The 57,671-nt window shown below is 65.7% G+C and carries 52 protein-coding genes and 1 tRNA gene (2 of these 53 cut by a window edge); 23 read left to right on the forward strand and 30 right to left on the reverse strand.

The window, feature by feature from the left end; translation table 11 throughout:
• Positions 1-119, reverse strand: the start of a protein-coding gene (gene glmU / locus CXX84_RS14235; RefSeq protein WP_102977376.1) for a bifunctional UDP-N-acetylglucosamine diphosphorylase/glucosamine-1-phosphate N-acetyltransferase GlmU. The gene continues 1,366 nt to the left of window position 1, outside the view; only the first 119 of its 1,485 coding nucleotides appear in the window; its start codon is at positions 117-119; the stop codon falls past the left edge of the window.
• A gap of 100 nt (positions 120-219) precedes the next feature.
• Positions 220-291, reverse strand: a tRNA-Gln gene (locus tag CXX84_RS14240).
• A 155-nt stretch (positions 292-446) separates the two neighbouring features.
• On the opposite strand from CXX84_RS14240, the gene CXX84_RS14245 reads away from it, so the two are divergent.
• Positions 447-1,073 carry a TetR/AcrR family transcriptional regulator gene (locus CXX84_RS14245; protein ID WP_102977377.1) on the forward strand — a complete coding sequence of 209 codons (627 nt, stop codon included), beginning with the start codon at positions 447-449 and terminating at the stop codon, positions 1,071-1,073.
• Between the two features lie 40 nt (positions 1,074-1,113).
• Here the strand turns inward: CXX84_RS14245 and CXX84_RS14250 are convergent, their stop codons facing one another.
• The 5 genes from CXX84_RS14250 to CXX84_RS14270 form a co-directional block, all read right to left on the reverse strand.
• On the reverse strand, positions 1,114-2,943 hold the full coding sequence (locus tag CXX84_RS14250; protein WP_102977378.1) for an ABC-F family ATP-binding cassette domain-containing protein: 1,830 nt from the start codon (positions 2,941-2,943) through the stop codon (positions 1,114-1,116).
• A gap of 38 nt (positions 2,944-2,981) precedes the next feature.
• The gene (locus CXX84_RS14255; protein ID WP_102977379.1) at positions 2,982-3,944 is read right to left on the reverse strand and encodes a 4-(cytidine 5'-diphospho)-2-C-methyl-D-erythritol kinase; all 963 of its coding nucleotides are present in this window, start codon (positions 3,942-3,944) and stop codon (positions 2,982-2,984) included.
• Positions 3,941-4,810 carry a 16S rRNA (adenine(1518)-N(6)/adenine(1519)-N(6))-dimethyltransferase RsmA gene (gene rsmA / locus CXX84_RS14260; RefSeq protein ID WP_102977380.1) on the reverse strand — a complete coding sequence of 290 codons (870 nt, stop codon included), beginning with the start codon at positions 4,808-4,810 and terminating at the stop codon, positions 3,941-3,943. Before rsmA ends, CXX84_RS14255 begins: the two co-directional genes overlap by 4 nt.
• A 122-nt stretch (positions 4,811-4,932) precedes the next feature.
• Positions 4,933-6,129, reverse strand: a complete 1,197-nt coding sequence (locus CXX84_RS14265; RefSeq protein ID WP_102977381.1) for a resuscitation-promoting factor — start codon at positions 6,127-6,129, stop codon at positions 4,933-4,935.
• Between the two features lie 281 nt (positions 6,130-6,410).
• A complete protein-coding gene (locus CXX84_RS14270; protein ID WP_102977382.1) occupies positions 6,411-7,316 on the reverse strand; it encodes a TatD family hydrolase in 906 nt (301 codons plus the stop codon).
• Positions 7,317-7,478: 162 nt separating this feature from the next.
• On the opposite strand from CXX84_RS14270, the gene CXX84_RS14275 reads away from it, so the two are divergent.
• From CXX84_RS14275 to CXX84_RS14285, 3 genes are all read left to right on the forward strand, one after another.
• Positions 7,479-8,606 (forward strand): AAA family ATPase, encoded by a 1,128-nt coding sequence (locus CXX84_RS14275; RefSeq protein ID WP_102977383.1) that lies wholly within the window; start codon positions 7,479-7,481, stop codon positions 8,604-8,606.
• Positions 8,607-8,615: 9 nt separating this feature from the next.
• Positions 8,616-10,061: a DUF58 domain-containing protein gene (locus CXX84_RS14280; RefSeq protein WP_102977384.1), complete on the forward strand. Its 1,446-nt coding sequence runs from the start codon at positions 8,616-8,618 to the stop codon at positions 10,059-10,061.
• A 98-nt stretch (positions 10,062-10,159) separates the two neighbouring features.
• Positions 10,160-12,580, forward strand: coding sequence for a transglutaminaseTgpA domain-containing protein (locus CXX84_RS14285; protein WP_102977385.1), 2,421 nt, complete (start codon positions 10,160-10,162; stop codon positions 12,578-12,580).
• 22 nt (positions 12,581-12,602) lie between these two features.
• Here the strand turns inward: CXX84_RS14285 and CXX84_RS14290 are convergent, their stop codons facing one another.
• Both CXX84_RS14290 and rsmI read right to left on the reverse strand, forming a co-directional pair.
• Complete coding sequence (locus tag CXX84_RS14290) at positions 12,603-14,102, reverse strand: NAD-dependent succinate-semialdehyde dehydrogenase (protein WP_102977386.1); 1,500 nt, start codon at positions 14,100-14,102, stop codon at positions 12,603-12,605.
• A gap of 184 nt (positions 14,103-14,286) precedes the next feature.
• Positions 14,287-15,162 carry a 16S rRNA (cytidine(1402)-2'-O)-methyltransferase gene (gene rsmI / locus CXX84_RS14295; protein ID WP_102977387.1) on the reverse strand — a complete coding sequence of 292 codons (876 nt, stop codon included), beginning with the start codon at positions 15,160-15,162 and terminating at the stop codon, positions 14,287-14,289.
• 54 nt (positions 15,163-15,216) lie between these two features.
• Between rsmI and CXX84_RS14300 the strand changes: the two genes are divergently transcribed.
• Together CXX84_RS14300 and CXX84_RS14305 are read left to right on the forward strand one after the other, a co-directional pair.
• Entirely contained in the window at positions 15,217-16,932 is a 1,716-nt protein-coding gene (locus tag CXX84_RS14300; protein WP_102977388.1) for a dolichyl-phosphate-mannose--protein mannosyltransferase, read from the forward strand.
• A gap of 64 nt (positions 16,933-16,996) precedes the next feature.
• The gene (locus CXX84_RS14305; protein ID WP_102977389.1) at positions 16,997-18,826 is read left to right on the forward strand and encodes an AMP-dependent synthetase/ligase; all 1,830 of its coding nucleotides are present in this window, start codon (positions 16,997-16,999) and stop codon (positions 18,824-18,826) included.
• A gap of 36 nt (positions 18,827-18,862) precedes the next feature.
• Here CXX84_RS14305 and CXX84_RS14310 read toward each other — a convergent pair whose 3' ends face one another.
• Together CXX84_RS14310 and CXX84_RS14315 are read right to left on the reverse strand one after the other, a co-directional pair.
• Complete coding sequence (locus CXX84_RS14310; RefSeq protein ID WP_102977390.1) at positions 18,863-20,047, reverse strand: TIGR01906 family membrane protein; 1,185 nt, start codon at positions 20,045-20,047, stop codon at positions 18,863-18,865.
• A 125-nt stretch (positions 20,048-20,172) separates the two neighbouring features.
• On the reverse strand, positions 20,173-21,165 hold the full coding sequence (locus tag CXX84_RS14315) for a stage II sporulation protein M (protein ID WP_189337604.1): 993 nt from the start codon (positions 21,163-21,165) through the stop codon (positions 20,173-20,175).
• A gap of 72 nt (positions 21,166-21,237) precedes the next feature.
• On the opposite strand from CXX84_RS14315, the gene CXX84_RS14320 reads away from it, so the two are divergent.
• Positions 21,238-22,038 carry an RDD family protein gene (locus tag CXX84_RS14320; protein WP_102977392.1) on the forward strand — a complete coding sequence of 267 codons (801 nt, stop codon included), beginning with the start codon at positions 21,238-21,240 and terminating at the stop codon, positions 22,036-22,038.
• Positions 22,039-22,041: 3 nt separating this feature from the next.
• Here the strand turns inward: CXX84_RS14320 and CXX84_RS14325 are convergent, their stop codons facing one another.
• The 4 genes from CXX84_RS14325 to CXX84_RS14340 all read right to left on the reverse strand — a co-directional run bounded on the left by CXX84_RS14325 (position 22,042) and on the right by CXX84_RS14340 (position 25,632).
• Positions 22,042-23,280, reverse strand: a complete 1,239-nt coding sequence (locus tag CXX84_RS14325; RefSeq protein WP_102977393.1) for an Ig-like domain-containing protein — start codon at positions 23,278-23,280, stop codon at positions 22,042-22,044.
• 63 nt (positions 23,281-23,343) lie between these two features.
• Positions 23,344-24,822 (reverse strand): adenosylhomocysteinase, encoded by a 1,479-nt coding sequence (ahcY, locus tag CXX84_RS14330; RefSeq protein WP_102977394.1) that lies wholly within the window; start codon positions 24,820-24,822, stop codon positions 23,344-23,346.
• A gap of 105 nt (positions 24,823-24,927) precedes the next feature.
• Complete coding sequence (locus CXX84_RS14335; RefSeq protein WP_102977395.1) at positions 24,928-25,164, reverse strand: hypothetical protein; 237 nt, start codon at positions 25,162-25,164, stop codon at positions 24,928-24,930.
• 78 nt (positions 25,165-25,242) lie between these two features.
• A complete protein-coding gene (locus CXX84_RS14340; RefSeq protein ID WP_102977396.1) occupies positions 25,243-25,632 on the reverse strand; it encodes a DUF3499 domain-containing protein in 390 nt (129 codons plus the stop codon).
• 117 nt (positions 25,633-25,749) lie between these two features.
• On the opposite strand from CXX84_RS14340, the gene CXX84_RS14345 reads away from it, so the two are divergent.
• A complete protein-coding gene (locus CXX84_RS14345) occupies positions 25,750-26,262 on the forward strand; it encodes a metallopeptidase family protein (protein WP_102977397.1) in 513 nt (170 codons plus the stop codon).
• Positions 26,263-26,307: 45 nt separating this feature from the next.
• Here CXX84_RS14345 and CXX84_RS14350 read toward each other — a convergent pair whose 3' ends face one another.
• From CXX84_RS14350 to CXX84_RS19435, 3 genes are read right to left on the reverse strand one after another with little or no spacing between them, the layout of a single operon-like run.
• A complete protein-coding gene (locus CXX84_RS14350; RefSeq protein ID WP_102977398.1) occupies positions 26,308-28,002 on the reverse strand; it encodes a DUF5719 family protein in 1,695 nt (564 codons plus the stop codon).
• Entirely contained in the window at positions 27,995-31,366 is a 3,372-nt protein-coding gene (locus CXX84_RS14355) for a glycosyltransferase family 2 protein (protein ID WP_102977399.1), read from the reverse strand. Before CXX84_RS14355 ends, CXX84_RS14350 begins: the two co-directional genes overlap by 8 nt.
• A 29-nt stretch (positions 31,367-31,395) precedes the next feature.
• Entirely contained in the window at positions 31,396-31,926 is a 531-nt protein-coding gene (locus tag CXX84_RS19435) for a WhiB family transcriptional regulator (RefSeq protein ID WP_102977400.1), read from the reverse strand.
• 405 nt (positions 31,927-32,331) lie between these two features.
• Here CXX84_RS19435 and CXX84_RS14365 point away from each other — a divergent pair, with 405 nt between their 5' ends.
• On the forward strand, positions 32,332-33,030 hold the full coding sequence (locus CXX84_RS14365) for a TIGR03089 family protein (RefSeq protein ID WP_102977401.1): 699 nt from the start codon (positions 32,332-32,334) through the stop codon (positions 33,028-33,030).
• 44 nt (positions 33,031-33,074) lie between these two features.
• On the opposite strand, the gene CXX84_RS14370 is transcribed toward CXX84_RS14365, so the two are convergent.
• Positions 33,075-33,644 (reverse strand): GtrA family protein, encoded by a 570-nt coding sequence (locus tag CXX84_RS14370; protein ID WP_102977402.1) that lies wholly within the window; start codon positions 33,642-33,644, stop codon positions 33,075-33,077.
• 174 nt (positions 33,645-33,818) lie between these two features.
• Here CXX84_RS14370 and CXX84_RS14375 point away from each other — a divergent pair, with 174 nt between their 5' ends.
• The 4 genes from CXX84_RS14375 to manA are packed head-to-tail and all read left to right on the forward strand — an operon-like array spanning position 33,819 to position 38,546.
• Positions 33,819-35,009: a 5-(carboxyamino)imidazole ribonucleotide synthase gene (locus tag CXX84_RS14375; RefSeq protein ID WP_102977403.1), complete on the forward strand. Its 1,191-nt coding sequence runs from the start codon at positions 33,819-33,821 to the stop codon at positions 35,007-35,009.
• Complete coding sequence (purE, locus tag CXX84_RS14380) at positions 35,006-35,584, forward strand: 5-(carboxyamino)imidazole ribonucleotide mutase (protein WP_102977404.1); 579 nt, start codon at positions 35,006-35,008, stop codon at positions 35,582-35,584. The genes CXX84_RS14375 and purE overlap by 4 nt, the downstream gene beginning before the upstream one ends.
• Positions 35,585-35,593: 9 nt before the next feature.
• Positions 35,594-37,258, forward strand: a complete 1,665-nt coding sequence (locus CXX84_RS14385) for an LCP family protein (RefSeq protein WP_102977405.1) — start codon at positions 35,594-35,596, stop codon at positions 37,256-37,258.
• 40 nt (positions 37,259-37,298) lie between these two features.
• A complete protein-coding gene (gene manA, locus CXX84_RS14390) occupies positions 37,299-38,546 on the forward strand; it encodes a mannose-6-phosphate isomerase, class I (protein ID WP_102977406.1) in 1,248 nt (415 codons plus the stop codon).
• A 90-nt stretch (positions 38,547-38,636) separates the two neighbouring features.
• Here the strand turns inward: manA and CXX84_RS14395 are convergent, their stop codons facing one another.
• Together CXX84_RS14395 and glpX are read right to left on the reverse strand one after the other, a co-directional pair.
• Positions 38,637-39,692 (reverse strand): lipid II:glycine glycyltransferase FemX, encoded by a 1,056-nt coding sequence (locus CXX84_RS14395; protein WP_102977407.1) that lies wholly within the window; start codon positions 39,690-39,692, stop codon positions 38,637-38,639.
• Positions 39,693-39,778: 86 nt separating this feature from the next.
• Positions 39,779-40,801, reverse strand: a complete 1,023-nt coding sequence (glpX, locus tag CXX84_RS14400; protein ID WP_189337610.1) for a class II fructose-bisphosphatase — start codon at positions 40,799-40,801, stop codon at positions 39,779-39,781.
• 223 nt (positions 40,802-41,024) lie between these two features.
• Between glpX and CXX84_RS14405 the strand changes: the two genes are divergently transcribed.
• The 5 genes from CXX84_RS14405 to CXX84_RS14425 all read left to right on the forward strand — a co-directional run bounded on the left by CXX84_RS14405 (position 41,025) and on the right by CXX84_RS14425 (position 46,313).
• The gene (locus CXX84_RS14405) at positions 41,025-41,705 is read left to right on the forward strand and encodes a DUF4245 domain-containing protein (RefSeq protein ID WP_102977483.1); all 681 of its coding nucleotides are present in this window, start codon (positions 41,025-41,027) and stop codon (positions 41,703-41,705) included.
• A 9-nt stretch (positions 41,706-41,714) separates the two neighbouring features.
• Positions 41,715-42,329 (forward strand): carbonic anhydrase, encoded by a 615-nt coding sequence (locus CXX84_RS14410; RefSeq protein WP_102977409.1) that lies wholly within the window; start codon positions 41,715-41,717, stop codon positions 42,327-42,329.
• Positions 42,330-42,417: 88 nt separating this feature from the next.
• The gene (locus CXX84_RS14415; protein ID WP_102977410.1) at positions 42,418-43,839 is read left to right on the forward strand and encodes a class II fumarate hydratase; all 1,422 of its coding nucleotides are present in this window, start codon (positions 42,418-42,420) and stop codon (positions 43,837-43,839) included.
• Between the two features lie 123 nt (positions 43,840-43,962).
• Complete coding sequence (locus CXX84_RS14420) at positions 43,963-44,634, forward strand: TetR/AcrR family transcriptional regulator (RefSeq protein ID WP_102977411.1); 672 nt, start codon at positions 43,963-43,965, stop codon at positions 44,632-44,634.
• Positions 44,631-46,313, forward strand: a complete 1,683-nt coding sequence (locus tag CXX84_RS14425; protein ID WP_102977412.1) for an MDR family MFS transporter — start codon at positions 44,631-44,633, stop codon at positions 46,311-46,313. Before CXX84_RS14420 ends, CXX84_RS14425 begins: the two co-directional genes overlap by 4 nt.
• A 122-nt stretch (positions 46,314-46,435) precedes the next feature.
• Here CXX84_RS14425 and CXX84_RS14430 read toward each other — a convergent pair whose 3' ends face one another.
• Positions 46,436-46,906, reverse strand: coding sequence for an NUDIX hydrolase (locus CXX84_RS14430; protein ID WP_102977413.1), 471 nt, complete (start codon positions 46,904-46,906; stop codon positions 46,436-46,438).
• A gap of 109 nt (positions 46,907-47,015) precedes the next feature.
• Positions 47,016-47,558, reverse strand: coding sequence for a prepilin peptidase (locus CXX84_RS14435; RefSeq protein ID WP_102977414.1), 543 nt, complete (start codon positions 47,556-47,558; stop codon positions 47,016-47,018).
• Positions 47,559-47,618: 60 nt separating this feature from the next.
• On the opposite strand from CXX84_RS14435, the gene CXX84_RS14440 reads away from it, so the two are divergent.
• Both CXX84_RS14440 and CXX84_RS14445 read left to right on the forward strand, forming a co-directional pair.
• Positions 47,619-48,413 (forward strand): hypothetical protein, encoded by a 795-nt coding sequence (locus CXX84_RS14440; protein WP_102977415.1) that lies wholly within the window; start codon positions 47,619-47,621, stop codon positions 48,411-48,413.
• 42 nt (positions 48,414-48,455) lie between these two features.
• Positions 48,456-49,106 carry a GNAT family N-acetyltransferase gene (locus tag CXX84_RS14445; protein WP_102977416.1) on the forward strand — a complete coding sequence of 217 codons (651 nt, stop codon included), beginning with the start codon at positions 48,456-48,458 and terminating at the stop codon, positions 49,104-49,106.
• A 14-nt stretch (positions 49,107-49,120) separates the two neighbouring features.
• Here the strand turns inward: CXX84_RS14445 and CXX84_RS14450 are convergent, their stop codons facing one another.
• Positions 49,121-50,539 (reverse strand): PhoH family protein, encoded by a 1,419-nt coding sequence (locus CXX84_RS14450; protein WP_102977417.1) that lies wholly within the window; start codon positions 50,537-50,539, stop codon positions 49,121-49,123.
• A gap of 238 nt (positions 50,540-50,777) precedes the next feature.
• Positions 50,778-51,539, reverse strand: coding sequence for an isoprenyl transferase (locus tag CXX84_RS14455; RefSeq protein WP_102977484.1), 762 nt, complete (start codon positions 51,537-51,539; stop codon positions 50,778-50,780).
• Between the two features lie 149 nt (positions 51,540-51,688).
• Here CXX84_RS14455 and trhA point away from each other — a divergent pair, with 149 nt between their 5' ends.
• Positions 51,689-52,435: a PAQR family membrane homeostasis protein TrhA gene (gene trhA / locus CXX84_RS14460; RefSeq protein WP_411266216.1), complete on the forward strand. Its 747-nt coding sequence runs from the start codon at positions 51,689-51,691 to the stop codon at positions 52,433-52,435.
• Between the two features lie 57 nt (positions 52,436-52,492).
• On the opposite strand, the gene CXX84_RS14465 is transcribed toward trhA, so the two are convergent.
• Both CXX84_RS14465 and mca read right to left on the reverse strand, forming a co-directional pair.
• A complete protein-coding gene (locus tag CXX84_RS14465) occupies positions 52,493-52,837 on the reverse strand; it encodes a hypothetical protein (protein WP_102977418.1) in 345 nt (114 codons plus the stop codon).
• 97 nt (positions 52,838-52,934) lie between these two features.
• On the reverse strand, positions 52,935-53,840 hold the full coding sequence (gene mca, locus CXX84_RS14470) for a mycothiol conjugate amidase Mca (protein ID WP_102977419.1): 906 nt from the start codon (positions 53,838-53,840) through the stop codon (positions 52,935-52,937).
• Positions 53,841-53,963: 123 nt separating this feature from the next.
• Here mca and CXX84_RS14475 point away from each other — a divergent pair, with 123 nt between their 5' ends.
• Both CXX84_RS14475 and greA read left to right on the forward strand, forming a co-directional pair.
• Positions 53,964-54,416 carry a DUF4307 domain-containing protein gene (locus CXX84_RS14475; RefSeq protein ID WP_102977420.1) on the forward strand — a complete coding sequence of 151 codons (453 nt, stop codon included), beginning with the start codon at positions 53,964-53,966 and terminating at the stop codon, positions 54,414-54,416.
• Between the two features lie 167 nt (positions 54,417-54,583).
• Positions 54,584-55,078, forward strand: a complete 495-nt coding sequence (gene greA / locus CXX84_RS14480; protein ID WP_102977421.1) for a transcription elongation factor GreA — start codon at positions 54,584-54,586, stop codon at positions 55,076-55,078.
• A 52-nt stretch (positions 55,079-55,130) separates the two neighbouring features.
• Here the strand turns inward: greA and CXX84_RS14485 are convergent, their stop codons facing one another.
• The 3 genes in view from CXX84_RS14485 to CXX84_RS14495 are tightly spaced (at most 9 nt apart) and all read right to left on the reverse strand, a layout consistent with a single transcriptional unit that may run on beyond the window.
• On the reverse strand, positions 55,131-55,763 hold the full coding sequence (locus CXX84_RS14485) for a rhomboid family intramembrane serine protease (RefSeq protein ID WP_102977422.1): 633 nt from the start codon (positions 55,761-55,763) through the stop codon (positions 55,131-55,133).
• Positions 55,764-55,772: 9 nt separating this feature from the next.
• Entirely contained in the window at positions 55,773-57,011 is a 1,239-nt protein-coding gene (gene ilvA / locus CXX84_RS14490; RefSeq protein ID WP_102977423.1) for a threonine ammonia-lyase, read from the reverse strand.
• Positions 57,012-57,014: 3 nt separating this feature from the next.
• On the reverse strand, positions 57,015-57,671 hold the 3' portion of the coding sequence (locus CXX84_RS14495; RefSeq protein ID WP_189337607.1) for an AI-2E family transporter. Its footprint extends 675 nt past the window's final position; only the last 657 of its 1,332 coding nucleotides appear in the window; its start codon lies off the right edge, out of view; the stop codon is at positions 57,015-57,017.

A 57,671-nucleotide genomic window follows, 5' to 3' on the forward strand; every position in this document is an offset into this window, starting at 1 on the left:
CCCACCATGGACCTGCCGCCAATCTCATGCAGGATCTTCGGGGTACGGGATTTCATCCGTGTACCGGCACCTGCCGCCAGGACGATTACTGCGGCCGGGCCGGAATTCTCGGGGATCACGTACGGGCTCTCCTTGCTTGGTTACGCTGGCGCTTGCGGTGTCCGGCCACGTTGCGGGCGGCACCGACGGTCATCCTACTGAACGCTCCACGCGCAGCAGTTCCGCCCATAGGATTCGAACCTATACTCCACGGCTCCAAAGGCCGGGGTGCTGCCATTACACCAGAGCGGACCGTGCCGTGGCACGCGGCCGGGCACAAGTAGTTATTTTGCCACGGGTTCGGGGCGCTGCGCGACATGGGGCATTCCCGCCAGGTCCGCCGCCCGTCATTATGCCCTGCGGCATGCCCGCCATCCCGCCACTGCCCGGTGGTGCATGATGGAAATGTGAGCAACAACCCTCCGCGGACACGCATGACCGGCCTGCAGCGGCGCAGCCAGCTGGTCGACGTCGGACGCGGGCTTTTCGCCGTGCGTGGCCTCGACGGGACCACCATTGAGGAAATCGCGGCCAGTGCGGGGGTGTCCAAGCCAGTCATCTATGAGCACTTCGGCTCGAAAGAGGGGCTGTACACCCAGGTGGTGGACCACGAGTTCCGGCTCCTCCTGGACTCCATCAATGAGGCCCTGACCCAGGAGGCCAAGCCGCGCGTCCTGGTGGAGCGCGCCGCCCTGGCCTTGCTGACCTACATCGAGGAACGCACCGAAGGATTCCGGATCCTGATGCGCGACGCCCCGCCGTCGCAGCCCGAGGGCGCCTTCTCCACCCTGCTGTCCCACGTCACCGCCAAAGTGGAACACATCCTCGCCGACGAGTTCGACCGCCGGGGATTCAGCGCCCAGGACGGCGCCATGTACGCGCAGATGCTGGTGGGAATGGTAGCCATGACGGGCCAGTGGTGGCAGGACAGCCGCCAGCCCGACAAACAGACTGTCGCCGCGCACCTGGTCAACCTGGCCTGGAACGGCCTGACCGGGCTCAAGAAGGACCCCGGGCTGATGTCAGAGGGGTGAGTTGTCGCCTGGTTACGTCCCCGTGGCGCAAGCAGCAGGACTATTCGCCGAGGACCTCGAGGGCCTCGAGCCATTCGAGTTCGAGGGCTTCGCGTTCGCCCGCCAGGTCCTTGAGCTTTTTGTTCTGTTCGGCCAAAGCGTCGAAGTCCGACTGCTCCGTGCTCTTGACCATTTGGTCGTGGACTTTCTTTTCCTGCTGTTCGAGCTTGCCCAGCTGGCGCTCGATCCGGTTCTTGGCTTTGCGGGCGTCGCGCTTTTCGGCTTCTGAGGCGCCGGAGGGTGCTGCCGCGGCCGGGGTGGAACTGGCGCTGGTGACGGGGTTGCCGCCGCCGGTGATCGTGGAGCCGGCCAGGGCGGACTCCCGGAGTTCCAGGTACTGGTCCACACCGCCGGGCAGGCCGCGCAGCTTTCCGTCGCCCAGGAGTGCCATCTGGTGGTCGGTGACCCGCTCCAGCAAGTAACGGTCATGGCTCACCACCACGAGCGTCCCGGGCCAGCCGTCGAGGACATCCTCAACGGCGGCGAGGGTATCGGTGTCCAGGTCATTGGTGGGCTCATCGAGCATCAGCACGTTGGGCTCCCCCACCAGCAGGCGAAGCAGCTGCAGCCGGCGGCGCTCACCGCCGGAAAGGTCCTTGACCGGAGTCCACTGCTTCTCTTTGGTGAAGCCGAGCTGTTCCACGAGCTGGCCCGCGCTGAACTCCTTGCCGCCCACGTTGAAGGAACGCTTCTCGCGCTCGATCACCTCGATGACGCGCAGGTCAGAGACGTCGTCGAGCTCCTTGACCTCCTGGCTGAGGACCGCGGTGACCACTGTCTTGCCCCGCTTGACCTTCCCGGCGTCGGGGGTGATTTCTCCGTTAAGCAGTTTCAGGAGGGTGGTCTTGCCGGCGCCGTTGACGCCCACCAGTCCGAGGCGTTCGCCGGGAGCAAGGCGCAGGGTGATGTTGTCGAAGAGTTTCCGCCCGTCGTCGCCGCCCTGGAAGTCAAGGGATACGTGCTCCAGGTCCAGCACGTCCTTGCCCTGCCGCGCGGTGGCCATCTTGCTGAGCGCCATGGAGTCGCGGGGAGCGGGCACGTCGGCGATGAGGGCGTTGGCCGCTTCGATCCGGAACTTCGGCTTCGCCGTCCGGGCCGGGGCGCCACGCCTCAGCCACGCGAGCTCCTTCTTGACCAGCTGCTGCCGCTTGCCTTCCATGACCGACGCCGAGCGGTCCCGTTCGGCGCGGGCCAGGACATAGGCCGCGTAGCCGCCTTCGAAGGGGTCAACGATGCCGTCGTGGACTTCCCACGTCTTGTTGCAGACTTCGTCCAGGAACCAGCGGTCGTGGGTGACCACAAGGAATGCACCCTGGTTGGCACGCCACCGGGTCTTCAGATGCCGGGACAGCCAGGCAACGCCCTCGACGTCGAGGTGGTTGGTTGGTTCGTCAAGCATGATGACGTCGTGGTCCTCGATCAGGAGCTTGGCCAGGGCAACGCGCCGTTTCTGCCCGCCGGAGAGTGCATGGACGTTGGCGTGCCAGTCGACGTCGGACACCAGTCCGCCCATGACCTCACGGATCTGGGGGTTGCGGGCCCATTCGTAGTCCGCCTGGTCCCCGACGATGGCCGCGCCGACCGTCAGGTCGCCGTCGAGCACGTCGCTTTGGTCCAGATAACCCACGTTGACGTCGCCTCGCTTGGTGACCCGGCCGGAATCAGGCGTGGAGCGCAGGGCCAGCAGCCTCATCAGGGTGGATTTTCCGTCGCCGTTGCGGCCCACCATGCCGATCCTGTCACCCTCCTCGAGCCCCAGGGTAATGCCGTCCAGGACGGTGCGGGTTGCGTAGGAGACCGTCAGGTTCTCGCCGCCAAGAAGGTGTGCCACAGGGAACTGCTTTCTGGTTCAGGGTAAGGACTGGAAGTTTAAAGGAGGGTGTCCGACATGATCCGCGCCCCGGGAACAGGGCCGTGGACGGCGAGGGCTGTCAGGCCATAGTGCCGCAGGTCCGTCGCCAGGGCCTCCGCCGCGACGGAATCGTCCGCCAGCAGGGCCACGGTGGGCCCCGAACCGGAGACGATGCCTGCAATGGCTCCGTGCGATTCTCCGATCCCCAGCGTATCGCGCAGGGCCGGTGACAGTTCAATGGATGCCCGCTGGAGGTCGTTGACCAGGACCCGGCTCAGCGCTTCCGCGTCTCCGCTGCGGAGGGCAGTGAGAATCCGGGGATCCACTCCGGTAGGTTCAACGGCCTGGACGCCGCCGGCCTCGCGCATGCGGTCCAGGGTCCGGTAGACCTCAGGAGTCGGGAGGCCATAATCGGCCGTGACGAGGACCCAGTGGGTCTGCGCTTTTGCCAGGGCGGGGGAAAGTTCGTCGCCCACCCCGAGCCCCACTGCTGTACCGCCCAGGAGTGAAAACGGGACGTCGGCGCCCAGCTCCGCAGCCAGGTGCGCCAGCTCTTCGCGGGATAAGCCGCTGTTCCACAGCGCGTCGCAGGCCAGGAGGGTCGCCGCAGCATCTGCCGATCCCCCGCCCATGCCGCCCGCCACGGGGACGCGCTTGGTGATCTCCAGGTGCACACCGGAGGGACGCTCGGAGACGTCGGCCATGATTGCCGCCGCCTTGTACGCCAGGTTGCTTTCGTCCAGGGGGATGTCGGCGGTGTCCAGGTCCACGGTGCTCGCCCTGCTCAGGCTGACGGTGATCCCCGGGGTTTCGGTACTGGTTGCGGCAACTTCCTCGTACAGCGACACGGCGAGGTACACGCTGGCAACGGAGTGGTAGCCGTCGGGTCGGAGCGGACCCACTTCAAGGGAGACGTTGACCTTACCGGGGGCCTTGACGCGGACGGTCCTGGCAGCGAACCGCCCTGCCGGGGCGTTCACTCTAGGGCCTGCTTAGCCTCTGCGATTCTGGCGAAGGCCCGGATGTCGATGACCTCGCCCCTGGCTGTGGGATCGACGCCGGCAGCCACCAGGCAGCGCTCTGCTTCCGGTGCACCACCTGCCCAGCCTGCAAGGGCGGCCCGGAGGGTCTTGCGGCGCTGGGCGAAGGCGGCGTCCACCACGGCGAAGACCTGTTCCCTGGTTGCGGTGGTGGCGGGAGGTTCGCGGCGCGTAAAGGCAACCAGCCCGGAATGGATTTTTGGCGCCGGCCAGAAAACGTTCATTCCTATGACGCCGGCCTTGCGCATCTGGCTGTACCAGGCGGCCTTCACGGACGGCACCCCGTAGGTTTTGGACCCCGGGCCTGCCGCCAGCCGGTCCGCCACCTCATCCTGGACCATCACGAGTCCGTGCTGAAGCGTGGGGAAATGCTGCAGGAGATGCAGTACCACCGGAACTGCGACGTTATAGGGCAGGTTCGCCACCAGCGCTGTGGGCTGCACCGGGAGTTCGGTGACTTTCATGGCATCGGCATGCACCAGGTGGAAGTTCGCTGCGGCGGACGGGCGCCACTCCTGGACTGTTGCCGGCAACTTCGCGGCCAGCACCGGATCGATTTCAACTGCCACCACCGACGCCGCCGCATCAAGCAGTCCGAGGGTCAGGGATCCCAGGCCCGGTCCCACCTCCAGAACTGTCTCGTCGGGTTCCACATCTGCTGCGGCCACGATCCTGCGGATGGTGTTGCCGTCAATGACGAAGTTCTGGCCAAGGGTTTTGGTGGGGCGGATACCGATGTCCTCCGCGAGCCGGCGTATGTCGGATGCACCAAAAAGCGGTGCGGGCGCGGGGATTGGTTCAGTCACCTAGGTATCCTATCCCGCGCCGCTCCCCCGCCCTGCCCGGACGACGCCTGGCTAACGGCTGTGGCCGGGCCCGGAGATCCGGGCCCGGCCACAGCAGTGACGGGGCGTATAAGTTCAGCAGGTCAGCGGGTGGCAGCCCAGCCGCAGCCCCAGGGCTGAAGTCCGCGCTGTGCGTACACGCGGTTGGCAATATCGATCTGCTGGGCCTTGGTGGCAAGGCTGGCGTTGGGTGCATATGCTCCTCCGCCGGCGCCGAGCCAGGTGCGGATATCAAACTGCAGGCCGCCGTAGTAGCCGTTTCCGGTGTTGATACTCCAGTTTCCCGTGGCCTCGCACTGGGCGATCTTGTCCCACATTGCTTCGTTCAACATGGCCGGTGCAGCGGCGCCCGTGTTGGCTCCCGCGCTTGCCGCAGGTGCCGCAGGTGCTGCAGCTGCTGCAGGGGCGGGCTTGGCCACAGGCTTCGGCTTGGTGCCCACGGTGATTTTCTCCGCTACCGGCTGGACCGTGACCGCCTCGGACACCAGTGTGCGCGACGCCTCGCGGCCGTCCACCAGCACGAGCTTGAAGGTCTTCTCGAGCTTGCCGGGTACACCCTTTTGGGTTACTTCCTTCTCGCCCTTGAGCAGTTCGCCGCTCTCAATGGTGACGGTCTCAAACGGAACCTCGTCTGTGGTGGCAGCGGTCTGGCTGTTGTCCACGCGGGACACCTTGATGACCATGTTGTTGACCACGGGGGCGTGGGCGGGCTGCGAGGTGCGGTCGTTGGCGCCGAGGGCCAGGCCGGCGTCGCCGAGGACGGTACCCACGGTGGCGGCGGTGGTGGTGGCGGTGTCCACCTTGCCGTCGGCAACGATGCTGACCGTCTTGGGTGTGGAGATGGAGACGAAGGACCCCGCGACGGACAGCTGGGCGTCCTTGGGGACGGATACCGAGGAGGCGCTGGCGACACCGAGCTCAGTGACCAGGCCGGCGACGTCCTGCGCGGTGGTGTTCACCGTCTTTTCGGCACCGTCGAGGCTGACCTTGACTTCTTTTACCTTGTTGACGTTGATGACGGTGCCGTCCTGGACAGAGGCATCAACGGAGGGCGAGACGCGGTCGGCTGGACTCAGGTCCAGGTTGGCGCTCTTGACCACCTGGCCCACGGTTCCACCGAAGGTCTGCACGGACGAGACTTTGCCATCGACATTAAGCGTGATGGTTTTGTTATTGCCGACGAAGGCTACGAGCCCCACGACGAGTGCGCACAGCACCAGAATCTGGGCGCCAACCTTGATGAAGCTGAACTTGCCGTCCGATGTGAAGAACTTACTCACGTTTGCCCGTAACTTTAGGTCTGTCCGGGCACGGGGAATTGCGCAATAAAATGCCCGGCACCACCATTGGGGGCAGTCCGGGCACCGTCGCGCCGCGACACTCCACGCAACGGGCAGCCGGGCGGAAAGCCCGGCAGTCCTGGCTGCAAAAAGAAGTGAATTTACCCGTTGGCCTTCCCCGACCCCGGCTAATAAATGTCCACTGTAACCGTAGCGTTATAAAGCAGCCAAGAAATCTGCATACCGGGTATGCCCAAGGTAACGGTCAGACGCCGGCTCCGCTAGTCCCAACTCCCGTACGCCCGCACGGTATTTGCGCTGATTGCTGCGCAAAGCTCTGCGAGGTCCGTTCCTGTCAACTCAGCCATCGCCCGGACGGTGTAGGGAACCATGTAGCTGGCGTTTGGCCGGCCGCGATGAGGGTGCGGAGTAAGGAAGGGCGCATCCGTTTCCACCAGGACCAGCCCGGGATCCGCCACTGCGAGCGCAGCCCGAAGGTTGGACGCGTTGCGGAAAGTCAGGGTGCCGGCGAACGACATCCACCAGCCCTCCCGGTTGCAGATTTTTGCCAGTTCCTCGTCCCCCGAGAAACAGTGGAAGACCACACGGCCAGGGGCACCCTCTTCCCGGAGCACCTGGACGACGTCGTCGTGGGCGTCGCGGTCATGGATCTGCAGGGTAAGGTCCAGGCGCTTGGCGATGTCGATGTGACGGCGGAAGGAGTGCCGCTGATGCGCCAGCCCCTCGCCTTCGGTGCGGAAGAAGTCCAGGCCGGTCTCTCCGATGGCCCTGACCCGCGGGTGGGCAGCCAGCCGCTCGATCTCCGCAAGCGCTTCCTCCAACTGTCCGCGGGCGGCGTAGCGGGGGGCATCGTTGGGGTGGAGTGCCACGGCCCCCAGCAACCTCCGGTCCATGTCGACGGCTTTGACGGTGAACCGGGATGATTCAAGGTCGCAGCCCACCTGGACTGCGCCCTGGACACCCACCGCGGCGGCGGCATCCAGCGCAGCTTTGACTGCAACAGGAGCCTGGCCGTCCGGGAAGTCCAAGTGGGTGTGGTTGTCCATCACCGGCACCGGCAGGGGCTCGGGGGCGGGCGGATAAGCCTTCTGCCGGGAGTTCCCCCGCTCCTGCTCATCATCCATGTCAAGGTCCCGGTATGCGGCGGGAGGAAGCGAAGTGCACATCCATCCACCCTAACCGCGGACGGTTCCCCATAATTGTCGGAACTCTCTGTCAGCAGTGGCAGTTGTGTTAGTAGTCTGGTACGAACACATGCGAACGCCCACCGACGGGCGAAGGCAGGCTTGTTGTCCCGTCCAGGTGAACCCCGGGCTGAAAGGTTGCCGATGGAATCCCACCGACGCACTGCCAACGATGTGAGCGCTGCGAACCGCACCATGGCGGGGCTGGCCGATTCCGTCAGCCACCTGAACGGACACCGTCCTGCCGCCATGGACGCTGCCGCCTTCCATGCCGCCAGCCAGCGCATTCTCACATCCGTCAATACCGTCATCGATGGGAAATCCGACGCCGCCAAGCTGGCACTGACCGTCCTGCTCGCGCAGGGGCACCTGCTGCTTGAGGACGTCCCTGGAGTGGGAAAAACGCTCCTCGCCAAGACGCTGGCCCGCACCATTGACTGCACAGTCAACCGCATCCAGTTCACCCCGGACCTGCTCCCGTCCGACGTGACGGGAGTATCCATCTACAACCAGTCCTCCCGGTTGTTCGAGTTCCGGCCGGGGGCGGTGTTCGCCAATATTGTTATTGGCGATGAAATCAACCGGGCCTCCGCGAAGACCCAGTCGGCCTTGCTCGAATGCATGGAGGAGCACCAGGTCACCGTTGACGGAAACACCTACCGGCTGGACGAACCCTTCATGGTCGTGGCCACACAGAATCCCATCGAAATGGAAGGGACCTACCCGTTGCCCGAGGCGCAGCGGGACCGTTTCATGGCGCGGATCTCCATGGGCTACCCGGACAAGGACGCCGAGATCGAGATGCTCGAAACGCATCAGGCCACGTCCCCGCTGGCCAAGGTTTCCGCCGTTGTCACCTCGGCGGATGTGGCTGCCATGATCACCACCGTCCAGCAGGTGTACGTGTCCCAGGCTGTCAAGGAGTACACGGTGTCGCTGGGCAGGGCCACCAGGGAGAGCCCGCTGCTGCGGCTGGGCGCGAGCCCCCGCTCCATGTTGCAGCTCCTGCGGGCAGCAAAGGCCACCGCCGCACTGGACGGGCGGGACTTCGTCCTTCCGGACGACGTCGTCCACGTCGCCGAAGCAGTCCTGGCACACCGCATCATCCTGGACCGCAAGGCCGCAGGGACCGGAGAAACCCCCCACAGCGTCTTGAGGGGCATTTTGTCCCGCCTTCCTGTCACCTCCCAGCCCGGCGGAACCGTCACCAAGGCTCCGGCACCCGCCGGCAGGACCGCCGCCCCGGTCACCGGGCTGGGCAGGAACCGCTAGGCGGACGCCATGGCGCTGCTGGACCGGGTACCCCGGCACCTCTTCACCCAACGCGGCTGGGGCATGATCGCCGCCGGCGGGGTGTCACTCGTCGCAGCGTCCGTCATGGGACGCAGGGACCTGCTGACGCTCAGCATCCTGCTGATAGTCCTCCCCCTCGTTTCGCTCGCCGGAATCCGCCTGGTCAAGCCACGGTTCCAGGTGTACCGGGAGTTCAATCCGGCACCGGTGGAAACGTCAGCACCCGCAACGGTGCGGCTGGCAGTGGCGCGGACAGGGAACGGCAGCGGCAGGGCCACCATGGAAGAGCGGCTGCCGGCGCGCTTCGGCGAGTCCCCTGCCTTCCGGTTCCCTTCCCGTTCTGCCACCGGCGGCACCAGCCGGTACGAATACCATCTGCGCTCGGCCCAGCGGGGCCAGTTCCTGATCGGCCCGGTGACTGCCGAATTCACGGACCCCTTTGGCCTTTCGCTGCATCGGCAGGCAATAGACGACGGCGACACCCTCACCGTGACGCCGGCCGCCGTCGTACTTCCCCTCACCGGGCTCGCTGGCGCACGGGGGAATGATGGCGTGACCGCCACCCGGATCCGGGCAAATCCCAGCGACGACGACGTGATGACCCGTGAGTACCGCCACGGCGATCCGATGCGGCGGGTGCACTGGGCCGCCACGGCACGGCACGGCGACCTCATGGTGCGGCAGGAGGAATCAGTCACCACCCCCGAGGCGACCATCATCGTGGACCACAGGTACGGTGCGTTTTCAGGTGGTCCAGGTGCCGGACTGCAGTGGCCCGCCGGCCAGGACGGCCACCCCATGGCCAGCAGCGGGACTTTTGAATGGTCCGTCGTGGCGGTCATGTCCATCAGCGCACACCTGGCCGAACGAAACTACGCACTTCGCGTGCTGGACACAGGGGGCGGGCCTGCCTTCCTGCGCTCGCCGTCCGCTCCCGAGCCTGAGGTGGAGGAGTACAGCGGCGCAGCAGGACTCCAGTCCATCGCGGAAAGCCTTGCGGCGATCCAGCTGACCGGGCCCCACCACCCCCGCCGCGAGAATACCCTCCGGGACTGGGCTGGAAAGGTTACAGCAAGCGGCGACCGCACCCAGCAGGACGCCGGACCGGACGCGTTCGATGACCTGCTGATGGACAAACTGTCAGCCCACCGGATGAGGGGACCGGTGATTGCGGTCCTTGGAACACTTTCACGGGTGGAGGCCCTTGCGCTGGCCCCGGCTGCGGGTTACGGCACCAACGCCTTTGCCGTGATTGTCACGGAGAAGCCGGGCGAGTCCGCGGAGGTTGTGGAAGCACTCCGGCAGGGAGGCTGGCGTGCTGTTGCGGTGGCGCCCTCGGTCCCGGTAGCGGCCGCGTGGAGCCAGTTCGACCAGGACATGGCAGTGCCTACTCCGTCAGCGGAGGTCCGGCGCGGGACGGGGGCGGTGCGGTGACCACGGCAACAACACACAGTCCGGGAACCGGCCACGAGCCCGGGCTCCAGGGGGAACCCCGCCGTGGAAGGCCGCGGGTAGGCGCCTACCCCTGGGCCATGGCAGCCGCCATAGCCCTGGCTGTGTCCGGTGCCGCCCTGTCCCTGAACGGTGTCCTCCGGGGCTGGGGCTGGTACTGGCCCGCTCTGACCACCGTCCTGGTGGTAAGCCTCACCCTGGCAGCACTTCGATCCGTGCGGGCGCAACCCCTGCTGGTAACTGCCGGCGGATTCCTTTCCCTGGGCGCAATCCTGACGCTGACATTCTTCCGCGGCTCCAGTTTTGCCGGGCTTATCCCCACCGGCAGCACCCTGGGCGAACTGGACCGCCTCATCCGGCGTGCCAGCGAAACCGTGCTTTCCGAGACGGCGCCGGTGGCCCCCAATGTGGGAATTGTCATGGTCATCTGCGCTGTCCTGGGCCTGGCGGTCATTTTGGTGGACGCGCTCGCGCTGCCGCTGGGCATACCCGCCGCCACGGGTGTTGGCCTGCTGGCCATCCTGGTGGTACCGGCGATGATCAAGCCGCAGAGCGTGGGCTTCTGGGGATTTGCCGTGACGCTGGCCGGATACCTGGCCATCCTTGCCTGCAGCCAGTACTTCGTCCCCGATGCACGGCTTCAGACGGATTCCGCCCGCAGTCCCGGGCAGATGAAGCGTGCCGTCCTCACAGGGTCCGTTGCGCTCGCCGCCACGCTGGTGGCGCCCCTGGCCATTCCCGGCTTTGACCAGGGGACTTTCCCCCAGGGTTCGCGGCTCAACCCGTGGGGGGCGTCAACAGGCCTGAACCCCATGATCACGCTGGGCAACAGCCTCCGGACTCCTGACGGAAGCGGGCGCATCACGTACGCCACCAATGCATCCACCCCGCTGTACCTGCGGTCCGTCACCGTGGATCACTTCGACGGCGACTCCTGGGGCCCGGACGACCGTACTGCGTCCCGGCTCCGGCTGGGCGGCCGGATCGATCCCGGCTACACGGTGCTGGCGGACGAACAGCAGCGGCTGGTGACGGCCATCGACGCCGGCAGCTTCAACAGCCCGTATCTTCCAGCGCCCTACGCCCCCGAGTCCGTCCGCGGACTCAACGGGCGATGGACCTGGGACCCTGCCACCCTGAGCATTAAGGGGTCGGACACCACCACCTCCAGGAGGCAGGAGTACCTGGTCACGTCCTCCGCACCCAAACTGACGGCAGGGCTGCTGGCGCAGTCCTCGGCGGCGGTCCAGGGCATCCCGGCGGATTTCACCAGGATTCCCGGCAACGTTCCGGACGTTGTCCGCACCACTGCCGATACCGTGGCTGGAACGGGCACGCCGTACGCCAAGGCGATGGCACTCCAGAAGTACCTCCGCTCGCCGGAGTTCACCTATTCCCTGCAGTCCCCGGTACAGGGCGGCTATGACGGCAACGGGCTCTCGGTCTTGGCGGATTTCCTGGAACAGAAGAGCGGTTACTGCATCCATTACGCGTCGGCGATGGCTGTGATGGCACGGCTGGAAGGTATCCCAAGCCGCATTGCCGTGGGCTACGCACCCGGCAGGCTCACGGGTGCCACGGTTTCAGTGGCCGGCCAGGGAGCACTACCGGAATATGAGGTGGATGCGCGCGACGCCCACGCCTGGCCCGAACTCTACTTCCAGGGGCTGGGCTGGGTGCCCTTCGAGCCAACCCCGTCCCGTGGCGTGGTTCCCGAGTACGCCACCGAATCAGCGGCCGCCGCCGCGCCCGACGCGCTGGACAACAATGAAGGCGTGCTCCCCGACGCTGCTCCGGCTCCTTCCCCGGCACCGAGCGCCGCTCCCCTGCCCGCACCGGGTGGCAGCGGAAGCCCCGACACGGGCCGGCAACTTCTGCCGTGGCTGCTGACTGCCGGCGGCATGCTGGGAATTGCCCTTCTGCTGGCTTCGCCGCGGCTGGCAAGGACGGCGATCAGGGCGGGCAGGCTTCGGCCGCAGGACCACGGCACCGCTGTACCTTTGGGCTGGCGGGAACTGCTGGACCTCGGCACGGACTATGGCATGGCCCCGGGTTCGAGCGAAACACCGAGGGCATATTCTGCGCGGCTCCGCGGCTCCCTGCTGGGGGAACCCCATGGCATGGACCAGCAGGCCCACCTGGCCGTTGTTGCACTGACGGCAGACTTTGAGCGCCACAGCTACGGCCGCCCACCACTTCCGGTCCCCGCAGCGGCAGCCGGCGGCGAAGAGTCCGGCTCCAGCGGCGATACCAACAGCACCCTGGCAGCCCGGGTTGCGGCCGTTGAAACGTCGCTGCACGCCAATGCCACCTTCACGCGCCGTTTGCGGGCAGCCTGGGTTCCCGCGTCGGTCATGGGACGGCTCGGCCGGCTGCTTTCAGCCCCGTTCCTCGCCACTGGCCGGATGCTGCGCGGCACGGCAAACGCCGCCGCCCGCTCGTGGCCTGGTAACTCCAGGCGTGGAGCGCGCGACGGCGTTCGGCGGCAGGGCGGCAACTGACCGGCAACTGCCGGTCAGGGCACTATCCGGCGTACGGGTCGGCGATGCCGATGTACTGGGTGTACAGGTATTCCTCAATGCCCTCGAGGCCGCCTTCGCGCCCGAGGCCGGACTGCTTGACGCCGCCGAAGGGTGCTGCGGCATTGGAGATGACGCCGGCGTTCAGGCCAAGCATGCCCGTCTCGAGGCGTTCGCCCATCCGGATGCCTCGGTTGAGGTCCCTGGTGAAGACGTAGGCCACCAGCCCGTACTCAGTGTTGTTGGCCAGGCGCACGGCGTCGTCTTCACTGCTGAAGGTGATGATGGGCGCCACCGGGCCGAAAATTTCCTCGGACAGGATCCGGGTGCCCTCGGCGACGCCGGAGAGGATGGTGGGCTGGTAGAAGTAGCCCGGGCCCTCCACCGGTCCCCCGCCCAGCACTGCCTTGGCACCGGACGCGACGGCGTCCGAGACCAGTTCGTGGACCTTGTCCCGGCTCTTGGCGTCGATCAGCGGGCCCACCTTGGACTCGGGCTCGGTGCCGCGTGCGGTGGTCATCTCCTTCATCTTCGCGGCGAACTTCTCCGCGAACTCGGCTGCAACGGACTCGTGCACAATGAAGCGGTTGGCCGCGGTGCAGGCCTCACCCATGTTCCGCAGCTTCGCGAGCATTGCGCCGGCGACCGCAGCGTCCAGGTCAGCGTCCTCAAAGACCACGAACGGGGCGTTGCCGCCGAGCTCCATCGAGGTGCGCAGAACAGTTTCGGAGGCATCCGCGAGCAGGCGGCGGCCCACTTCAGTGGAGCCGGTGAAGGACAGCTTCCGGAGCCGGGAGTCCTTGATCAACGGGCCGGTGGTGGCACCGGCAGTGGACGTGGGGATGACGTTGAGCACCCCGGCGGGCAGGCCGGCCTCCATCATGACGGCGGCGAAGAGCTGGGAGGTCAGCGGCGTGAGGTTCGCTGACTTCAGCACCATGGTGCAGCCGGCGGCCACGGCCGGGGCGATCTTGCGGGTGGCCATGGCCAGCGGGAAGTTCCACGGGGTGATCAGGAGGCAGGGGCCAACGGGCTTCTTGGTCACCAGCAACCGTGACTTGCCGTCCGGGGACACCGAGTACCGGCCGAAGGCACGGACTGCCTCCTCGGAGAACCAGCGCAGGAACTCGGCGCCGTAGGTAACTTCCCCGCGGGCTTCGGCCAGCGGCTTGCCCATTTCCATGGTCATCAACAGCGCGAAGTCCTCGGCGCGTTCAGTCACGAGCTCAAAGGCACGGCGGAGGATCTCGCCCCGCTCGCGGGGCGGAACCTTTGCCCAGGACTCCTGGGCGGCGGCGGCAGCATCCAGGGCTGCGGCACCGTCCTCCGCTCCGGCGTCGGCAAGGCTCAGCAGCACCTTTCCGGTGGCGGGATCCTCGACGTCGAAGGTCTTCCCGGAGATGGCGTCCCGCCATTCACCGTTGATAAGCAGGCCAGTGGGGACAGAGGCCAAAAGGGCGCTTTCGCGGTCTGCGGAAACGGCCGGCTGTGCAGTGACAGTCACAATGACTCCCTCGTCAGTAGGGTTGGTGCAGCCCTTCGGCGGCGGCCGGAGTGACCGGGCCCATACAGGCTGATTAACTGCCAGACTACTGCTGGGCTTCCGGCAGGTCTACGCCGTTGCGCACTGCTGCATCACAGGGTTGCTGTGCAGCTGCACAGCGTGGCCTGCACGTCATCGGAGATGGTCAGCGTGCAGCCAGGACAGCGGAGTAAAGCTCTCTTTTGCTCACCCGGACGTCCTCGGCAACGGCTGCCACCGCTTCCTTAAGCCGGATACCCTGGGAAACGAGCTCGTTCACTGCAGCCACGTGGTCCTCGGGCTCCCCGGCTGCCTTTTCCGGCGCTCCGCCGAGGACAACGGCGATCTCCCCCCTGATTTCTGTCTTCTCTGCCCACTCCAACAGTTCATTGAGCGTGCCGCGGATGACTTCTTCATATGTTTTGGTGAGTTCGCGGCATACGGCGACGGGACGGTCGGGCCCGAACCGTTCGCGCAGCGCCCGGAGCATGACCTCGAGCCGGTGCGGTGCTTCGAAAAACACCATGGTCCGCCGTTCCCCGGCAAGGTCGGCCAGGCGCGAGGCCCTTTCACCGGCTTTGCGCGGAAGGAACCCTTCGAAACAAAAACGGTCCGTGGGCAGGCCGGAGAGCGCCAGGGCAGTGAGTACGGCTGACGGGCCCGGAACTGCAGTCACCGTCAGGCCCGCCGCGACTGCCCCCTCAACCAGGCGGAAACCCGGATCCGAAACCGAGGGCATGCCTGCGTCGGTGACCATGACCAGGGTGCTTCCGGACTTCACCTGTTCCAGCAGCTCGGCAGTCTTGGCCGCCTCGTTGTGTTCGTGGTAACTGATGACCCGCCCGGCCACCGTCACACCCAGGCTCTGGACCAGCCGGTGCAGGCGGCGCGTGTCTTCTGCTGCCACGATGTCCGCGGTTCCCAGCAGTTCCACCAGACGCGCTGAAGCATCACCGGTATTACCGATCGGAGTGGCGGCGAGCAAGATGCGCCCTGCCGTCGCCGTGCCGGTATCAGGAGGTGTGTTGGGGTTAGGGTCCACGCCACCAGCCTACTGCTGCCGGGGGCTGCCGGCCGCAAACGGTAGCATTGGCTCGTGACGCAGACCTCGACGCGGCCGGGCGAAACCGGAGAGGCCGCCCCCGCGGCAGCCGGCAGTGATACCGCGGTAAAGGCAGGGGGGCCGGGCGGTTCCTTGCGGCCCTGGGTCACCCGCCCCGCCGAGGCCTTCACGGTCGACTCCCTCCTGGCGCGGCTCCTGGGAAGTGCCCACACGTGGCGTGATTACCCGCCGACGTTGAGGCTGTGGCTGCTGCTGGTCCCCGTCCTGACAGCCGTTGCCGGCGGGGTCCTGCGTTTTGTCCGGCTGGAGGCCCCGGCCAAACTCGTCTTCGATGAAACGTATTACGTGAAGGACGGCTACTCGTACCTGATCAGCGGCTACGAGCGCGGCTGGCCGGACAAAGCCAACGATGCATTCAATGCGGGAAACCCGGGGGTGCTCCTGGACTCTCCCGAATACGTGGTCCATCCGCCGGTGGGCAAATGGATGATCGCGGCAGGCATGGGGCTCTTCGGTCCGGAAAACCCGTTTGGTTGGCGCTTCGCTGCTGCACTGACCGGAACGTTGTCCATCCTGCTCCTGTCCCTGGTGGCGCTGAAGCTCTTCCGGTCGCTCCCGCTGGCAGGTGCCGCGGGACTCCTTCTGGCGGTGGACGGCCACCATCTGGTGATGTCCCGGACGTCGCTGCTGGACATCTTCCTGATGTTCTGGGTCCTCGCCGCATTCGGCGCCCTGCTCCTGGACCGGGATGACGGCCGGCGGCGGCTGGCTGTTCGGCTGGCCCGGGCTGCTGCAGAAAACGGCGGACACCCGACGCCGGCCCAGCTGCTCTCCGGCCCCTGGCTGGGGATCCGCTGGTGGCGCCTGGCGGCGGGGCTATGCCTGGGGCTCGCCGTCGGGACCAAATGGTCTGGACTGTTCTTCCTGGCCGGGTTCGGACTGCTCACCGTTTTCTGGGATCTCAGTGCACGGCGGGTTGCCGGCGTCCGCGGCTGGATCAGCGGGGGCATCATCAAGGACGGGGTCCCGGCATTCGTCAGCATGGTCCCGGTGGCCGCGCTTGTGTACGCGGCAACGTGGACCGGCTGGTTCCAGTCCGAAAATGCGTACTTCCGCCGGTGGGCCGAGAGCAATCCCTCTGCCGAGTGGGGTTGGCTGCCGGACTCTGTCCGTTCACTGGCCCATTACCACCGGGAGGCGTACACCTTCCACCAGGGCCTCGGCTCTGACCACCCCTACGAGGCCAGCGCCTGGAGCTGGCTGGTACTTGGCAGGCCGACGTCGTTCTTTTACGAATCGCCCCAGCAGGGCAGCCCCGGCTGTGCGGTGGAAAAGTGCACCTCGGCCATCCTTTCCGTCGGAAATCCGCTGATCTGGTGGGGTGCAGCAATCTCCCTGGTGGTCCTTCTCTTCTGGTGGGCGGGGCGGCGGGACTGGCGCGCAGGGGCCATACTGGCCGGCGCGGGCGCAGGCTACCTCCCGTGGTTCCTGTACCCCGAACGGACCATGTTCTACTTCTACGCGGTGTCCTTCGAGCCTTTCCTCATCCTGGCGCTCACCTACTGCCTGGGCCTCGTTTTGGGCAGGGCTTCCGATCCTCCGTGGCGGCGCCGGTCAGGCCTGTACCTGGTGGCCCTTTTTGTTGCTGCCGCGATCCTGCTGTCCGCTTTCTTTTATCCTGTCTGGGCAGCCGAAACCATTCCCTACGAGGACTGGAAAGTCCGGATGTGGATGCCGTCCTGGATCTAGGGCAGGATGGCATCAGACCCCAACCGAGCCGCTGCCGCGGCATGGCAGCGGAACGGAGACCCGTGTGAGAGAAGCGAGCACTGAACTGCTGGTGGAGCTTGATGCAGCCAGCAACGTGACTGATCTGCTGCTGGAGCAGCACGCTGCCAACCCTGCCCACCCCCTGTATCGGCGTAAGGGGCCAAACGGCTGGGTGGACGTGCCGGCCGGCAAATTCCTGCACGATGTCAGTGCCCTGGCAAAGGGACTCATCGCCGGCGGCATCGAGCCCGGCGACAGGGTGGCGGTGATGTCCCCCACCACGTATGAGTGGACGCTGGTGGACTTCGCCATCTGGTTCGCCGGCGGCGTGACGGTTCCCATTTACGAAACATCCTCGGCCCGGCAGGTGGAGTGGATCATCCAGGACGCGGGCGTTCGCCGGGTCTTTGCCGGCGACCGCCGGACAGTGGCCTTGGTGACGGACGTCCTGACTGGTTCCGCCCTGTTCCGGGACCGGCTCGTCAATGTGGTCCGGATGGATTACGACGGCGACGCTCCCAACCTTGCCAGCCTCGCCGCGGCTGGCGCCGGGGTCACTGACGCGGAGCTTGAACGGCACCGCAGCCGCGCGGGGCTGGACGACGTCGCCTCCCTGGTGTACACATCCGGCACCACGGGCAATCCCAAGGGTTGCGAGATTACCCATGGAAACTTCGCCCTGGTGGCCAAGAACATCGTGGCGTTCCTTCCTGAACTGCTCCTGCAGGACCAGGCCCGCACCCTGATGTTCCTGCCGCTGGCACACGTCCTGGCCCGCGCAGTGCAGGTGGTTTGCCTCAGCGCGGGGGCAACCCTGGGACATACGGCAGGAGCCGCGCAACTCCTGGAGGACCTGGGAACCTTCCGGCCCACTTTCCTCCTGGTGGTACCGCGGATCTTCGAAAAAGTCCGGGCCACGGCCGCGCACAAGGCCGCGCTGGCGGGCAAGGACCGGCTGTTCAAGGCTGCTTCCGCCACGGCCATTGAATACTCGCAGGCAGAAGACCAGCGGGACCGCGGCCAGGGTAGCGGTCCTGGACTGCTATGCCGGGTACGGCACGGAATCTTCGACCGGCTGCTGTATCCCCGCCTGCGCCGGGCCCTGGGCGGGCAAGTGGGGTATACAGTCTCCGGCGCAAGTCCCCTCGCCCTTGATGACGCTCACTTCTTCCGCGGCGCCGGCATACCCGTGCTGGAAGGGTACGGGCTCACCGAAACCACGGCGCCGTGCACCGCGAACACCCCGTCGCGCACGCGGGTGGGGTCCGTGGGCATACCCATCCCGGGCACCACCATCCGTGTGGCGGAAGACGGCGAGATCCTGGTTAAGGGGATCGGTGTGTTCAAGGGCTACCACGGGAACGAGGCCGCGAACGCGGAGGCTTTCGTTGATGGATTCTTCCGTACCGGCGACCTCGGGGAACTGGATCCGCAGGGGTACCTGACAGTCACCGGCCGGAAGAAGGACCTCCTGGTCACGGCCGGCGGCAAGAACGTTGCACCCGGTCCGCTGGAAGAGCGGATCCGCGCCCACCGGTTGGTGGCTCATGCGGTGGTGGTGGGCGACGGCAGGCCCTTTGTCTCGGCGCTGGTGACCCTTGACCCTGAGGGCCTGAACGATTGGCGCTCCGAACAGGGCCTGCCGGCCCTGGAACTGGCACAGGCGGTCAGCGATCCCGACGTCCTCGCGGCAGTGCAGGATGCGGTGGACCAGGCCAACCTGTTTGTCTCCAAGGCGGAGTCGATCCGCAGGTTTTCGCTCCTTGACGCCCAGTTCACCGTGGAGTCAGGACACCTGACGCCGTCCCTCAAACTGAAACGCGCCGCCGTCGTGCGCGACTACGGTGACGACGTCGCCAGGCTGTACGCCTAGGCTCCGTTCCCGGACGGGGTGACGACGCCTGGGGTATCAGGCGCCTTCAGCAGCTGTTTCGGGCTCATCTTTGGCCAGGCCGCGCCGGCGCCTGGTAGGCCATGTCAGGATCAGCGTCACGAGCGCGGTCAGCAGCACCAGTGCGGCTATGACCATGCCGGCATCAATCCAGAACTGGCCGGGGAAAAGCCGGATCAGGGTATCGTCCAGGCTGAAGGTCCAGGACCCGTCGGCGAAGAAGATGCGGTGGAACTCGGTAAAGAACTGCTGCCAGCCGAGTACTGCCAGCGTGCCCAGCCCGAGGATCAGGACCAGCGTAACGATAGAGCCTGCAAAGAGGCCCCTGCGGACTCCGCCCCTGCTTCGCTTTCGGAGGTAGAGGACGGCGATCAGGCTGACGAGGATCAGCAGGACGCCGGCACCGAACGTGGAGAGGATGACGAGTTTGACGTCCGCCATGTGGCTGACTTCGCCGTCCTTGAACAGCTTGTCACCACTGCGGTGGACCAGGTCGCCGAGGTAGCGCGGCCCCGACCAGTTGGTCAGGTAATCCACGGCATAGGACCCGTAGGTCATCCTGTCGTCCGTGCTGAAGCCATACCCGTCCCCGGGGAAGCCCGGACGGTTGTACTCCACCCACAGGAACAACGGAGTGGTCACTGCGCGGACAGCGAGGATCAAAAGAATCAGCGGGAAGAAAACGGCGAGCAGTACCTGCATCACCCGCGGAGCCACGGGCTTGGCGTTGGCGGCGCTCTCCCGCTGGGCGTTGCGGCGCTCCACCTCCTCCTCCGGCGGCCGGATCTGAAGCGCGGACGTGGGAAGCGGCTCCTTGAAAACAGGTGAGCTGCCCTCTGCCGGAGTCTCCGCGGCAGCTTCAGCAGCCTTCCGGCGGGCCCTGCTCTCCGGCTGGATGGTCGCCTGGGAAGCGGCGGCCGCGGGCTCCCCGGCCTTCTCGGAGGAGGAACTCAGGTCAGTGGCGGATGAGCCCTCGGCAGCATGGTCTGCGGAAGATCTGCCGGCACCGGAGCCTTCGACGGCGCCACCGTCACGGGCGGAACCGGCAGCAGCCGCGGCCGGGGACCCCGTGGCCGCACTCGAGCCGTTGCCGGAGGGTGTCAGCCAGGAAAACGCGGGCTCGTCGGAGTCCCCGGAAGTATCCAGGAGAGGTTCCGGCTGCGGCTCTGCGCTTTTGGCGCGGGCCGGTGTTTCGTCTTTCACAGCAGCGTCACTTCCGTCGTGTTTCCGCGCCGGGCCGTGGTCAGCTGGCGCGCTTTTTCTGTTGTCGAGCCTACCGTCCGCGCCTTCCGGGGGACGAGGAACCACCCCGGCTGAATTACAACGATTCAGGCAGCGATCTCCGTGTAGCCGGCGTCCTCCCGCCGCAGGTCCCCGCGTTCTCCCGCGAGGTAAGCGGGCCTCCCCCATCGCAGAACGTAGAACCAGTAGGCGGCCAGGACCGCAGCGCCGATGCCGATTTTGGCCCACACCGGTAAAGGACCGGGAGTGACAAAGCCTTCAACCAGACCTGAGACGAACAACACCAGGACCAGGCCAAGGGCAACGGTGATGAGGGACCTGCCTTCCTCGGCAACAGCCCTGCCCCTGGTCCGTGCGCCCGGTGACACCATGGCCCAGAAGACGCGGAGACCGGCTGCACAGGCGATGAACACGGCGGTGAGCTCCATCAGCCCGTGCGGCAGGATGTAGCTGAAAAAAACGTCGCTCTTTCCGGCCGCTGCAAACATTCCGGCGGCAATCCCAACCCCCTGGGCATTCCCGAACAGGATCATGGGAACCCAAAAGCCCGTAATCCCCAGAGCCACGGCCTGCGCGCTGATCCAGGCGTTATTCGTCCATACAGCACCGGCAAAGGATGCCGCCGGATTTTCAGAGTAGTAATTGATGAAGTCTTCCTCGACGTACTGCCTCGCCGCAGCCTCGGACGCTACTGCCCGCAGCGCTTCGGGAGACGTGCCGATCCAGAACGCGTAGGCTGCGGCGATGAGGGTGAAGGCTGCACCGCAGGCAAGCGTCAGCCAGGTCAGCCGGTAGAAAGCGGCCGGAAGTGCAATCACAAAAAACCGTGCCAGGTCCGCCGGCACATTGGACCTGGCGCCAGTAAAGCGGGTCCTGGCCTGAGCAAGGGTGGCGGACAGCGAGGCGGACAGTCCGCTTTCGGGGGCGACTGACCGGATCAGGGACAGGTGGGCAGACGTCGACTGGTACAGCGTCAGCAGTTCGTCGGCCTCGCGCCCGCTGAGCCTGCCCTTGGCGGCAAGCTCGTGCAGCCGTGCCCACTTGTCCGCGTTCGCTGCGGAGAAGGCGTCCATATCCACGCGACCAGCCTAGCCTCACCGCACTAGACTTTGAGCGACCACACCGAACGGGACAGGGAACGGGGCAGAACTGTGGCTTCGATTATCACCGGCGAGGCCGTGGTCCTGGAATTGCGGCCTGCATCTTTTGCCGGCCGCGCGCTGGGACTGCTCCTTGATGCGGCATTCAACATCGTCCTGCTGGTGGCGATCCTGATTGGGCTCGCCGCGGCCGGGGAGGACCTGGATGAGGCTGCCGCGCGTGCCCTGACCCTGGCCAGTGTGGTCTTTTGCCTGGTCATCGTCCCCGTGGCCGTGGAAACACTGAGCCGCGGCCGGTCGCTGGGGAAGCTGGCCACCGGCCTCCGGGTGGTCAGGGAGGACGGCGGCGCCATCCGTTTCCGGCACGCCGTAATCCGCGGCCTGACCGGCTTCCTGGAGATCTACCTGACTTTCGGTGGCGTCGCACTGATCGTCGCGCTGTTCAACGACAGGTCACGCCGGCTGGGAGACCTGATGGCCGGTACGTACGCTGTTCGTACCCGCGTCCCCGTGGAGCAGCCGGTTCCGGTGTTTGTTCCGCCGCGGCTGCAGGCGTGGGCCGCGGCCGCCGATATCGGAAGGATTCCTGACGGGACGGTTCGCAGGGCCTCGCAGTTCATCCGGCAGGCAGGGCGGATGGCACCCTTGTCGCGGTCGGAAATGGCGGCGTCCATTGCCACGGAACTCTCCGCCCACGTCGCTCCGCCCCCACCCCCGGGAACCGGCCCGGACGACTACCTTGCCGCCGTCGTCGCCGAACGCCGTACCAGGGAGCTGACTCGGCTCACGCAAACACGCCGGCGCAACACGGAGGTCGGCGAGCGCTTGCAGCGGCTTCCTTTCGGCAGCTGACCTCTAGTTGTCGTACTCGCTCCACGGGATGTTCCAGTCGCCGAACCCGTCATCGTGGGCTGCATAATCGCCCTCGGTGTTCACGATCTGTACCACGTCCCCGGTGCCCATGTTGTCAAAGACCCAGGCAGCGCCGTCGGGGGCGAAGCCGATGCAGCCGTGCGAGACGTTCGTGTTGCCGATGAACGGATAGGCGGACTCGAGGGCCTGGTGGATGTAGGCACCGCTGAGCGTCAGCCGGATGGTGTACTCGACGTCCACGTCGCCGTAGTAGGCCGGATCGTCGGGTTTGAGCCCGATGCTCGAGGCCCGGAAGTGGTCATAGCGCTTCTTTTCCATCAGCACCCCGTAGCCGCGGGCGGACGGGAAGCGCTTGTCCCCCATGCTGACGGGCAGCGTTTTGACCACCTGGTCGTTGACGCTCAGCGTGAAGGTGTGGGCAGCGGCATCGGCGACGGCCACCTTCTTGTCACCGATGGAGACATTCACCTTCTTATTGAAGTTGGCGATCTGGCCGTTGCCCAGGTCCACGCCGAAGAGCTGCATGTCCATGGTGATGGTGGAGTTTGCCGCCCAGAAGTTTTCCGCGCGGTACCGGACCATGGTGTCGCTGTGCCAGTGGAAGGCGCCCGCCTGGCCGGCGCTGCTGGTAACGCTGATGGCCTTTTCCACCGCCTCGCGGTTGACCACTGGTTCGCTGAAGATGACCTGCAGAGGCTGCCCAACGCCCACCTTCATTCCGTCCAGCGGGTAAATGGCGGCGTCCGCTTCATGGGAACTGGACACTGTGCTGAAGGACTGCGTGGTGCTCGTCTCGCGGCCGGCTTCATCCTTGACCACGTAGGTATAGCTGTAGTCGGTGTTGAACTTGAGCGGTCCGGATGCGGTCCAGCCTGTTCCCGCGGCGTCGATACGGCCCTCCACCGTTTCGCCCGACGTGCTGGTCAGGGTGACCCGTTCAATGGTGCCGTTGCCTACCTTCAGGGACACCGGGGCAGCCGGGTTCACCTGCTTGGCACCGTTGGCCGGTGCGGCGTCGAACGTGACCGGCGCAATGACCGGCGAAGCGATGCCGGGAGAGGTCCTGACGGCGGATCCCGCTTCAGACTCGATTGCTCCGCGGGCAATGCCTGGCGAAACCGCGGCAAAAACGCCGCCCACCGCGGCGAGGACGCACACGGCGATCACCACGAGGATTTTCTTGAGGTTTCCCGGACGGCGGGACTGGACTTCGGGCTCCATATTTTGATCCTAGGGGCAGAAAGTAACAGCCCGGGTGCCGACGGCACCCGGGCACTTTACTTCTTAGTAACGATAGTGCTCGGGCTTGTACGGGCCGGCGACGTCGATGTCCAGGTACTCTGCCTGGTCCTTGGTCAGCTCGGTCAGCTCGACACCCAGGGCATCAAGGTGCAGCCGCGCCACCTTTTCATCCAGGACCTTGGGCAGGACGTAGACCTGGTTCTCGTACTCGCGTTCGCCTTCGGGCTGGTCCTTCTTGGTCCACAGCTCGATTTGCGCGATGGTCTGGTTGGCAAACGAGTTGCTCATCACGAAGGACGGGTGTCCGGTGGCGTTGCCCAGGTTCAGCAGCCGGCCTTCCGAGAGGACGATGATGGAGCGCTCGGCATCCGTCCCGGCCTCGAAAACCCACTCGTGCACCTGCGGCTTGATTTCCACCTTCTTGATGCCGGAAGTCCTGGCCAGCCCGGCCATGTCGATCTCGTTGTCGAAGTGGCCGATGTTGCCCACGATCGCTTTGTTCTTCATCCCGGCCATGTGCTCGGCCATGATCACGTCCTTGTTGCCCGTGGTGGTGATGAAGATGTCACCCTGCGCGAGGACGGACTCCAGCTTGGCCACCTGGTAGCCGTCCATCGCGGCCTGCAGCGCGCAGATGGGGTCAATCTCGGTGACGATGACCCGGGAACCCTGGCCGCGGAGCGCTTCCGCGGCGCCCTTGCCGACGTCACCGTAGCCGCAGACGACGGCGACCTTGCCGCCCATGAGCACGTCCGTGGCCCTGTTGATGCCGTCCGGGAGCGAGTGCCGGATTCCGTACTTGTTGTCGAACTTGCTCTTGGTGACGGAATCGTTGACGTTGATGGCCGGGAAGAGCAGCTTGCCCTGTTCAGCCAGCTGGTACAGGCGGTGTACGCCGGTGGTGGTTTCTTCGCTGACGCCCTTGATGGTGGATGCGGCCCGGGTCCACTTGTTCGGGTCCGCGGCGATCGAGCGGCGAAGCACATCGAGGAAAATCCCGTATTCCTCGGAATCGGTGGGATCAGCGGAGGGTACGTTGCCCACTGCCTCAAACTCCACGCCTTTGTGCACCAGCATGGTGGCGTCGCCGCCATCGTCCAGGATCATGTTCGGGCCGAGCTCGGGGTTGGACTCCGCTCCGGGCCAGGTGAGGATCTGCTCGGCGGTCCACCAGTACTCTTCGAGCGTTTCACCCTTCCAGGCGAACACCGGCACGCCCTGGGGGTCCTCTACCGTGCCTTTCCCCACTACGACGGCTGCCGCGGCCTCGTCCTGGGTGGAGAAGATGTTGCAGGAGGCCCAGCGGACCTCGGCACCGAGGGCGGTCAGGGTCTCGATCAGCACGGCCGTCTGCACTGTCATGTGCAGTGAACCTGCGATCCGGGCACCTTTGAGGGGCTGGGTGGGGCCGAATTCCTCGCGGAGCGACATCAGGCCCGGCATTTCATGTTCAGCCAGGCGGATCTGGTGCCGGCCGGCTTCAGCCAGAGTGATATCGGCAACCTTGTAATCAAAAGTCATGGATGGTCCTTCGTCCTGTCCGGAGCGCGGCTCCGGTGTTGCTGTGGTGAGGTGCGACGCCGGCCGTGGCACCTGGGCTTTGTTTTGGGCGAGCTGGCGTGGCCGCTACCCGGCAGCGGCAGTTCCGGGGGCCGAATCGTGCTGGTCCGATGCTGCCGTGGTGGCTGCTGCCAGCAGTTCGGGAGGCAGGAGCAGCGGAATTCCGTCCTCGATGGCGTAACGCGGCTTGACTCCGGAGTCCCCGGCGACGGCTGCAACCAGTTCGTCCCCTTCCTGCACCAGGGCGGAACCCGTCACGGGACAGCGCAGGACGGACAGCAGCTCAGGACTGATATGTGGCATTTCTTCGTGCTCCCTGGCGGGCGCGCTCGCGCCGGTAGAGGACTGGTGTGCAGCTACCAGCCTACCGCCAGAAGGGTGTCAGGAGGGTTCACGCAGGACGCGCAGGTGCCCCCTGCGCGTACCTTCGGCGCCTGCCGGCGCCTCCAGCGCCGAGTGGGGCCCGCGCTGTGCCGGCGGCTGCTGCGCCTGGGCGGGGAGGGCTGCAGCATCACGGACAGCATTGGCAAGGGCCAGGAGATCATCCGGGCCGGGCTGCTGGGGAGAAGACGGCATGGCCAGCCTGAGGACTTCCCAGCCGCGCGGAACCGTCAGCGAATCAGCATGCTGCTCGCACAGATCGTAGCAATGCGGCTCCGCGTAGGTGGCCAGTGGACCGAGAACGGCTGTGGACTCTGCATAGACATACGTCAGGGTAGCCACCGCTGACTGGCGGCAGGCAGATCTTGAACACTGACGGATAGCTCCCACGACATCACAGACTACTCCGTGTCCACACAAAAACAGCGCATTGCCGTTCCGGCCGACGCGCCCCTGCCCCCGCGCCCATGTATCGCATAAATGTTCGCCCGGGTTTACAGTCGATGTATGCAGTCATCGAACCAGAAATCAGGTTTCACGGTCCGGTTGGCTGATCCGGATGCGCATAGCGGCCCGGACCACGGCTCCCAGGGTAAAAGCTTTGCAACGCGGCGCCGGAACCGGCACGGACGCGGGCTCCGGGGGGAGGTCGTGCTTCCCACGCACCCGGGGTACCGGACGCGGTCGGACCGCTTTGATGACATGGTGCTCGATTCCGCGCAGCGGCTCCACGATATATGGGGCAAGACGCTGGACGGGGTCAGGTTCGGCGTCGACGAGATACCGCCGGACCTGGAGCAGCTGGCCGCCCATTCCTCCTCCGTGCCGATGGGTTCCTACACTGCCGGCACCGACGCCGAAGGACCAATGATCACTGTCTACCGGCTGGTGGTGGAGCAGGGCTGCCCCGGGCCCGAAGAACTGCAGGACCTGGTCCATGATGTCGTGGTGGAGTACACCGCCGAGATGCTGGGTGTTGCCCCGGAGACGCTCGATCCGGTCTACCGCCGCCGGTACTGATCCCACGGCAAAAAGCGGGCGCGATCCTGCCCAGGGCAGGAGCTGCTAGTAGCTGAGGGTAACCGGCACTGTTTCCTGGCCTGCCGCTGCCGCCAGGAAGGCGAGTGTGGAGACGTCGCTTCTGCCGTCCTGCTGTACCAGCACCGAGCCATAAGCGGCATCCCCTGACGCCGACACGACGTAGCCCACCACGTCGGAGTCCTCCACCTTGTCCGGAACAGAGATCGACGACGTTGTCCCACCGGCAATATCTGCGGTAGCCGGTGCCCGTACTTTCCCGTCGGCGGTGATGGCGGCATAGGAAATGGTTGCCCTGGTGTCCAGAGCACCGAAGACCAGGCTGCGGACCCCGCCCTGCGGAACCGGAACGACGTGCTGGCTGCCCAGACGGACTCCCGCCGCTGCCCAGGCCACGTCCGACGGCTGGTCTTCCTGGAGTCCGCGGGTAACGCGCGTTGCGGCAACAAAGGAGACGTCCGAGGACGCAGCAACGGTATATTGCCCGGCGGGGACACCTGCGAGGGATACCTCAGTGACGGCACCTGCTCTGGCGGTGATGACGCCACCAGAGGGCAGGGTTGCTTGTCCGTCCCGGCCGTAGAGCTTAACTTCCACCACCGCGTCGGACGGTCCCGGAACTGTCAGCTGGAGCGCCGCCCCGGCGTCCTCATAGCCTGCCTTTCCGGTCAGCTGCGCCACCCCGCCAGGGTCCTGGATGTCCACTCCGGCCATCACCTGGCGCGCAGCCGGCGCCGCTCCGGGAGCAATGAAGTCGACTCCGCCCGGCGTGAGGCCGCGCAGGACGCTCTGCTGGATGACGGCAGCGACGGGACCGCCTGCACTGCGGATGTGCACGCTGAGTTGCGACTCCCCCGGGGCAAGGCCCGCAAGGACGACTGATCGGGAGGTGCCCGGCGCAACCAACAGGCCGCGGCTGCCGGGCGCCTGGATCTGGCCCTGGGCGCCGAAGAGCTCAAGGCTGACAGTGGCCGGTGTTGTGGAGGCATTGGTCAGCACGAGTACTGATGCCCGGCCCACGGTGGTGCTGGCCCCTGCAAGCCACTGGTCATTGGAGGGCTGGTGGCAGTTGGAGGTCGCGGTGCCCTGGAGGTCGCCGTCAGTGGCGGTGAACTTCATCACCGCTGCTGCTGAAGCTTTTTGATTGGCCAGTGCATCCGCGCTGAGTACGCTCACCTGGTCCACTGGGCGGGCGGCCACCACTCCTGCCAGGAGTTCCTGGGGCGCCCCGGCGGATGGTGCCTGGCCGGGCTCCTTGGCGGTGTCGACGACGGTGGTCCCGTCCAGTGCCGACAGCCGGCTTGCCGGCAGTACCCCTGCGGCGCCGAGCACGGCACCTGTGACAGCACTGGCCGCTGTGGCTGATTTCGGACTGAACTGGGGGTCGGTGCCTGCTTCCGTGCCTTCAAGCAGTCGGGCAGGGCCAGGGCACACACCAAGGCTTGTTCCGGCGGGCACGGCTGCCGCGGCGACGGCAAGGGCACGGCTGGAATCCGGCGGCGGCGCGAGAGAGCCACCTACTACTACCGCACCCGCCCCCGCCAGGATCAATGCCGCGGATGCCATGCCCACGAGTGCCGCTTTACGCCCCTGGGAAGCAGGCCGCCGGGGGACGTCCGCCTTTGCGTCCGGCTCCGGGGTCCCGCCTCCGCCCAATGGCTTGCCTGCGTCAGCGGAGGGCTGGTCGTCCGGCGCTTCAGCCGGCGTGGGGTGCTCATGCATTCTGGTGTTCCTTACGCAGGGAGCCCTCATCCCGTGAGATGCCGGTCCGGGGCCGCTGTGCCGGCATGGGGATGGCGAGCATGACTGTCAGGCCAATCACCGTGATCTGGGCAATGCCTGACCAGAGGGCCCAAGGGTTCTCGTAGCGGATGGTGAGCTGGCCTTCCGAAGCCGGAAGGGTGAAAGCCTGTGACCAGCCCGAACTGGTTGCCGTGAGCTTGCGGCCGTCCAGCCAGGCGCTCCAGCCCGCGTCCGCCCGTTCCGCGAGCACCACAAGACGGCCTTCGGGCCCCGCCGGAATGCGCGCATCGACGTCGTTGTATGTGGAGGGCACCAGCCCGATGGCCGCACCGCTTGCATCGACAATACGTACCCGGTGGGCAACATCGGCGGCCTGCAGTACCGGCTGGTTCAGGGGGGAGATCCGCCAGAGCCAACCCACGTCCGTCTGGCCTACGGCCACCAGGCCCGGCACCGCGTCGATCCTGCTGGCTGTCAGCTGGGCAGCTGTATCCGTGGAACGGAGGACCAGGAATCCTGCTCCCAGCTGTTCGAGGTCGCTGCGCGGGTCCACCCCTTGTCCGGCAACCAGTGTTGCCACCACGCGGCGGACGGCGGCGGTGACGTCATCATCGTCCCGAACGGTTTCCGCGCCCGGGCTGCCGATGATGTGCCGTGCGGACGCGATGGTGGAGAGGCTGTCCAGGGTGGTCCCGGCGCCCCGCATCAATGACGCGTCGAAAGTACCGTTGTCGCGTGTACTGATCAGCAGGGTGCGTGTTTGTTCGGGGCCGGTTCCGCGATCAATAGCGGTGGCAGGAAGGGTGCGGGGGCTGGCAGGCTCCACTAAACGCGGTGTTCCAAGCTGGCCGGCGGCTTCGGCATCCCCGGGGTTCGTGGCGCTGCCACCCGGGGAACCCACGGCGGTGGCGTCCAGCGTGGCCGGGCGCAGCAGGTTCTGGGCCGACCACGCGGCGAGGCCGGCCAGGGGTCCGGCCAGCAGGACAGCCATGCCGAGGGCTGTGGCAGCACGAAGGGCCGTCCTGCGCCTGGCGCTGCTGCTGTCCGCAGACTTCCGGGCCATGGCCAGGAGTTGCTCCGCTCCCAGGATGGCCGCGGCCAGGAGTGCGAACGCCGCAGCTGAAACAGTCGGACCGGTAAAGGGGGTCACGAGGGTTTCGGCATTTATCCCGGTGGCCACGTGGCTGGCAAGCCATCCGCCGGCAAGGGCGATGACACCCGCCACCCACAAAGACCTCGCTGTCATGGCGCGGTTTCCCGGGGTCACCAGACCGGCAACAGCCAGTACCAGCACCGGGGCGGCCACAAGGAGCGCCAGCAGCAATGCCCAGGGCACCGCCCCGGCCTCAAAATAGGGCAGCCCCTGCAGGCCGCCCTGCGGATCGAACTCCAGCGGCTGGCCCAGCAACTGTTGCCACAGTGGAGCGGCATCAAAGGCAAGCGGCAGTCCGGGGTCCGCCAGCAGCGCGCGCGGCCGGTCAAGCACGGACAGGCCGAACGGAATGAACAGAGCCGCTGGGGGCAGCAGGGCCCACCAGACCGTGCGTCCGCGGCGGCCGGGCAGGAGTCCACAAAGCAGAACCACCACGGTGGCCGGAAGCAGAAGCGAGGGGGCGGAGGCAACCACCACGGCCAACGCAAGGCCAGCTGCAGCTGCAGCGGTCCAGGACGGTGTGCCGTTGATGCCGGGCCTGGCAGGAGGTTTTTCGCTGAAGCGCCGTTCCGCAGGGGAAGGCAAGGTGAAACGCCCATGGCCTACTGCCGAGCCGGTAGCCCGGAGCAGGGCCAGGACCACCAGGGGAAGCATGATGTGGGCAATCAGCGCCCCTGCCCTGCCCTGGTTGACTGCCACCTGGAGTGCAGGGGCGGCGGCCCACAGGAGTGCGGCGGCAAGGCGGAGCCGTCGCCGGACGGTAAGCCCTCCCGCAGCGAACCAGGCTGTGAGGCCGGACAATGGCGCCGCGAGCAGGAGCAGCCAGGCCATGGCGGCATTTGCGTCGCCTCCGCCAAGGACCCCCAGGATCCACAGGACGTATCCGAAAGGGTCACCCCGTCCCGGCAGCCCGGCCCCCAGCGTGATCCACCAGGAGGAGGCGTGGTGCCAGATGTCGCCGAGGCCTGCTGAAACGGGGATCAGCCCGCCGCCGGCAACGGCGTCAGCACGGAAGAGGCCCGTCAGGGCAAGAAGGGACGCTATGGACGCAATGATCACCGCTGCAAGGGCGCCATTGCCCACCCAGCCGCGCTTTGTCCTGGCCAGTGCCGCGAAGTCGTCGGAAGCGTCGCCCGTGGGCTGGTGCGCCAGGGGATCCTGCTCAAGTTCGTCCGCCGGGGAGTTGTCCGCCCCTATCGCTTCCATCAGGGACCGCCGATGACTCCAGACCTCGCGGCGGGGTGTCTGGAGCTTCCGGATGACGGACCGGCGGATCCGGCGGGTTTGCCGGGCGCTTCGCCGCGCCTTAGCCACGGCACGTGGCCTCCCCAGCGCGGCACACGTGGCAACGAGCTGTGACAGGCCGTGTCCGGGATCCTTAATCAGAATGCTCAACACGAGTTTGAACAGACCGCCCAGAAGGGCTCCTGCTCCGTGAACGGGAACCATCCACGGCGTGGCATGCTTCAGCCGCAGATGCACCTGTGCTTTCCGGGCTGCTGCCGCATTGCCCAGGGCGTGTGGCCGGTGCGCAACGTGGAACATCCGCGCCGCGGGCACCACCACGACGCGATGCCCTGCCAGCCGGTTGCGCCAGCAGAAGTCAACGTCGTCGCCGCTGCCGGGCAGGGCTGGATCGAAACCGCCCAACTGTTCCCAGATATCACGGCGGACCAGCATGCCGGCGGAGTTGACTGCGAAGGTGTCGCTGCGGCCGTCGTACTGTCCCTGGTCCAGCTCGTCGGCGTCGATCAGGGTGAGCCGTTCAGCCCACCGGCTGGTGGACAGGCCGACGTCGATCAGCTTGCGTTCTGAGTGCCAGTCCAGCTGCTTGCAGCCTGCAACCGTTACCGAGGGCGCTCGTTCGACCGCACTGAGCAGCTCAGCGAGAGCCTGCGGTGCAGGTGCTGCATCATCATGGAGCAGCCAGATCCATTCAGCAGCCCCGGGGGCGGCGCGGCCGGACCACGGCGCCAGTTCGGCCAGTGCGGCCGATACTGCGGTCCCCATACCGCCCCTGCCCCGCTGCTGGCTGATGACGTTGGCTTCGCCCAGGGCCTGCTGAAGGAGGACCTCGGAATCATCCCGCGAGCCAGTGTCCACGCCGATGGCGTAGTCGGCGGGCCGCGTCTGGCCCGCCAGGGCTGCAAGGGTTCTGGGCAGATAGGCACTGCCGTTGTGGGCAACCACAACGGCAGTGACGTGAACATCCTGGTGAATTAGATTGCTCGCTTCCTAAGCCGCCGGCGCTCACGCTCGGACAGGCCGCCCCAGATGCCGAACCGTTCATCGTTGGCCAGGGCGTATTCAAGGCACTGGGAGCGCACGTTGCATGCCCCGCAGACTTTCTTGGCATCGCGGGTGGAACCGCCCTTCTCAGGGAAGAATGCCTCGGGGTCCGTCTGGGCGCACAAAGCGTCCGTTTGCCACCCCAGCTCCCCTTCGTCGTCGAAGTCCTGCTGGAGGGGAAGCCCAATCCACACGGGCTGTCCCGCATCAACAGATGCCAGCTCCATGGGCGGGTCAAGCTCGTCCTCAGGCTCCGCGCCTCCATCCAGCAGGGCTTCGTGGGCGGCGAGGAACGCGGTGGCCTGGTCTTCCAGTCCTCCCGCAGTCTTGTTGTACCGATCGGCAGCGTCCGGATCGGCAGGGTCCACGTACCAGTCGCTGGGCACCCCCCGGGCGCGGTACTTTGCCGTGGCCTGGCCGGCCACCACGGCATCTTCCTGGATACGCTCTGCTTGCCCCATGGCGACCCTCCTGATGTTGCAGCCTCTGCCTGGATACCCGGCACTCGGTTGTGTGCCGGCATTTACGCAGTTGCTTTTAGTTACCTAATTACACGTGTGTAACTTGGGTGAGTCAAGCTGCCGCCGGATAATAATCACTCCCGATGACGAACATGGCGCACGCCACGCCCGGGAATTTTCTGCGCTGGCTTCGGAGTGTCTGACCGGAATGCCGGAGAGACGACGGGAAGGGCCTGAAACCGCCGACAATCCCGGGAAAATACCGTCAACTCCGCGAAATGGCAAGCAGGCTGAGTATCAGGGGTGTGAGATATATCACTGAAGCCGGCACCAGCCGGAGTACGTTCCCGGAACTGCCAAGATCCGCCCCGTGACCCGATACGCCGCCGGTGGCAGGATGGAGCCATGAACAATCCGTCAGCCAATCTCATGGCAACCCTTCGGTCAGGCAATTCCACGGCTCCCCGCCTGACCTGGTACGGCCCCGATAATGAGCGCGTGGAGCTTTCCGGCAGGGTGCTGGACAACTGGGTTGCCAAGACCAGCAACCTGCTCCAGGACGAACTGGATGCCGCTCCCGGGATGCGCGTGCGCCTTGAGCTGCCGGCGCACTGGAAGTCCATCGTCTGGGCCTTGGCCGCCTGGCAGGTGGGACTGCAAACCGTGCTCGATCAGGGACCTGCGGACTACCTGGTCACCGCTGATCCGGAAGCAGTTAAGGAAACCTACGACGCCGTCATCGCCGTTGCACTGCCTGCACTGGCTATGCGTTGGCCTGGTGGGCTGCCCGCCGGTTGCCTGGACTACGCTGCGGAAGTCCGTTCCCACGGGGACGTCTTTATGCCGCACGCCGAGCCGGATCCTGCGGGCTGCGCAGTGGTGGGCAGCGACGGCAGCCTGCACTCGCACCTGGACTTACTCGAAGGCTTCGCGGCCGGCCACGAGGAAAGCGTGCGCCTCCATGTGCCGGCCGGGAACGGGCTGGAGGCAGCCCTGTCCCACGCATTGGGCGCCTGGTCCCGTGATGGTTCCGTGGTGATGACGCATCCGGATGTGGAACTGACGGAAAAACTCCTCACGGCCGAACGTATTCACGGCTCCTAAGGAAACGGAGCGGGCTCTTCAGCCCGCTCCGGTACACGCTTCAGCTACGGCTTGGCAGGGCCGTCCGGCGAAGGCTCGCGCTGCCCGGCCCGCTCCACGCCGGCAGCCTGCTCCTTGTGGTGGGGGTGGAGCTCGATGAGTTCGTGGTCGTGGGAGAATTCCGGCTCCTGGTCCAGTTCCTGGTTGAACACAAGGAACCGGTAGGCGAAGAAGCGGACAACTGTAGCTACCAGGATGCCCGCAACACCCGCGAAGAACAGCATGTTTTTGTCGGTGATGCCAAGCCCGTACTTGGCAAGGGCGGTGAAGCCGGTGGAAATGCCGATGCCGATTCCATTGATCAGGACGAACATCAGGAATTCACGGAGCACATTGGCCTGCCGCCGGTGCCGGAACGTCCACAGCCGGTTGGCGATCCACGAGAAGACAGTTGCTATCGAGGCACCCACGAACCGTGCCTTGGCCTCGCTGTCGGTCATCGGGCCGTGCATCAGGTAATACGTGAGGCCGTTGTCGATAACGAAGGCCACTCCGCCCACGGCTCCGAACTTGGCCACCTCGCGCCAAAAAAGCGAGGCCAGTCCCCGGATACGGTCTGCAAGTGTGGTGAACATGGCCCTCCATGGCTGTATGAACTGTGGGCCATTGGGCCAGAGGCCATTTTAGCCCCCAAACCTGCGAGCCAGCCTCCCTAACCTGCCGCCGGGGGCAGTCCGCAGGCCGAAACACTCCAGCCCCGCCGCGCTCGAAACGCGGCATACCGGGCCGTCTTCGGTAGGCTGGTCCCTGTGACTTTTCCAGTAATAGGTGTCGTTGGCGGCGGCCAGCTTGCCCGAATGATGGCCCCGGCCGCAACTGCCCTTGGCTTCGAACTCCGCGTCCTTGCCGAAGGCGACGACGTCTCCGCGGTGTCGGCAGTGTCCTCCTCGCCAGTGGGCGACTACAAGGACCTGCAGACCCTTTTGGACTTTGCGGAGGGCCTGGATGTCATGACGTTTGACCACGAGCACGTCCCGACTGACCACCTGCGTGCCCTGCAGGACGCCGGCGTAAACGTCCAGCCCGGGCCCGATGCACTCGTGAACGCCCAGGACAAGCTGGTGATGCGTGCAGCGATCGACCGGCTGGAACTTCCCAACCCCGCCTGGGCGTCGGTTGCGGACGTCGCAGCCTTGGTCAGCTTTGGCGAGGAGACAGGCTGGCCGGTGGTGCTGAAGATGCCGCGGGGCGGCTACGACGGCAAGGGCGTCCGGGTCGTCTCATCGGCAGAAGAGGCCGCTGCCACAGAGGAATGGTTCGCGGCAATGAGTCCCCTGCTTGCCGAGGCCAAAGTGGAGTTCACGCGGGAGCTTTCGGCGCTCGTGGCAAGGACGCCCGACGGCGAAGCCCGCGCCTGGCCTGTGGTCCACACCATCCAGGTGGATGGAGTATGTGATGAAGTGATTGCCCCGGCCCTGGACATTCCGGTAGAGGTCGCTGCTGCCGCGGAAGACGCCGCCCTTCGGATTGCGGGCGAACTCGGAGTAACGGGAGTGCTGGCCGTCGAACTCTTCGAAACGCCGGGAACAGGGGCAGGGTTCCTGATCAATGAACTTGCCATGCGACCGCACAACACGGGGCACTGGACCCAGGACGGCTCGGTAACAAGCCAGTTCGAACAGCACCTCCGGGCGGTCCTGAACCTTCCCCTCGGCGCCACCGATGTCCTGGCCCCCGTCGTGGTGATGAAAAACTTCCTGGGCGGAGCAAACGAGGACCTGTTTTCGGCGTTCCCGCTGGCGCTGGCAAGCGAACCTGCGGCCAAGGTCCACTGTTACGGCAAGTCCGTCCGCCCGGGGCGCAAGATCGGCCACGTAAACCTGGTGGGTTCATCCACTGCAGACGTTGACTCGGTTCGGCGCCGTGCCACCATGGTGGCCACCATCATCCGCGACGGGCGGGTGGAAGAAATGCCAAGCACTTTCGAGGAGAACGCATGAGCGCCCACACCACTCCCGCTGGCCAGGAGTCCCCGCTGGTTGGCCTGGTCATGGGTTCCGACTCGGACTGGCCCGTCATGGAAGCTGCAGCTGACGCACTCGCGGAGTTCGGCATCCCCTTCGAGGCCGACGTTGTGTCTGCCCACCGGATGCCGACCGAAATGATCCGCTACGGCCAGACAGCCCATGAACGGGGGTTAAGGGTCATCATTGCGGGCGCCGGCGGCGCAGCCCACCTGCCCGGAATGCTGGCCAGCGTTACCCCGCTTCCGGTCATTGGCGTGCCTGTCCCCCTCAAGACCCTGGACGGAATGGACTCGCTGCTGTCGATCGTCCAGATGCCCGCCGGTGTCCCGGTGGCCACCGTTTCCATCGCAGGTGCCCGCAACGCAGGCCTCCTGGCCGTCAGGATGCTCGCGGCAGGCACGGACGAGCTGGCCGCATCACTTCGCGCAGACCTCCTCGATTTCGCGGCCGACCTCAACGCCGTCGCTGCCCGCAAGGGAGCCAACCTGCGGCAGAAAGTGAGCGAAGTCTTCGCCGACGGCAACGGGGCCCTGCGGGGCGGCCGCTAGGCGGCGCGTATGTCAAGCAGCAAGGTCCACCAGCCCGCCGCCGGCGGCTCCATGACGGACCCCGTCCGCTATCCGGTCAGCGCTTCCCCGCCCGTCCGTACAAAACGCGCTTTTGTCCTGATCCTCCTGACCCTCCTGGCTCCCGGCAGCGCCCAGATCGTCGCCGGAGACCGCAGACTCGGCCGCACCGCGCTGCGCGTAACGCTCTGCGCCTGGGCAGCAGCCGGGCTCACCCTGCTGCTGCTGCTCCTCAACCGGACCCTGCTGATCAACATCATCACCAACCCCTTTGCCTCGCTGATGATCGTGATCCTGCTGGCAGCCCTGGCCACAGGCTGGGCGTTGCTGTTCCTCAACACCCTGCGGCTCATCCGCCCCGTGCTGCTGGCGCCCTCGGCACGGCCCGGAGTCGCGGTGGCGCTGGTGCTGGCGATGGTCCTGGGCAGCGGTTCCCTTGGCTATGCTGCCTACCTGCTGAATGTGGGAAGGAACGCGATCGGCAACATCTTCTCCTCCGGCCCCACCATCGACCCCGTGGACGGCCGCTACAACTTCCTGATGATGGGCGGAGACGCCGGCGACGACCGCACGGGCCGGCGCCCGGACAGCCTCTCTGTCCTCAGCATCGACGCCAAGTCCGGGCAGACAGCCATCATCTCCGTGCCCCGCAACCTCCAGAACGCCCAGTTCAGCGAGGGCTCCCCCATGCGGGCCATCTATCCCGACGGTTACGACTGCGGGGACGAGTGCCTGATCAACGCCATCAACACCGAGGTCACCAACGAGTACGCGGACCTTTATCCCGGCGTTGCCGATCCCGGTGCGCAGGCCACACTCGAAGCAGTCTCCGGGACCCTGGGACTCACCGTGCAGGCATACGTCCTGGTGGACATGGACGGCTTTTCCCGGCTCATCGACGCCATGGGCGGCATCAGGATCAAAGCCGGCGGATGGGTTCCCATGAGCGGCTACTTCGACGAGTTCAGCCAAACCCACGGGATGCCCATCGGGTGGATACCGGCCGGAGAGCAGACCCTCGACGGCAACCAGGCGCTCTGGTATGGAAGATCGCGGGAGTATGTGGACGACTATGCCCGCATCCAGCGCCAGCAGTGCGTGCAACAGGCCATGCTGAGGCAGCTGGACCCCGCCACGCTGCTGGCCAAGTTCGAGGACATCGCCGATGCGGGAACCAAAGTGGTGGACTCCAACATCTCCTCCTCGCAGCTGGGAAGCTTCGTGGATCTGGCCATCAAGGCAAAAGGCCTGGACATCAAAAGGCTCACCATCGGGCCGCCGGACTTTGACGCCTCGTTCTCCACGGTTCCAAACTTCGACGAGATCCACGACCGTGTGGACCAGTTGCTGGCGTCCGCTTCCTCTGCCCAGGCCTCAGGCGTCCAGGACGACGTCATGGTGGATGCCGGCGCTGCCCCGGGAAGCAGCGCCCCGGGGCACATTCAGGCGGCTGCGGCCCGCCCCCTCGCCGCAGCCCCGCTGGCAGGCGCCGTGCCGGCGCAGCAGTCGCCTGCGCCGTCGGACTTTACGCCTGTCACCACCACGCCGGACGGCGAACCCATCACCGAAGAGATGCTGACGCAGCTCAAACTCGAGGGAAACGAGCAGGCCATCCGGGAACTGGTGGCCACCAACGGCCAGTGCGCGCCGTTATAGCCGCGCACTTCATCTGACAGACCTAGGGAACGGAACGGCTTTGTACGAGATTGAGAACGTCCTTCGCGACTACGCCTGGGGTTCGACGACGGCCATCGCGGCCCTGCTGGGACGGCAGGAGTCCGGCAGGCCGGAAGCGGAGCTGTGGATCGGTGCCCACCCCGACTCGCCGTCGGTGGCACGCGTCCCGGAGGACGGTTCCGCCGCTCCCCTGGACTCCTTGATCTCACGCGATCCGGAGCATTTCCTCGGTGCTGATTCCGTGGCGCGTTTCGGCCCCCGGCTGCCCTTCCTGGCCAAGGTCCTCGCCGCAGCACAGCCCCTGTCCCTGCAGGTCCACCCGAGCCTGGAGCAGGCAAAGGCCGGGTTTGCACGGGAGAATGCTGAAGGTGTCGCTCCCGATGCGCCACACCGGAACTACCGGGACGACAACCACAAACCCGAGATGATCCTTGCCCTGACCCCGTTTGAGGCGCTGTGCGGGTTCCGTCCGGTACCTGAAACACGAAAGATCCTGGCGCGTGTTGCCGCGGCTTTCGATTCCGGGAACGGTGAAGCGCCGGCCCTGATCGGGGCACTGCTGGAAGACTTGAGCGCCGGTAATGAGCGGGACGGCCTTCGGAGCGCCTTCGAGCGCCTGATAACGGGCGGCCAGGCCGTTGCCGACGACACGGCAATCATCGTGGCGGCGCTCCTCTCAGAAGCCTCCTTTGCTCCTTATGAGGCCGAGATCAACACGGTCATCAGCCTTAACGAGAAGTACCCCGGCGATCCCGGCGTCCTGATCTCCCTGCTGCTGAACCGCGTGTCTTTGGCACCGGGTGAAGCGGTGTACCTTCCGGCCGGGAATGTCCACGCGTACCTGCACGGCCTGGGCGTGGAGGTGATGGCATCCTCGGACAACGTGCTGCGCGGCGGGCTTACCCCGAAGTTCGTGGATGTTCCTGAACTCCTGCGCACCGTTGATTTCGAGCCCGTGGCCGTGCCGAGGCTCGAGGCCGAACGGACCGTCATGGACCAGGAGCTTTTCCGCCCGCCGTTCGAGGAATTCCAGCTCCAGCGCATTGAACTCACGCCGGATGCGGGACCTGTCCCGCTGGCGCAATCCGGCGCGGCCGTGATCGTCGTTATGGCCGGTGACATCTACCTTGATTCACCCAAGGGCGATCTGCAGCTCTCGCGCGGCGGCAGCGCCTTCCTGGCTGCCGCCGAGGCGCCGGTCAACGTTCACCCGGTGGCCGGGAGCACGGAACCCGCGCTGGCCTTCGCTGTCACCACCGGCCTTTAGCCGGCCGCGCCCGCGGCCCCTCAGGCAGCGACAAAAAGGGCGACGGCGGCACCCGGGCGGGTGCCGCCGTCGCCCTCTGCTTGGCGCGGGCTAACTGCCCGGGCGTACCCTCTGGATCAGTGGCCGGACTCTCCCGGCAGCAACCTTGAGGACACGGCGTGCCGTTTGGAGTCCGCGGCGCGCCAGGGGCATGGCCTGCGCGTACGCAGGGTACAGCGGGGAGAGCGGCTTTTCCCAGGTCCCGAGAAGCATGTTCTCGTGTTTGGCGAACTGCTTCTTGAAATCGGAAATTCCGTCATTGAGCAGGCCGTTGAAGTCATACCGGCGGCAGCCATCCTCGCGCATGGACTGCAGTGCCGCCCACTTCACGCCGTAGTTGACGCGCTGTTTCTGCCCCTCGGCAGACACGCCGCCGTAGAGTTCGAAAGCGGTGGAACCACTCCTGGCGAGCCAGACGAACGCCAGCAGCTGCTCGCCGTCGAACGCCCCGATGACGGGTGAGCCGTCCCCCATGTTCCGGAAGATGTCCCGGTAGTACTGGTCCTCGTGGATTCCGAACCCGGCCCGTTCCGCCGTCTCGTGGTAAATCGCCAGCACCTGCTCAAGTTCGGCGTCGTTCTTCACCTTGCGGAACTCAACGTCACTGCGCATGGCCTTGCGGATGTTGGCCCTGGTGGACTTGGACATGTCCGCCATGAGCTCGTCATCGGACTTCGTGAGGTCAAGGATCAGTGTGCGCGGTATCAGCACGGTATTGGCGGACGGACGGAACCCTGCAGAAGCCACGGCGCCTGCATAGACGGAGTCCTGGTCCCAGTCCGGTTCAATGCTCAGCGCAACTCCCCGGTGACGGACGGCAGCATGCTCCGCCAGGCGGTTGAGGACGGCCTGTGCATGCTCCGGCTCACACATCGGGCCGCGGGGAATGTAGACCAGGGCACGGAAGGGAAGCGGCAGGCGCCTGACCAGCAATTGGGCGCAGCCAATGGTGGTGCCGCCGTCATTGACCAGTACGCGGTCAACGGACCAGCCATGCATGGCTTTGGTCTCACCCCACCCCCACAACTGCTGCGGATGTCCCTGGAACCGGTCGACGTGGTCGTCCCAGAGGGCGCGGTCAGTACAGGGCACAACAGCAGGAATCATGGCTTCAACCCTATACCAAGGGCTTAAACGCCAGATCCCCGGAGCGCAGGGCAGTCCGGGGATCTGGCGTTCGGCGGGGCCGGAAATCAGCTCTTGCGGGCGTAGCCTTCCCACTTGCTGGCCTGGTGCTCGCCGTCCACGAAACGGATGGTGCCGGACTTGGAACGCATCACGATGGACTGGGTGAGGACCTTGTCCTTGGAGTACCGCACGCCCTTAAGCAGGTCACCGTCGGTGATGCCGGTGGCGGCGAAGTAGCAGTTGTCGCTCGAGACGAGGTCGTTGGTGGAGAGGACACGCTCCAGGTCGTGGCCGGCGTCGATGGCCTTCTGCTTCTCCTCGTCGCTGGTGGGCCAGAGACGCCCCTGGATCACACCGCCGAGGGATTTGATGGCGCAGGCCGCCACGATGCCTTCGGGTGTGCCGCCGATGCCCATCAGCGCGTCGACGCCGGTGCCGGAGCGGGCAGCGGCGATTGCACCGGCGACGTCGCCGTCCATGATGAATTTGGTGCGTGCGCCTGCCTCGCGGATTTCCTCCACCAGGGGCTTGTGGCGGTCGCGGTCCAGGATCATCACGTTGAGCTGGTTGACCTTGACGCCCTTGGCCTTGGCGATGAGGTGCAGGTTCTGCTTAACCGGGAGGCGGAGGTCAACCATGTCCGCGGCTTCGGGGCCGGTGACCAGCTTCTCCATGTAGAACACGGCGGAGGGGTCGAACATGGAACCGCGTTCGGCCACTGCCAGGACGGCGAGCGCGTTGTTGATGCCCAGTGCCGTCAGCCGGGTGCCGTCGATGGGGTCAACGGCCACATCGCATTCGGGGCCGGTACCGTCGCCGACGCGTTCGCCGTTGAACAGCATGGGGGCTTCGTCTTTTTCACCCTCGCCGATGACCACGACGCCGTTGAAGTGGACGGTCTGCAGGAAGGAGCGCATGGCGTCGACAGCGGCGCCGTCTGCCGTGTTCTTGTCGCCGAAGCCAACCCAGTGTCCGCCGGCGATGGCTGCCGCCTCGGTCACGCGGACAAGCTCGAGGGCGAGGTTGCGGTCCGGCTCATCGTTGCCAACCGCGAGGGACGGGGAGATCGTGGAGTACTTCTGGGTCATGGACGCTGGTGACACGTGAACCTCTTCTTCGAGTGGCGATCATTGAACCCGCCCGCCGGAACAGCTGAGCGGTGATTCCTCTGGTATTGATCATAGTCGCGGCGCCACTCCGGGGGCGGCGGATGACGCCATACCGCAATGTGCCGGGAGTCCGTGCCCTTCAGCAGTGGGCTTTAAATGGAACTTGCCTGCCGGCATGGGCGACTATAGAGGTGTGAATGACATGCAGGAAAAGACCAGCCCCAGCCCAGAGCCGTCCGAATCCGGAGGGAGCAGCGGATCGGGCCCTGCGGCAGGAGACGCGCCGGTAAAGCCTGTCATTCCGGCCGCTGCAGCGAAGCGCGCTAACGCCTCAGTCATCGGGATGATCATCGCCCTGGTGGTGAGCATCGCCGCCTTCCTGCCCATTATCCTCATGAATCCGCTGCCCAAGAGTGACGGCTACCGTCCGAACATCGACGTCGAAGCCGTTTCCCGGAACGCCACGGATGTGGCGGGATTCACACCGGTGGCGCCGGATACCGGCGGTGCATTCCGCCCCAACTACGCCAGGTGGGAATCCGGCTCCGGCAGCGGTGTGCCCACATGGGAAGTGGGCTACCTGACGCCCAGGGAGTCCTTCATAGGCCTGGTCCAGACCCGGGAAGCCAATCCCACGTGGCTTCTCCAGCAGACCAGGAATGCCCCCGTCACCGGTTCCCGCAACGCCGGCGGCCAGGAGTGGGAGCTGCGGGACACCGGCAAGGGCGAAAAGTCCATGGTCCTGGCCTACCGCGGGACCACCGTCATTTTGTCCGGTGAAGCCCAACTGGAGGAATTCTCGGCCCTTGCTGACGCCGTCGTTAAATCACTGGAAAGCAACCCGGCTGTCACAGTTTCACCCTCTCCCGCTGCCGCCCCGTAAGGTAGGCGCGTGACTACCTACCTGACTCCCGCACTCGCCTGGCGCCGGCTCCGCGAGGGCAACGAACGTTTTGTCAACGGTGAGACCTCGCACCCCAACCAGGATGCGTCCCGGCGGTCCTCCCTGGTGGAAAACCAGCATCCTTTCGCGGTCATCTTCGGCTGCTCGGACTCCCGGCTCGCAGCAGAGATAATTTTCGACGTCGGGCTGGGTGACGTCTTTGTTGTCAGGACGGCAGGGCAGGTTATCGACGACGCCGTCCTGGGCTCGCTCGAATACAGTATCGGGGTGCTGGGTGTGCCCCTGATCGTGATCCTTGGCCATGACAGCTGCGGTGCCGTGAGTGCCACAAAGTCTGCCGTCGAAACCGGGCAAATGCCGGCAGGTTTCATCAGGGACCTTGTGGAGAGAATCACGCCCTCCGTCCTGACATCCCTGCGTAATGACCAGACCGACGTCAATGACATGGTGGTGGAACACGTCAAACAGACGTCCGAACGGCTCGTGGACAGCTCCCGTGTGATTTCAGACGCAATCGGCTCAGGAAAGGCTGCCGTGATCGGCCTTTCCTACAGCCTCGCCGAGGGCCGCGCCAACCTCGTTTCCGGAATCGGCAAGCTCTAGGAGCTCCCCCGCAACAACCCCGGCCGGCAGCGTGTAGCAAGGAGTTCACGGTTTTCGATGCGGCGCCTGTGCGTCCTAAGCTAGCCCCATGACTTCCACTGAAGAGTTCCGCATTGAACATGACACGATGGGCGAAGTCCGCGTCCCCGTGAACGCACTGTACCGCGCGCAGACGCAGCGGGCAGTGGAGAACTTCCCGATTTCCGGCAAGACCCTGGAACGTGCGCACATCGAAGCACTGGCCCGGGTCAAGAAGGCTGCCGCCCAGGCCAACGCTGAACTGGGTGTGCTCGACGGCGAGCTGGCCAAAGCAATCGCAGAAGCCGCGGATGAGGTTGCCACCGGTAAGTACGACGGCGACTTCCCCATCGACGTTTTCCAGACCGGCTCCGGCACGTCCTCGAACATGAACACCAACGAGGTCATCGCCGAGCTCGCCACCCGCTCCCTCAAGGCAGCCGGCAGCGACAAGGTGGTCCACCCGAACGACCATGTCAACGCCTCGCAGTCCTCCAACGACGTCTTCCCCACGTCCGTGCACGTCGCAGCGACGTCCGCCCTGATCAACGACCTCATTCCTGTCCTCGGATACCTGGCCGAGTCCCTGGAGCGCAAGGAGGTGGAGTTCAAGGACGTCGTCAAGTCCGGCCGCACCCACCTCATGGATGCCACGCCCGTGACGCTGGGCCAGGAATTCGGCGGCTACGCAGCCCAGGTCAGGTTTGGCATTGAGCGCATCAACGCCTCCCTCCCCCGCGTCGCCGAGGTTCCCCTGGGCGGGACCGCCGTTGGAACCGGCATCAACACCCCGGCAGGATTCCCGGAGCGGGTTATCGAACTGCTGGCCACGGACACCGGGCTGCCCCTGACGGAGGCCCGCAACCACTTTGAGGCGCAGGCCAACCGCGACGGCCTCATCGAGGCGTCCAGCCAGCTGCGCAACATCGCCATCTCGTTCATGAAGATCAACAACGACCTCCGCTGGATGGGCTCGGGCCCCAACACCGGCCTCGGCGAGATCGCCATTCCGGACCTGCAGCCGGGTTCCTCGATCATGCCCGGCAAGGTCAACCCGGTCATCTGCGAGGCGTCCATCATGGTGGCCGCACAGGTCATCGGCAACGACACAGCCATCGCCTGGTCCGGAACCAACGGCGCCTTCGAGCTGAACGTCGGCATCCCCGTGATGGCCGCCAACCTGCTCGAATCCATCCGCCTGCTGGCCAACACCAGTCGGGTCATGGCTGACAAGATGATCGACGGCATCACCGCCAACGTGGAGCGTGCCCGCTTCCTGGCCGAAGCATCGCCGTCCATCGTCACCCCGCTGAATAAGCACATCGGCTACGAGAACGCGGCCAAGATCGCCAAGAAGGCAGTTGCCGAGGGCCTGACCATCCGCGAGACGGTAGTAGCCATGGGCTTCCTGGAACGCGGCGAGCTCACGGAGGAGCAGCTGGACACGGCCCTGGACGTGATGTCCATGACACGTCCTCCGCACAAGGCGTAAGTCGCCACAGCTTTTCCGACGGCGGCCGCCCACCTTCCCTGCGAAGGTGGGCGGCCGCCGTCGTTCCGCACCCCACCCTCCTGAAGTTGCACTATAGCCGCCCTGAGTGCAAAACTTTACTCTGTGGATGAAAGTGCAAGTTTAGAAGGCGGCCTCCGTGAGCGGAAGCGGGCCGCAACCCGTTCTGCCATTACGGCCGCCGCACGGGTCCTGACCGCCGAACACGGCCTCAATGGCTACACCATTGAAGAAGTCTGCGAACGGGCCGCCATCTCCCGGCGAACGTTTTTCAACTACTTCCCCACCAAGGAAGATGCGATCATCGGCCACGCAGACGATGACATTCCCGCGGACGTCATCGAGGAATTCGTCGCCGGCGGGGCATCCTCCCGTCCAGGAAACATCTCCCCCACACTGTTCAGGGACCTGGTGCGACTCTCCCTGCGGCTTTCCGATGACATGGCCGGCGCCGAGGAGGAAACCCGGCAACTCATCGGCGTGGTCAAGAAGGAACCGCAGCTGATCCTTCGGATTATTGGTATCACGGAGCAGCGGGAGGCGCAGTTCGCACGCGACGTCGCACGGCGCGAAGGCGTCCCGCCCGACCATCCTGTGGTGCAAATGGCCGTTGTCCTCCTCAGCACCATCGCCCGGAAGAGCAGCATGGCTTATTTCTCCGACGGCAACACCCGCGCCTACCAGGACCTGCTGATGGAAAACATTTCCGCCGCAAGCCTCCTCTTCTCCCAGCCATTCGATCAGCCGGAACCCACACCCGCAGAAGGACAACCATGAGTACTACCGTCAGGAACAGGGCAACACCAGCGGGTCCCCTGCTGCTCACCCAAAAACGCATCTGGATCATCTTCTCCGCGCTCATCGCCGGCATGCTGCTCTCCAGCCTTGACCAGACCATCGTTTCCACCGCCATGCCCACCATCGTGGGCAAACTCGGCGGGGTGGAGCACCAGGCGTGGATCACCACGGCGTACCTGCTCGCCACCACCATCGTGATGCCCATTTACGGCAAATTTGGGGATGTGCTGGGGCGGCGCAACCTGTTCCTGATAGCCATCGCCTTGTTCACGCTGGCCTCCGTGGGCTGCGCCCTTGCCACAGATTTCTGGGGTTTCGTCATTTTCCGGGCCATCCAGGGCCTCGGCGGGGGCGGACTCATGATCCTCTCGCAGGCCATCATCGCCGACATCGTCCCTGCCAAGGACCGTGGCAAGTACATGGGCCCGCTGGGCGCCGTCTTCGGCCTGTCCGCCGTAGCCGGTCCCCTGCTGGGCGGTTTCTTCGTGGACCACCTGACCTGGGAGTGGGCCTTCTACATCAACATTCCCATCGGCATCGCAGCCTTCGCCATCGCCTGGTTCACCCTGACGCTGCCGAACAAGAAGGCTGACAAGCGCATCGACATCCTTGGTGTCATACTGCTGTCTGCCGCCACCACCTGCCTTATCTTCTTCACCGACTTCGGCGGCAAGAAGGACGAGGGCTGGGATTCGCCCCTCACGTGGGCCTTCGGCGCCGGCATGGTCCTCTCGGCTGCCGCCTTCGTTCTGGTGGAGCGACGGGCCGAGGATCCCATCATCCCGCTGAGCCTGTTCCGCAACCGGATCTTCGTTAACGCCACGGCCATCGGTTTCACCCTTGGACTGGGCATGTTCTCCGCGATCGCTTTCGTCCCCACATTCCTGCAGATGTCCTCCGGAACCAACGCGGCCGAATCCGGCCTGCTGATGCTCCCGATGATGGCGGGCCTGATGGGAACCTCCATCTACTCGGGTGTCCGGATATCAAAGACCGGCAAGTACAGGATGTATCCCATCCTTGGTGCGGCCTTCACCATGGCGGCCATGCTCTGGATGACCACACTCGCCGCCAGCACCCCCATTTGGACCATCTGCGTCCAGCTGTTCATCTTCGGGGCAGGCCTGGGCCTGATCATGCAGGTAGTGGTCCTCGTGGTGCAGAACTCCGTCCCCGCGGACCAGCTCGGCACGGCCACCAGCACCAACAACTACTTCCGGGAGGTGGGCGCGGCCATGGGGGTTGCAGTCTTCGGCGCTATCTTCACCAACCGCCTCTCGGAGTCCCTCACCGTCGCCTTCACCGGCGCGGGCGCGTCAGCCGACCAGGCGGCCCAGTCCACCAGCACCTTGGACCCGCAGGCGCTGAGTCAGCTTCCGGAGCAGCTGCGTGACGCGATCGTCAACGCCTACGCCGAGTCGCTCGCCCCTGTCTTCTGGTACCTGATCCCGTTCATCGCGGTTGCCTTGATCCTGGCCGTCACGCTGAAGCAGATTCCGCTCTCGGACACTGCCGGGATGGTGGCACGCGGCGAAGCTGTGGGTGGTGAGGAGGCTGAGCGCCTCGCCGCCGGCCTGCCTGCGTCAACGACGGAGGCCGCAGGGCTGCGGGGCAATGCCAAGGACGACGACGGCGAGCTGGTTTCCCAGCGACACTGACCGCCGTCGTGCCCCCCCCCGGCCCGCATACCGCAGGCCGGGGTCAAAGCCGGCAGGAGCGCCGCATTCTTGGGTGTTGCGGCGCTCCTGCTGTGTTTCTTTCTTCAATCCGGCAGCGACCGTCAGGGCTCGAAATGGGCGGCTTCGGCGGGAGCCAGTGCCCGATGGATGCTTGTGAGGTGCCCGGCCATAAGTTCGGGCAGCTCTTCGAGGCCGAACCAGCCAACGGCCAAGGACTCGTCGTCGTTCACCCTGGCAGTCCCCGAGACGTAGCGGCAGAGGAACACGACGTCCAGGAACTCGCAGACGTCGCCGTTGGGATAGGTGAACGGACCCACAGCCCCAACAGACACCACCCGCTCAGGTTCAGCCACTACTGCCGTTTCCTCAAAAATCTCCCGCACCAGCCCACGCGCGGGCTGCTCTCCCGGCTCGAGCATTCCGCTGACCAGAGCCCATTGTTTGTTGTCGGCCCGCTGGGCGAGCAGGACCCGCCCTGCGGCGTCGACCACCACGCCGCGCACCCCTGGAACCCAGAGGGGGTCGTTGCCGATTTTCTTGCGGAGCTTCAGGACGTAGTCAGGCGCAGGCATTCAGCCAGCCTACCCAAGTGCTGGTGGGCTGTGCCTGCCTGCCCGGCCGATCCGCTTGCCGCGCCTGCGCGCGCCTGCCTGCGCCGCCCCGGCTGGCCAGCCGCGCCGATCAGGCCGGAAGCAGCATCGCGGCGGCGGCGCCGGCCAGCATAAATGGCCCGAAAGGGATAGACGATTTCAGGGTTCCCCTGCGCGCAGCCAGGAGGGCGATGGACCACAGGCCGCCCAGGAGGAAAGCCAGGAAAGTGCCGGCGAAGAGGTGCCCCCAGCTGAGGTAGCCGAGGTACATGCCCAGGACCCCGGCAAGTTTCACATCCCCAAATCCCATGCCCGGCGGATACGCGAACCGAAGGAGGAAGTAGAAGACCCACAGGATCGCCCCTCCGGCCACAACCTGGACCACGGGCTGGAATGTGAAGCCGGCGTACGCAACAGCAACACCCTGGTCCGCACCGGCCATCGCTGCTGCCACGAGGAGCAGGACACCGGCCACAGCGTAGGACGGAAACACGATTCTGTTGGGCAGGAGGTGGTGCCGGACGTCGATCACGGTAAGCCGAACGGCCATGACAGCGAAGTAGGCGCAGGCAGCAAGTACCAGCCAGAAAGCCGGCGGTTCGTGCTGCCAGAGTTCGCCCAGTCGTTGGATCACCCCTCGGATGCTACTGGATTCCGGCTCCACCGCAGTACCGCCCGCGCGTAAACTGTGGATATGGCGACGTGGGATGCGCGGCACCGGCCGGATCCGGGCAGTGGTGTTGCCCCCACCGACCTCGCGGCCCTGTTCCGCAACCTGTGCCGGTCCTCCCCCTGGAAGTGGCAGGCCTTGCGCTTCGAATACTGGGACGAGCCGTTCGAGGAGGCGCCAAGTCCTGCCGCTCCCCTGGTCCGGGCGTGGCTTCGCAGGCCGGGCGCACTGCGGCTGGAAAGCCCGGAGGGACTGGTCCTCCACAGCACCACCGGCATCAACGATTCCAGGGGCGGCTTGTACACAAGTTCGACGCGGAAGTCCTGGCTCCTGCCGCCCAACCTGGTAACGCCTGTCTACGACGACCATGGGCTGGTGCGGCGCCGCCCTGAAGCAGCCTACGGCGAGCCGGGGTTCGGCAACGGGCGTTTCTCTGCAGCGCTGGATCCGGTGGAATTGGCAGGCAATGCCCCCGCGCCTTTGGAGTTCCCTGGCAGCAACCCCGTGGTGGTGCAGGATGTCCGCCAGGTTGAGCATGAGGGCCGGCCCGCACTTGAAGCCGTGGTGACCCCTACCCCCGCCTACCATCCCCTGGATCCTGCTGCTCCCCTGTGCGTGCCCGGCCGGTCCCGGATCCGCGTGGACCTGGGAACAGGTGTATGCGTGTCCAGCTGCTCGCGCGAGCCTGAATCGGACCGGTACGGCCATTGGCTGCGAATCATCGCCGTGGATGAGTACATGCTGGACGACCTGTTCCTGGCCGAATCCATGAACCTCACCGACGTCCGCCGCCACATCAGCTGGGATGTTCCGGCCTGATGTGACAACCAGGAGCCCGGGTCCATCGGCTAGGCTTCGCGGATGACATCACTGAACACCGTCTGGCCGCTCTTCGGCCTCACGCTGGCCACGCCCCGGCTGGAGCTCCGCCCCGTGCTGGACCAGGAAATCCCAGCGGCAGCAGCTGCAGCCCGCACTGGCATCCACGAGCCCGGAAGGAATCCGTTCAGCACGCCCTGGACTGAACTTCCGGCCGAAGACCTCGGCCCCAACATGGCCCGCTGGCACTGGCGTTGCCGGGCTGAGTGTACGCCCGAGTCGTGGACGCTTCTGCTGGGCATCTGGCACGACGGTGAATTCGTTGGCTGCCAGGATGTGGGCGCCAAAGATTTTGCAGCGCTCAAAACCGTCACCACAGGGTCCTGGCTCAAGCAGTCCGTGCAGGGCCGCGGCCTCGGCAAGGAGATGCGTGCCGCCGTCGCCCTTTACGCATTCGACTGGCTCGGTGCAGAAGTCGCCGAATCCGAAGCGGCAGAATGGAACGACGCCTCCCTGGGCGTCTCCCGTTCACTGGGTTATGAACTGAACGGCATCACCCGCAAGGCATGGGGCACCAAGGTCGAAGCGGTCCAGCACGTCCGCCTCACCCCGCAAACCTTCAAACGTCCCGACTGGACCCTCCAGGTTGAGGGCCACGACGCAGCGGCAAAGTTCCTGGATATCAGCAACTGACGGGACGCCCCCGCTTAGCCCTCTAGAAGTTCCGTCACCAGGGCTGCGATGGGCGAACGTTCGGAGCGGGTCAGGGTGATGTGGCCGAAGAGCGGGTGTCCTTTCAGGGTTTCGACGACGGCGGCAATTCCGTCGTGGCGTCCGACGCGGAGGTTGTCGCGCTGGGCGACGTCGTGGGTCAGGACGATTTTCGAGTTCTGGCCAATTCGGCTCATGACGGTCAGCAGGACGTTCTTTTCGAGTGACTGGGCTTCGTCAACGATCACGAAGGCGTCGTGGAGGGAGCGTCCGCGGATATGGGTGAGGGGCATGACCTCGAGCATGCCGCGGTCCATGACCTCCTCCACCACTTCCTGGCTGACCAGGGCGCCGAGGGTGTCGAAGACTGCCTGTGCCCAGGGGTTCATCTTTTCGGACTCGGAACCCGGGAGGTAGCCGAGCTCCTGCCCGCCCACGGCGTAGAGGGGCCGGAACACGATGACCTTGCGGTGCTCGCGCCGCTCCAGGACAGCTTCCAGGCCGGCGCAGAGTGCCAGGGCCGATTTGCCGGTTCCCGCCCGGCCGCCGATGGACACGATGCCGACGGCGGGATCCATCAGCATGTCGATGGCCAGCCGCTGCTCCGCGGACCGTCCGTGCAAACCGAACACGTCCCGGTCGCCCTTGACGAGCCGGACCTGCTTGTCCGGACCCACCCGGCCGAGGGCTGAACCGCGGTTGGACAGCAGGACAAGCCCGGTATTGACCGGCAGCTCAGCGGCAGCAGGAATGAAGACCGGCTCGTGCCCGTAAAGGGTGGAGATCTCCTGCTCACCGGCTTCAACTTCCGCCACTCCGGTCCAGCCGGAGTCCTTCACCAGTTCGTTGCGGTACTCGTCGGCGGTGAGGCCCATGGCCGAAGCCTTGACCCGCATGGGCAGGTCCTTGGAGACCACGGTGACATTCCGGCCCTCGTTGGCCAGGTTCTTTGCGACGGCGAGGATCCGGCTGTCGTTGTCCCCACTGCGGAAACCCAGCGGCAGCACCTCGGAGGAGATGTGGTTGAGCTCAACCATCAGGGAGCCGCCGTCGTCGCCGATGGGAATGGGTTCGTTGAGTCCGCCGTGTTTGACCCGGAGGTCGTCAAGGAGCCGCAGGGCCTTCCGGGCGAAGTAGCCGAGTTCAGGATCGTGCCGTTTGGCTTCCAGTTCCGTAATCACCACTATCGGAACGATGACCTCGTGTTCCGCAAAGCGCAGGAGGGCACGGGGATCGGACAGCAGGACGGAGGTGTCGATGACGAAGGTGTTGATGGTGGCTTCCCTTCCGGAGACAGCAAAACCGGCCGCAGCGTCTGCCGCTGAACCGGTTTGTGAGGTGGCTCGCGTGGCGCGAGAGGTAGCTTTCTGTCCCTGGCCAATCAGGACCTCGGGCAGTTGTTCAGAAGTAGCCACATCGACTCCAGCCCCGGGCGCAACCCGGATTTGTTAGTGGTGAGGCGGCTCGGCCACGAGGCCGGGTCCGGCCTCCCATACAACCGGCGCGATGTTCCGCTCCATGTACTGGCCTCCCCGATCAGCCGGCGGTTTTGCCAGCTAATGGATATAACGTAAATCCACTCCTGGTAATTTCCGCAACCATCAGACGGCGATTCCTGTTGCAGTGATGTGAACTTGTGATGAACCGGAGCCGTCAGGTGCCGAAGCGGCGCTGCCTCCCGGCGTAATCGCGGAGGGCGCGCAGGAAGTCCACCTTGCGGAAGGCGGGCCACAGTGCCTCGCAGAAGTAGAACTCGCTGTAGGCGCTCTGCCACATCAGGAAGCCTGAGAGCCGCTGCTCTCCTGACGTCCGGATCACCAGGTCCGGGTCGGGTTGCCCGCGGGTGTACAGGAAGCGGGAGATGTCGTCCACGCAGAGCTCGTCCGCGAGGTGTGAAATGTCCGTTCCCCTGGCCACGGCATCGTGCAGGAGTTCCCGGACTGCATCCACGATCTCGCGCCGGCCGCCGTAGCCCACGGCCACATTGACGTGGATCTTCTCCCGGACAGGAGTGCGCGCCGTCAACTTGTTGAGCCGTTCCGCGAGGTAGTCAGGAAGAAGCTCAGGGGCTCCCATGGCGTGAACTGAGATGTTGGCGTCCTCGTCCAGCCGGTCCAGGGTGTTGGCAATGATCCCCATGAGGAGGTCCAGTTCCTCGCTGGACCTGTTCATATTGTCCGTGGACAACATGTACAGGGTGACTACCTTGACCCCCAGCTCCTGGCACCAGCCAAGGAACTCGTGGATCTTATCGGCGCCCGCCTGGTGTCCCTGGCTGGTGGGGGCGTTGAACTGCTTCGCCCAGCGGCGGTTCCCGTCCACCATCACACCGATGTGGCGGGGAATGCGGTCGCTGGCAAGGTCCTTGAGCAGTCTGCGCTCGTAGAAGCCGTAGAGGAACCCGGGCAACTCCACGCGTTCACTCACCTGACTTCCTTGCTGGACGTTCTTGCACATCCTAGGCTACCGCCAAGACCGCCGGGGGCTGTTGCGATGACACCGGGTAGCCGGCCGCAGATACCTACTCACAAGTAACTTACCAATCCGTAAGTTATTCTGGAGGCATGAACAGCGACACCCCGGAAGGTCCCCGGACGCCGCAGCCCAAGGACAGCACCGGCGCGGAAAGCGGCCCGGCAACGAACGCGATGGACGACGCCGCCGTCCGGCTGGCCGAGCTGCTGATGATCAAGCCCAAATGGCGGGGCTGGATCCACACCGTCACCGCGCCGCTTGCCCTCGCGGCCGGGATCATCCTGGTGGTCCTCGCCCCGACCACAGACCGTAAAGTCACGTCCGCCATCTACGCGGCCACCGGCGTCCTGCTGTTTGGGGTCAGCGCCATCTACCACCGGGGCAACTGGTCACCCCGGGTAAAGATCATCCTCAAGCGGCTGGACCACACCAATATCATGCTGGTGATTGCGGGCAGCTACACACCACTTGCCTGGACCCTTCTCGAGCGGCCCCAGGCAACCCTGTTGCTGTGGGTCATCTGGTCCGGCGCCATCCTCGGAGTACTGTTCCGGCTGCTGTGGACGGACGCCCCGCGCTGGCTCTACGTGCCCATCTACATTGCCCTGGGCTGCGGCGCACTCTTCTACCTGCCGCAGTTTTTCCAGGCCAGCATTCCTGCCGCGGTCCTGATCTGCGTGGGAGGCGTCCTGTACATCACCGGCGCGGTTTTCTACGCGCTCAAGAAGCCGAACTTCAGCTACCACCACTTTGGCTTCCACGAACTGTTCCATGCCTTGACTGTGGTGGCCTTCGCCGCGCACTACACCGCCATAGCCACAGCCGTCCTCAGCTGATGCGGGCAGCCCCTTTCCTGGCGACGGGCCGGGGTCCGGACCAGCAAGGCCGCTGGATCAGTACCGCTGGTCACCCTGCCCGGGGTCAGCGGCGCCGTCGGCCGTACCCTGGCCCTGTCCGTGGGCAGGCGCGCCCGGGGCCGCATCCGCAGCCTCCGCCGCGTCAACATCCGCCGCGGCAGCTGCCGCGATGCGGTCCTCCTCCACCTGTGCCCGGTACCGCACCCGCCGGATACGCCGCACCATGTCCACGATCAGCAGCGCGGTGGCAACCACGAAGAACGCCGTCATGATGAAGCCCAGCAGGCCAGGTGTTACCTGATCCTCCGATATCCCTTCACGCAGCGTGGGCGTGGGCAGGGGCGTCGGAGTTGTGGCCAGGCTGAGGAGCAGATGATGCACGGTTATAACCTTCTGTGGAGCGGGTGGCAGGGGCCGCGGACGGGGCCAGGGGAGCCTGGCCCTATCTTCTACGCGACATAGAAATTGCCGGCTGCTTCTATCTTAGCCCTGCGAACAGGTCCCGCTCCGGGAGCTCGGAGGGGACCCGGGAGTGGATGAGGGAGTAGTCTTCCCACGGCCAGACCCGGCGCTGCATCTCAGGGGAGACGGCGAAGAAGAACCCCAGGGGGTCCACCTGGGTCCGGTGGGCGCGGAGCGCGTCGTCGCGCACTTCGAAGAAGTCCCCGCAGTCCACCTGGGTTGTGGTGGGGTGCGTGGCGGGAGGCGGAGTGTGCCCCTCGGCGTCCGCTTCAAGCCAGGCTGCAAGCCGCTCGGCGTAGGGGGACTGAAGGCCGGCTTCCTCGAGGGCAAAATGCAGCGCGCGGAAGCGCTCCGGGCTAAAGGCCCTGTCGTAGTAAAGCTTGCTGGGTTCCCAAGGCTCCCCCGCATCGGGATAACGCGACCCGTCGCCGGCGGATTCGAAGGCTTCCACGGCCACGCGGTGCGCCATGATGTGGTCCGGATGGGGGTAGCCGCCGTTTTCGTCATAGCTGAGGATGACGTGCGGCTTGAACGACCTCACCAGCTGGACCAGGGGCGCCGCAGCGCGGTGCAGCGGCAACGTGGCGAAGGAACCGTTGGGCAGGGGAGGAAGCGGGTCCCCCTCCGGAAGGCCCGAGTCCACGAAGCCCAGCCACCGCTGGCGGACGCCCAGGATGGCGGCGGCCCGGTCCATCTCCAGTCGCCTGGCCCCGGCCATGTCCCGCTTGGGATGCGGTTCGCCCTCAACGGCGGGATTCTGGATGTCTCCCCTGGAGCCGTCCGTGCAGGTGGCCACCAGGACGTCAACGCCCGCGGCGGCGTACTTCGCCATTGTCGCAGCGCCCTTGCTGGACTCGTCGTCCGGGTGGGCGTGGACTGCCAGCAGCCGTAGCGGTGCCGGGTGTGTGCTGGGCGCTGTCATCGAAGGACGGCTCCTTATTCTTTTTCTGCTGCCTGTGGCCGCTGAACGGATCGCTTGGGCGGGGCGGGCGCGTACCAGGGGCTGCTAACAAGCCGCCGCCGAAAAGGGCACTAAACTGTTCAGGTGACTTCCCCGGACCAGCCGGCCCAACCCGCGCCCGCAGACACTAGCCTAGCCAATCGTTATGGCGCTCAAAAGCGCAGGCTTACGCCAGGAGCCAAACGCATCATTGGCGGTGCTGCCCTGGCCGCAGGAATCGGATTCCTGGCTTGGGTTTCCACGTCCCAGTCCCTGTCCGACGTGTCGTTCAAGGACGTGGGATACAGCACCACTGACGCCACGCTGGCCGAGGTGGACTTCCAGGTCACCCGCGAGCCGGGAACAGCAGTCAAGTGTGCCGTCAAGGCGCTCGATTCCAAGTTCGCGGTGGTGGGATGGAAGGTTGTGGACATTCCCCCGGCAGAGGCAGACGGAACAGCCGACGGCGGCCGCACAGTTGCGCAGCGGGTGGCGGTGCGCACCGAATCACTGTCCGTCTCCGGCGTGGTGGACAGCTGTTGGGCTGACGACGCCTAAGACGAAGCAGGGGCGGAGCATGTGATGTGCGCCCCTTCCTTGTTGGGTTAACTCCAAGGGATTGACTACAATGGAGCAATACCTTTACCCCGCTGAGCTGGTTACTGTTCCACAAGTGGCCACCGTGGCGGGGTCTTTTGCATGTAGGACCACCAGAGGAGAAGTCCGTGTCTACCACCAACAGCGCAGCTGCAGCCTGGCTCACCCAGGAAGCTTTTGACCGCCTGAAGGCAGAGCTGGACCACCTTTCCGGCGCTGGCCGGGCAGAGATCGTCCAGAAGATTGAAGCAGCCCGGCAAGAGGGGGACCTCAAGGAGAACGGCGGCTACCACGCAGCCAAGGAAGAGCAGGGCAAGATTGAAGCCCGCATCCGCCAGCTGACTGCACTGCTCCGTGACGCCCACGTAGGCGAGGCTCCGGCAGACGACGGAATCGTGGAGCCCGGCATGCTCGTCGTGGCCAGGATCGCCGGCGATGAAGAGACATTCCTGCTCGGTTCCCGTGAAATTGCCGGTGACTCAGACCTGGATGTCTTCAGCGAGAAGTCGCCCCTGGGCGCGGCCATTCTTGGGCACAAGGAGGGCGACACCCTGAGCTATGTGGCTCCCAACGGCAAGGACATCACGGTGGAGATCCTCTCCGCCAAGCCGTACGCAGCCTAGCCCCAGAGACAAAAACGCCGGCCGCCCCGAAAGGGGCGGCCGGCGTTTTCCGTTAAGCGCCCGGTACCCGCAGCGCCGGACCGGTGACCGGGCGGTGCCGGAGCAGCATGGCTGCCACCACTCCCCCGGCCGCACCGCCCAGATGGGCCTGCCAGGAGATGTAGCCTGCCCCGATGGGCAGGACACCCAGCAGGATGCTCCCGTACCCCATGAACAGGACAACAGCCAGGAGAATCTGGCGCCAGCTCCGGTTGAGGAATCCCCGGACCAGAAGAAAGGAAAACAGCCCGAAAACCAGGCCCGAGGCACCTACTGTGACGCCGCCGTCGCCAATCAGCCAGACCGTGAGGCCGGAACCCAGCCAGCTGAAGGCCAGTGCTGTCAGGAATACCCTCACCCCTGAGAGGAACACCAGGAAGCCGAAGATGATCAGCGGCAGGCTGTTGGACAGCAAATGGTTCAGGTTCGCGTGCAGGAGCGGGAAGGTGAAGATGTCCAGCAGCCCGTCTGCGCTTCTGGGCCGGAGCCCGAACGTGGCGTTGAGGGAACGCAGCATCACCATGTTGAACAGTTCGATGACAAAGAGCAGGACCACAAAGGTGCCCAGCACCAGCAGGCCGCCCTTCGCACGGGCAGCCACGGTGCGGCGCTGCCCGAAGCTGCCCTTTCCCGTCAGTCCCGCCATCGGGGCGTCCTAATGCACCACGATGGGCTGGAAGCCCTCGGCCCGCAGGGCGCTGAGTACCTGCTCGCCGTGCTCGTGGCCTTTAGTTTCCAGGTTCACGGTGATGGACACATCGCCCATGCTGATGGAGCCGCCCACGCGGGTGTGGTCCAGGCCGGTGACATTGGCATCGTTTTCCGCGATGATCCTGGCGATGGTGGCCAGCGAGCCGGGGCGGTCATCGAGCATCATGCGGACCGTCATGTAGCGCCCAGCAGCGGAGAGGCCCCGCTGGATGACCTTGAGCATGAGCATGGGGTCGATGTTGCCGCCGGAAAGGACCACCACCGTGGTTCCCGGATTTTCGATCTTGCCGTCCATCAGTGCTGCCACACCCACAGCGCCGGCCGGTTCCACCACCATCTTGGCCCGCTCCAGCAGGAAGATCAGCGCACGGGCCAATGAGTCCTCACTGACGGTGACCACGTCATCCACCAGCTCGCGGATGATGCTGAACGGGAGCTGCCCGGGGCGGCCGACGGCGATGCCGTCCGCCATGGTGGACACCTTCTTGAGGGGCACCAGCGCGTCAGCCGCGAGGGAAGGAGGGTATGCGGCAGCGTTCTCGGCCTGGACCCCGATGATGCGGATGTTCCGCCCAAGCTCCTTAGCCCGTGCCTTGATGGCGACGGCGACCCCCGCCAGGAGTCCCCCGCCGCCAACACCCATCAAAATGGTGTCAACGGTGGGGACCTGTTCCAGGATTTCAAGGCCCAGGGTCCCTTGGCCCGCCACGACATCTACGTTGTCAAAGGGGTGGACAAAGACGGTTCCGGTCTCGTTGCTGTACCGCTGGGCCTCGGCGAGCGCCTCATCGACATTGTGGCCGTGAAGGATGACCTCGGCACCATGGCTGCGGGTGGCAGCCAGCTTGGGAAGCGCGACCCCCAGCGGCATGTAGATCCGGGCTTTGATGCCCAGGCTCTTGGCGGCCACGGCTACGCCCTGGGCGTGGTTGCCTGCAGAGGCTGCCACCACCCCGCGCTTTTTCTCCTCCGGGGAGAGCCTCGCCATGCGCACGTAGGCACCCCGGACCTTGAAGGATCCTGCCCGCTGGAGGTTTTCGCACTTGAAGTAGACATCCCCGCCCACCATCCTCCCGAGGGCACGGGACGACTCCACCGGGGTACGCGCAATAATCCCGTCGAGCAGCTTCTGCGCCTCCAGGACATCGTCCAGCGTGACCGGAAGGGTTTCAAGGATGTTCACGGACTATTCTCCTCTGGATTCGGCCCCCGCGCCCGGTTCCACGGAGGGAGGGGCAGCAGGATGTTCTGCGTTTGTGCCGGCGGCGGCGCCCTTGCCGCGTTTGAGTGCTGCCGGCGGCGGAGCGTCCTGGATGGTGTTGTCCGATCCGGCGCCCGCCGTCATGGGCGCTCCGGCGAATGCCGGCACTTGTTCATGTTCCCACGTTCTGGCGGCGATGTAGCGAATGGCCGAGTTTGCGACGGCGAGGATGGGCACCGAGAACAGGGCGCCCGGGATACCGGCGAGGTAGGATCCCGCCGCCACGGACAGGATCACCGCCACCGGGTGCAGGGCCACGGCCTTGCCCATGATCAAGGGTTGCAGGATGTGGCTCTCCAGCTGCTGGACGAGCAGCACGATGCCCAGCATGATCAAGGCGTTGATGGGTCCGTTGGCCACCAGCGCGAGCAGAACGGCGATAGCGCCGGTCACGAGGGCTCCGACAATCGGAATGAACGAACCGATGAACACGAGCACGCTCAGTGGCAGCGCCAGCGGTACGCCAATGATGGCGGCTCCCGCGCCGATGCCCACCGCGTCCACAAAGGCCACGAACATCTGGATGCGGGCGTAGCTGACCATGGATGTCCAGCCCTTGCGCCCGGCGCCGAACGCCGCGGC

Origin of the sequence: Arthrobacter sp. AFG7.2, assembly GCF_002892835.1 — a bacterium.
GTDB lineage: Bacteria > Actinomycetota > Actinomycetes > Actinomycetales > Micrococcaceae > Arthrobacter.

Bases quoted from the DNA above. Each gene is read 5' to 3' on its own strand.
- CXX84_RS14270 (WP_102977382.1), bottom strand. From the start codon at position 7,316: ATGTGCACTTCGCTTCCTCCCGCCGCATACCGGGACCTTGACATGGAT.
- CXX84_RS14275 (WP_102977383.1), top strand. From the start codon at position 7,479: ATGGAATCCCACCGACGCACTGCCAACGATGTGAGCGCTGCGAACCGC.
- CXX84_RS14280 (WP_102977384.1), top strand. From the start codon at position 8,616: ATGGCGCTGCTGGACCGGGTACCCCGGCACCTCTTCACCCAACGCGGC.
- CXX84_RS14285 (WP_102977385.1), top strand. From the start codon at position 10,160: ATGGCAGCCGCCATAGCCCTGGCTGTGTCCGGTGCCGCCCTGTCCCTG.
- CXX84_RS14325 (WP_102977393.1), bottom strand. From the start codon at position 23,280: ATGGAGCCCGAAGTCCAGTCCCGCCGTCCGGGAAACCTCAAGAAAATC.
- ahcY (WP_102977394.1), bottom strand. From the start codon at position 24,822: ATGACTTTTGATTACAAGGTTGCCGATATCACTCTGGCTGAAGCCGGC.
- CXX84_RS14335 (WP_102977395.1), bottom strand. From the start codon at position 25,164: ATGCCACATATCAGTCCTGAGCTGCTGTCCGTCCTGCGCTGTCCCGTG.
- CXX84_RS14345 (WP_102977397.1), top strand. From the start codon at position 25,750: ATGCAGTCATCGAACCAGAAATCAGGTTTCACGGTCCGGTTGGCTGAT.
- CXX84_RS14350 (WP_102977398.1), bottom strand. From the start codon at position 28,002: ATGCATGAGCACCCCACGCCGGCTGAAGCGCCGGACGACCAGCCCTCC.
- CXX84_RS19435 (WP_102977400.1), bottom strand. From the start codon at position 31,926: ATGGGGCAAGCAGAGCGTATCCAGGAAGATGCCGTGGTGGCCGGCCAG.
- CXX84_RS14365 (WP_102977401.1), top strand. From the start codon at position 32,332: ATGAACAATCCGTCAGCCAATCTCATGGCAACCCTTCGGTCAGGCAAT.
- CXX84_RS14370 (WP_102977402.1), bottom strand. From the start codon at position 33,644: ATGTTCACCACACTTGCAGACCGTATCCGGGGACTGGCCTCGCTTTTT.
- purE (WP_102977404.1), top strand. From the start codon at position 35,006: ATGAGCGCCCACACCACTCCCGCTGGCCAGGAGTCCCCGCTGGTTGGC.
- CXX84_RS14385 (WP_102977405.1), top strand. From the start codon at position 35,594: ATGTCAAGCAGCAAGGTCCACCAGCCCGCCGCCGGCGGCTCCATGACG.
- CXX84_RS14395 (WP_102977407.1), bottom strand. From the start codon at position 39,692: ATGATTCCTGCTGTTGTGCCCTGTACTGACCGCGCCCTCTGGGACGAC.
- glpX (WP_189337610.1), bottom strand. From the start codon at position 40,801: ATGACCCAGAAGTACTCCACGATCTCCCCGTCCCTCGCGGTTGGCAAC.
- CXX84_RS14405 (WP_102977483.1), top strand. From the start codon at position 41,025: ATGCAGGAAAAGACCAGCCCCAGCCCAGAGCCGTCCGAATCCGGAGGG.
- CXX84_RS14415 (WP_102977410.1), top strand. From the start codon at position 42,418: ATGACTTCCACTGAAGAGTTCCGCATTGAACATGACACGATGGGCGAA.
- CXX84_RS14425 (WP_102977412.1), top strand. From the start codon at position 44,631: ATGAGTACTACCGTCAGGAACAGGGCAACACCAGCGGGTCCCCTGCTG.
- CXX84_RS14430 (WP_102977413.1), bottom strand. From the start codon at position 46,906: ATGCCTGCGCCTGACTACGTCCTGAAGCTCCGCAAGAAAATCGGCAAC.
- CXX84_RS14440 (WP_102977415.1), top strand. From the start codon at position 47,619: ATGGCGACGTGGGATGCGCGGCACCGGCCGGATCCGGGCAGTGGTGTT.
- CXX84_RS14445 (WP_102977416.1), top strand. From the start codon at position 48,456: ATGACATCACTGAACACCGTCTGGCCGCTCTTCGGCCTCACGCTGGCC.
- trhA (WP_411266216.1), top strand. From the start codon at position 51,689: ATGAACAGCGACACCCCGGAAGGTCCCCGGACGCCGCAGCCCAAGGAC.
- mca (WP_102977419.1), bottom strand. From the start codon at position 53,840: ATGACAGCGCCCAGCACACACCCGGCACCGCTACGGCTGCTGGCAGTC.
- CXX84_RS14485 (WP_102977422.1), bottom strand. From the start codon at position 55,763: ATGGCGGGACTGACGGGAAAGGGCAGCTTCGGGCAGCGCCGCACCGTG.